This is a genomic window from Mycobacterium sp. NGS64, from assembly GCF_059812245.1.
In genome coordinates this window covers 1-41,528 of record NZ_JCALCI010000019.1, presented here as the reverse complement: position 1 = coordinate 41,528, position 41,528 = coordinate 1, and the positions used below count along the sequence as shown (strand labels likewise).

General features: G+C 68.4%; 36 protein-coding genes. 19 read left to right on the top strand and 17 right to left on the bottom strand.

The annotated features are described in order from the left end of the window. Positions 1 to 35: 35 nt before the first annotated feature. The 8 genes from AC5Y4S_RS29135 to AC5Y4S_RS29100 all read right to left on the bottom strand — a co-directional run bounded on the left by AC5Y4S_RS29135 (position 36) and on the right by AC5Y4S_RS29100 (position 8,694). Positions 36 to 1,736, bottom strand: a complete 1,701-nt coding sequence (locus tag AC5Y4S_RS29135; RefSeq protein ID WP_500035992.1) for an FAD-binding protein — start codon at positions 1,734 to 1,736, stop codon at positions 36 to 38. Beyond that, positions 1,733 to 3,106: an aromatic ring-hydroxylating oxygenase subunit alpha gene (locus tag AC5Y4S_RS29130; protein ID WP_500035991.1), complete on the bottom strand. Its 1,374-nt coding sequence runs from the start codon at positions 3,104 to 3,106 to the stop codon at positions 1,733 to 1,735. Before AC5Y4S_RS29130 ends, AC5Y4S_RS29135 begins: the two co-directional genes overlap by 4 nt. A 14-nt stretch (positions 3,107 to 3,120) precedes the next feature. After that, entirely contained in the window at positions 3,121 to 4,656 is a 1,536-nt protein-coding gene (locus AC5Y4S_RS29125; protein WP_500035990.1) for an acyl-CoA synthetase, read from the bottom strand. Positions 4,657 to 4,675: 19 nt separating this feature from the next. Next, complete coding sequence (locus tag AC5Y4S_RS29120; protein ID WP_500035989.1) at positions 4,676 to 5,554, bottom strand: enoyl-CoA hydratase-related protein; 879 nt, start codon at positions 5,552 to 5,554, stop codon at positions 4,676 to 4,678. Positions 5,555 to 5,571: 17 nt separating this feature from the next. Beyond that, entirely contained in the window at positions 5,572 to 5,808 is a 237-nt protein-coding gene (locus AC5Y4S_RS29115) for a lipoyl domain-containing protein (protein ID WP_067158941.1), read from the bottom strand. Next, on the bottom strand, positions 5,801 to 6,799 hold the full coding sequence (locus AC5Y4S_RS29110; RefSeq protein ID WP_500035988.1) for an alpha-ketoacid dehydrogenase subunit beta: 999 nt from the start codon (positions 6,797 to 6,799) through the stop codon (positions 5,801 to 5,803). Before AC5Y4S_RS29110 ends, AC5Y4S_RS29115 begins: the two co-directional genes overlap by 8 nt. Before the next feature lie 4 nt (positions 6,800 to 6,803). Next, the gene (locus AC5Y4S_RS29105; protein ID WP_500035995.1) at positions 6,804 to 7,742 is read right to left on the bottom strand and encodes a thiamine pyrophosphate-dependent dehydrogenase E1 component subunit alpha; all 939 of its coding nucleotides are present in this window, start codon (positions 7,740 to 7,742) and stop codon (positions 6,804 to 6,806) included. A gap of 85 nt (positions 7,743 to 7,827) precedes the next feature. Continuing rightward, complete coding sequence (locus AC5Y4S_RS29100) at positions 7,828 to 8,694, bottom strand: mycofactocin-coupled SDR family oxidoreductase (RefSeq protein WP_500035987.1); 867 nt, start codon at positions 8,692 to 8,694, stop codon at positions 7,828 to 7,830. Positions 8,695 to 8,915: 221 nt separating this feature from the next. On the opposite strand from AC5Y4S_RS29100, the gene AC5Y4S_RS29095 reads away from it, so the two are divergent. From AC5Y4S_RS29095 to AC5Y4S_RS29070, 6 genes are all read left to right on the top strand, one after another. Then, a complete protein-coding gene (locus AC5Y4S_RS29095) occupies positions 8,916 to 10,136 on the top strand; it encodes a CaiB/BaiF CoA transferase family protein (RefSeq protein ID WP_500035986.1) in 1,221 nt (406 codons plus the stop codon). 227 nt (positions 10,137 to 10,363) lie between these two features. Next, positions 10,364 to 10,633, top strand: a complete 270-nt coding sequence (locus AC5Y4S_RS29090) for a metal-sensitive transcriptional regulator (RefSeq protein ID WP_500035985.1) — start codon at positions 10,364 to 10,366, stop codon at positions 10,631 to 10,633. Positions 10,634 to 10,664: 31 nt separating this feature from the next. Then, positions 10,665 to 11,084, top strand: a complete 420-nt coding sequence (locus AC5Y4S_RS29085) for a DUF302 domain-containing protein (protein WP_500035984.1) — start codon at positions 10,665 to 10,667, stop codon at positions 11,082 to 11,084. Positions 11,085 to 11,090: 6 nt separating this feature from the next. Next, positions 11,091 to 11,453, top strand: a complete 363-nt coding sequence (locus AC5Y4S_RS29080; RefSeq protein ID WP_500035983.1) for a carboxymuconolactone decarboxylase family protein — start codon at positions 11,091 to 11,093, stop codon at positions 11,451 to 11,453. Between the two features lie 118 nt (positions 11,454 to 11,571). Next, positions 11,572 to 12,936 (top strand): wax ester/triacylglycerol synthase domain-containing protein, encoded by a 1,365-nt coding sequence (locus AC5Y4S_RS29075; protein ID WP_500035982.1) that lies wholly within the window; start codon positions 11,572 to 11,574, stop codon positions 12,934 to 12,936. Between the two features lie 192 nt (positions 12,937 to 13,128). Further along, the gene (locus tag AC5Y4S_RS29070; protein ID WP_500035981.1) at positions 13,129 to 13,392 is read left to right on the top strand and encodes an ANTAR domain-containing protein; all 264 of its coding nucleotides are present in this window, start codon (positions 13,129 to 13,131) and stop codon (positions 13,390 to 13,392) included. Between the two features lie 75 nt (positions 13,393 to 13,467). Here AC5Y4S_RS29070 and AC5Y4S_RS29065 read toward each other — a convergent pair whose 3' ends face one another. Next, positions 13,468 to 14,247 (bottom strand): IclR family transcriptional regulator, encoded by a 780-nt coding sequence (locus AC5Y4S_RS29065; RefSeq protein ID WP_500035980.1) that lies wholly within the window; start codon positions 14,245 to 14,247, stop codon positions 13,468 to 13,470. A 42-nt stretch (positions 14,248 to 14,289) separates the two neighbouring features. Here AC5Y4S_RS29065 and AC5Y4S_RS29060 point away from each other — a divergent pair, with 42 nt between their 5' ends. Together AC5Y4S_RS29060 and AC5Y4S_RS29055 are read left to right on the top strand one after the other, a co-directional pair. Next, positions 14,290 to 15,630 (top strand): FAD-binding oxidoreductase, encoded by a 1,341-nt coding sequence (locus tag AC5Y4S_RS29060; protein ID WP_500035979.1) that lies wholly within the window; start codon positions 14,290 to 14,292, stop codon positions 15,628 to 15,630. Further along, the gene (locus AC5Y4S_RS29055; protein WP_500035978.1) at positions 15,630 to 16,424 is read left to right on the top strand and encodes a DAPG hydrolase family protein; all 795 of its coding nucleotides are present in this window, start codon (positions 15,630 to 15,632) and stop codon (positions 16,422 to 16,424) included. The genes AC5Y4S_RS29060 and AC5Y4S_RS29055 overlap by 1 nt, the downstream gene beginning before the upstream one ends. A gap of 79 nt (positions 16,425 to 16,503) precedes the next feature. On the opposite strand, the gene AC5Y4S_RS29050 is transcribed toward AC5Y4S_RS29055, so the two are convergent. From AC5Y4S_RS29050 to AC5Y4S_RS29040, 3 genes are all read right to left on the bottom strand, one after another. Beyond that, positions 16,504 to 16,956, bottom strand: a complete 453-nt coding sequence (locus AC5Y4S_RS29050) for a DUF6941 family protein (protein WP_500035977.1) — start codon at positions 16,954 to 16,956, stop codon at positions 16,504 to 16,506. A gap of 173 nt (positions 16,957 to 17,129) precedes the next feature. After that, positions 17,130 to 17,474, bottom strand: coding sequence for a DUF732 domain-containing protein (locus tag AC5Y4S_RS29045; RefSeq protein ID WP_068112063.1), 345 nt, complete (start codon positions 17,472 to 17,474; stop codon positions 17,130 to 17,132). 120 nt (positions 17,475 to 17,594) lie between these two features. Then, positions 17,595 to 19,418, bottom strand: a complete 1,824-nt coding sequence (locus AC5Y4S_RS29040) for a DUF4407 domain-containing protein (protein ID WP_500035976.1) — start codon at positions 19,416 to 19,418, stop codon at positions 17,595 to 17,597. Between the two features lie 235 nt (positions 19,419 to 19,653). Between AC5Y4S_RS29040 and AC5Y4S_RS29035 the strand changes: the two genes are divergently transcribed. Together AC5Y4S_RS29035 and AC5Y4S_RS29030 are read left to right on the top strand one after the other, a co-directional pair. Further along, positions 19,654 to 20,211 carry a hypothetical protein gene (locus AC5Y4S_RS29035; RefSeq protein ID WP_068112056.1) on the top strand — a complete coding sequence of 186 codons (558 nt, stop codon included), beginning with the start codon at positions 19,654 to 19,656 and terminating at the stop codon, positions 20,209 to 20,211. 83 nt (positions 20,212 to 20,294) lie between these two features. Then, positions 20,295 to 20,723: a type II toxin-antitoxin system Rv0910 family toxin gene (locus AC5Y4S_RS29030; protein WP_500035975.1), complete on the top strand. Its 429-nt coding sequence runs from the start codon at positions 20,295 to 20,297 to the stop codon at positions 20,721 to 20,723. Between the two features lie 46 nt (positions 20,724 to 20,769). Here AC5Y4S_RS29030 and AC5Y4S_RS29025 read toward each other — a convergent pair whose 3' ends face one another. From AC5Y4S_RS29025 to malQ, 4 genes are all read right to left on the bottom strand, one after another. Further along, positions 20,770 to 22,515, bottom strand: coding sequence for a molybdopterin-dependent oxidoreductase (locus AC5Y4S_RS29025; RefSeq protein ID WP_500035994.1), 1,746 nt, complete (start codon positions 22,513 to 22,515; stop codon positions 20,770 to 20,772). Positions 22,516 to 22,795: 280 nt separating this feature from the next. Continuing rightward, positions 22,796 to 23,266: a nuclear transport factor 2 family protein gene (locus tag AC5Y4S_RS29020; protein ID WP_500035974.1), complete on the bottom strand. Its 471-nt coding sequence runs from the start codon at positions 23,264 to 23,266 to the stop codon at positions 22,796 to 22,798. Next, a complete protein-coding gene (locus tag AC5Y4S_RS29015) occupies positions 23,263 to 24,156 on the bottom strand; it encodes an LLM class F420-dependent oxidoreductase (RefSeq protein WP_500035973.1) in 894 nt (297 codons plus the stop codon). Before AC5Y4S_RS29015 ends, AC5Y4S_RS29020 begins: the two co-directional genes overlap by 4 nt. 25 nt (positions 24,157 to 24,181) lie before the next feature. Beyond that, positions 24,182 to 26,347: a 4-alpha-glucanotransferase gene (gene malQ, locus AC5Y4S_RS29010; RefSeq protein ID WP_500035972.1), complete on the bottom strand. Its 2,166-nt coding sequence runs from the start codon at positions 26,345 to 26,347 to the stop codon at positions 24,182 to 24,184. A 373-nt stretch (positions 26,348 to 26,720) separates the two neighbouring features. On the opposite strand from malQ, the gene eccB reads away from it, so the two are divergent. Further along, the gene (gene eccB / locus AC5Y4S_RS29005) at positions 26,721 to 28,241 is read left to right on the top strand and encodes a type VII secretion protein EccB (RefSeq protein WP_068187773.1); all 1,521 of its coding nucleotides are present in this window, start codon (positions 26,721 to 26,723) and stop codon (positions 28,239 to 28,241) included. After that, positions 28,238 to 32,407: a type VII secretion protein EccCa gene (gene eccCa / locus AC5Y4S_RS29000; RefSeq protein WP_500035971.1), complete on the top strand. Its 4,170-nt coding sequence runs from the start codon at positions 28,238 to 28,240 to the stop codon at positions 32,405 to 32,407. Before eccB ends, eccCa begins: the two co-directional genes overlap by 4 nt. A 41-nt stretch (positions 32,408 to 32,448) precedes the next feature. On the opposite strand, the gene AC5Y4S_RS28995 is transcribed toward eccCa, so the two are convergent. Then, on the bottom strand, positions 32,449 to 33,624 hold the full coding sequence (locus tag AC5Y4S_RS28995; protein ID WP_500035970.1) for a cytochrome P450: 1,176 nt from the start codon (positions 33,622 to 33,624) through the stop codon (positions 32,449 to 32,451). Between the two features lie 256 nt (positions 33,625 to 33,880). Here AC5Y4S_RS28995 and fdxE point away from each other — a divergent pair, with 256 nt between their 5' ends. From fdxE to AC5Y4S_RS28960, 7 genes are all read left to right on the top strand, one after another. Further along, a complete protein-coding gene (gene fdxE, locus AC5Y4S_RS28990; protein ID WP_068103733.1) occupies positions 33,881 to 34,075 on the top strand; it encodes a ferredoxin FdxE in 195 nt (64 codons plus the stop codon). Positions 34,076 to 34,498: 423 nt separating this feature from the next. Then, entirely contained in the window at positions 34,499 to 35,770 is a 1,272-nt protein-coding gene (locus tag AC5Y4S_RS28985; RefSeq protein WP_500035969.1) for a PPE family protein, read from the top strand. A 215-nt stretch (positions 35,771 to 35,985) separates the two neighbouring features. Continuing rightward, on the top strand, positions 35,986 to 36,285 hold the full coding sequence (locus tag AC5Y4S_RS28980; protein ID WP_066912455.1) for a PE family protein: 300 nt from the start codon (positions 35,986 to 35,988) through the stop codon (positions 36,283 to 36,285). A 12-nt stretch (positions 36,286 to 36,297) separates the two neighbouring features. Then, a complete protein-coding gene (locus AC5Y4S_RS28975; protein WP_500035968.1) occupies positions 36,298 to 37,509 on the top strand; it encodes a PPE family protein in 1,212 nt (403 codons plus the stop codon). Positions 37,510 to 38,115: 606 nt separating this feature from the next. Further along, positions 38,116 to 39,354, top strand: a complete 1,239-nt coding sequence (locus AC5Y4S_RS28970) for a PPE family protein, SVP subgroup (protein ID WP_500035967.1) — start codon at positions 38,116 to 38,118, stop codon at positions 39,352 to 39,354. Positions 39,355 to 39,411: 57 nt separating this feature from the next. Further along, on the top strand, positions 39,412 to 40,635 hold the full coding sequence (locus tag AC5Y4S_RS28965; RefSeq protein WP_500035993.1) for a PPE family protein: 1,224 nt from the start codon (positions 39,412 to 39,414) through the stop codon (positions 40,633 to 40,635). Between the two features lie 353 nt (positions 40,636 to 40,988). Then, positions 40,989 to 41,288 carry a PE family protein gene (locus AC5Y4S_RS28960; RefSeq protein WP_066912455.1) on the top strand — a complete coding sequence of 100 codons (300 nt, stop codon included), beginning with the start codon at positions 40,989 to 40,991 and terminating at the stop codon, positions 41,286 to 41,288. Positions 41,289 to 41,528: the final 240 nt, after the last annotated feature.

Genomic DNA, 41,528 nt, shown 5'->3' with positions numbered 1-41,528 from the left:
GCGGGTTTTGGGAGCGTTTGCGTCTGCTCGCGCCGTTAGCGGCTGCGCTCGCCGGCGATCCTGCGCCCGGCGGCGTGCCGCGCGGCCACGTAACCGAACACCATCGAGCTGGCGATGCTGGCGCCCGCGCCCGGATAGGTGCGGCCCATCACCGTCGCGGTGGTGTTGCCCGTGGCATAAAGGCCCTCGATCACCAGGTCCTGCTCGTCGAGGACCTGCGCGTGCTCGTTGGTGACGACGCCCCCGCACGTCCCGACGTCCGCCGGGAAGACCCGGGTGGCGTAGTAGGGCGCGCGGTCGAGCGGGCCGACGGCGGCGTTGGGCCGGTAGCCGGGATCGCCGAGGCAGTCGTTGTAGGCCGACTGCCCTCGTCCGAAGTCGGGGTCCAGGCCCTTGGCGGCGAACCGGTTGAACCGCTGGATCGTTTGCGCCAATTCGTCGGCGGGAAGGTCGATCTGGCGGGCCAGTTCGGCGATGGTGTCGCCGCGTTTGACCGCGCCGCTCTCGATGAGCTCGGGCGGCAGGTTCTGGTTGCGCTTGAGCGGGTTGGTGCTGGTGACGTACCTGCGCACGTATCCGTCATCAAAGATCATCCAGCAGGGCACCGCCTTGTTGGCGTACATCGCCTTGCCGACCTCGACGTAGGAATTCGACTCGTTGCAGAATCGCCGGCCGGTCGCGTCGACGTAGATGGCACCGGGACGCTGCCGGCCCGAGCCGAGGGAGGCGGCCGCGGCCCCGCCGTCCTTGATGAAAACCGAAGGCAGCCACCAGGCTTCGTCGAGCAGGTCGGTCTTGGCCCCTAGGCGCATGGCGGCCTGCAGCACCTCACCGGTGTCCCCGGCGTTGGCGATCGACCACTGCGCCTCGTTGGGTTGATCGCCGCTGTACTGGCGGCGCATCTCTTTGTTGTGCCCGAATCCGCCGGCCGCCAGCAGGACTCCCTTGCGTGCCTCCACGTTCAGCGGCTCGCCGCCGCAGGTGACGCGGGCTCCGACGACGCGGCCGTCCTCGACGATGAGGTCTTCCATCGCGGCGTTGGTCCACAGCGGGGGCTGCCCGTCACCGAATTCGATGAGCGCCTTGAGCATCTGGGCGATCAGCGAGGCGCCGTTGGTGAGGATTTGCCGGCGGCGGGCCCGCGCGGCCGCGGTGCGCAGGAACACCCGGGTGGCCACGGCGAACGCGCGCGGCGATCGGTTGTAGTACTGGACCGAACGCAACTCGTTGGTCAGGACCACGAACCCGTAGTTCTTGGCCAGCGGCGGCTGCACCTTGTCGCTCCAGCTGCCAAGCTCCGCTGCGTCGAAGGGGATCCCTTCGATGGCGCGGCCGGACTCGTTGCCGCCCTTGTGATTCGGGTAGTAGTCGCTCCATCCGGCGCAGCGGATCAGCCGAACGCCTTTGCGGGTAAGGAAATTGATCATTTCGTAGCCCGCGGTGAGGAACATCTCGCGGCGCGCGGGCGAGGAGGGGGCGCCGATGTCGCCCACCACGTCGGCCAGGTAGGCCAGGCCGTCCTCGTGCGAGTCCGCGATGCCCTCGGCCCGCATCAGCGGGTTGTTGGGCAGCCAGACGATGCCGCCCGATAGCCCCGTCGAGCCCCCGACCAGCGCCTGCTTCTCGAGGATCAGGGGTTCGAGCCCGCAGTCGATTGCGGCCAGCCCGGCCACCATGCCGCCGCCGCCGCTGCCCGCGATGAGCAGGTCGACGGAGCGGTCCCAGCGCGTGGTCATCGCGCCTCCGAGCTGAGTCCCAGGTCGGCGATCGGCACGTCGATGGTGGTGTTGGTCTTTTGGATCGCGGGTAGCAGCGCGTCATAGGGCAGGCCGGCCAGGAAGCCGTCGATGACGCGTTCGAAGTTCGAGATCAGCCCTTCGATCCGGTCCGACAGTCGCATGTAGTCAAACCCCTTAGAGTGCAGGCCTTTCTGCTGACGCGGGAGGTTGGAGAAGTCCTGGGCGGGGATGGGCGGCCAGCGCGGGTCGTCGGGGGCCATGGGTTCCGGTGGCGTGGGCTTGGCGGTGGCCTGGTCCGGCGGGATGCGGGTCAGCGACCAGATCTCGAACAGCGTCTCCTCCGGACCGAGCGGACGGATTCGGTACGACGAAGCGCTGCTGTACTGGGGCAGCAGAAAATAGTGCGGGAAGCAGAAGTTGATCGCTTCGGTGATGCCGCGCCGCTCCAGCTCGTTGAGGTCGGGCATGTCGCAGCCGCGGGCCCGATGCCACTTGACGATGGCGTCGTTGAGCGCGGCCCGCCAGGTGGCCATCGCCGCGGCCGGGTCGGCCGGCAACTCCATGGTCTGCAGGCCCTCGGCGATGCGGACGTCGTTCTCGTGGGTCATTCCGGCCATGCCCTCGCCGAGGGTGCGCATGAAGTACAGGTTGGTCTGGGCCAGCCCCGGCGGTTTCGACGTGCTGGGCATCGAGGACGGCAGCAGCTGCGGGTGGGTCTGCGGGACGTGGTAGCCCTCCATGAAGGCGGCCGTCGCCAGCTTCCAGTTCACCGGCAGCCGGCACGCCTGCCACCACTCGACGCGCAACGATTCCACTTTCCACGCGTCGTAGATCGACGCGAACGGTTCGAAGCAGTCCCGCATGGGCGGCGCGTCGTCGTCGAGGTTGATCCACGCGCAACCGCCCCAGAGCTCACACCTGACCGGGACGAGTTGCAGGTCGTCGGGGCTCAGGTTTTCCTCGGCGAACTCCTCGGGCCGCAGCACGAAGGTGTTGCGGCCGTCGATGGCCCAACACCAGCCGTGGAACGGGCAGACGAAGGTGCGGCGGTTTCCGTTGCCCTCCACCAGCTTTACTCCGCGGTGGCGGCACGCGTTGTGGTAGGCCCGCACGTTCTCGGCGTCCAGCCGGACGACGATGACGGAGTCGTCCAGGATCTCGTACTCGACGTAGTCGCCGGGCTTCGGGATCTCCTCGAGGCGGCAGGCCATCTGCCAGACGCGGGGCCAGAGCAACTCGGCCTCGAGGGCGTAGAACTCCGGGTCGTAGTACCGCTGCTTCGGGATCCGATCGGGCCGCTGAACCGCCCACGGCACCGGCAGCGGCGCCCAGTTCACGTCGGGGTGGGTGCGTTCGGTAGTCACCATGTCCGTTCCCTCGTTCATACGATCCGTGACGCCCGCCCTTGCCAGTAGCGTTCGCGAATGCGCCTCTTGTACAGCTTTCCGTTGGGGTCGCGGGGCAGCTCGGGATCGAATTCGACTGTGCGCGGGCACTTATAACCCGCCAGGTGCTCCCGGCAGTACGCGATGAGCTCCGCCTCGAGATCGGGCCCGGGCGTGACGCCGTCGGCCGGCTGCACGACGGCCTTGACCTCCTCGCCGAACTCCTCATTGGGCACGCCGAACACCGCCGCGTCGACGAGCTTGGGATGCATGACCAGCAGGTTCTCCGCCTCCTGTGGGTAGATGTTCACCCCGCCCGAGACAATCATGAACGTTGACCGGTCGGTGAGGTAGAGGTATCCGTCGTCGTCGACATACCCCATGTCGCCGAGCGATCGCCAGCCCCGCTCGTTGGAGACCGACGCGGTCTTGGCCGGGTCCTTGAAGTACTCGAAGTCGGGCCCGCCCTCGAAGAACAACTCGCCGGACTGGCCCACCGGAAGCTCGACCCCGTCCTCGCCGACCACGTGAACGGGGCTGAACGGCTTGCCGACCGACCCCGGATGAGCGAGCCACTCGTCGGGGTCTATCGTCGTGCCGGCGAATCCCTCTGTGCCCCCGTAATATTCGTAAATGATAGGACCGAACCATTCCATCATCCGGTGCTTGACGTCCACCGGGCACGGGGCCGCGGCGTGGATCACGCATTCGAGGCTCGAGACGTCATACTTGCGCCGCACCGCCTCGGGCAGCTTGAGCATGCGCACGAACATCGTCGGCACGAACTGGGCGTGGGTGACGCGGTGGGTCTCGATCAGCCGCAGCACCGCCTCGGCGTCGAACTTGCGCATCAGGATCGACGCGGCGCCGACGCGGTGCACCGCCATGGTGTAGTTCACCCCTGCCGCGTGATACAGCGGTGCGGGGGAGAGGTACACACTGGACCGGTCCATCCCGTACTTGTGGATCAGCGCCAGCTCCAGCACCGACTGGGCCCACGACCCGTTGCCGTCGGCCGGCAGCGACCGCCGAACCGCCTTGGGCCGTCCCGTGGTGCCCGACGAATACAGCATTTCCGACCCGTCCGACAGCGGCGGGGCGTCGCCCGCCGCCGCCAACGCGTCGTCGTACGATTGCCAGCCCGGCAGGGCGCCCCCGACGGACACGTGGATCCCGACGCGAGGGTTGGCCGCGCGCACGTGCGCGGCGAGGTCACCCATCGAGGCGTCGACGAACACCGCCTTGGCGTCGGAGTCGTCGATGACGTAGGCGACCTCGTCGGGGGTGAAGTGGGTGTTGACGGCGGTGTAGTACAGCCCGGAAAGCTGGCAGCCCCAGGTGATTTCAAAGAACTCGGGCCGGTTCGGCAGCACCAGGGCGACGCCGTCGCGGCGCCGCAGCCCGGCCTGGTGAAGGGTGGCCGCGACGCGTTGGCTCTTGACGTACAGGTCGCCGTACGTGATCGTGCCGCCGTCCGCGACGAGGAGGGCCGGCGACTCGGCGGCGGTGCTCGCGTGGTCGGCGATGTTCACCGGTGGACCTCGCGAGGGCTCAACTCGCCGGCGCCGCGCCGTCGGTGGCCGAGGCTGCCGCCGCCGCCTGGCGCCGGGCCTGCTCGGACGGCAGCACCTTGTCCTTGAAGACGGTCTGGATCAGCTCCTGCACGTCCTTGCTGATCGACGCCAGCGCGACGAGGTCGTTGGAACTCTGCCAGTGCACCCGCATGCCCATCAGCTCCCAGGCCCGCTTCAGGTTGGCCTTGGTGGCCAGCAGCGTCGTCATCGGCGCCTGGGCGATGTGGCGGGCGATGGCGTCGGCCCGCGATTCCAGTTGGTCGCGCGGAACGACCTCGTTGACCAGACCGACCTCCAGGGCCTTTTTCGCGTCGATGACCTCGGCGAGGTAGAGGTAGTACGCCGCCCGCCGCCAGTTCATGAAAACCCATGGCTCGATTGAGCATTCACCGGACGGCATGCCGAAGCCCTGCAGCGGCGGATAGGAGAAGTACGCGTCCTCCGCGGCGATGACGATGTCGGTGGTCAGCCCGTAATGGGTGCCGCCGCCGACGCAGTAGCCGTGCACGGCCGCGATGGTCGGCTTGGAGAACTCCCACAGGTTCAACACGGGCTTCACGAACAGGTCGGTCTGCGGCTTCCACGGTGTGCCCATGACCTTGGCGCCCTCCACGAACGCCGGGTAGTCGACGGCGTTGTTGCCGATGGCGTGTCCGGAGCAGAAGCCCTTGCCGTTGGCCTTGAGGATCAACACCTTGATGTCGTAGTCGCGGTCCGCGTCCAGCAGGGCGGCGTCGACTTCTTCGGCCAGCTTCTGGTCCTGGGCGTTCGCCTTCTCGGGCCAGTTGAGCGTGACGCGCGCGATCGGACCTTCCTTTTCGTAGACGATTCTCTCGCGGGTCTCGTTGAGATCCATGTGTTTGCGTCCCTTTCTTATGACGTTATGACGCCGATTTCGGCGCCGATGTCGTAGGTGGTCCCGACCTGTCCGGTCCACTGCACGATGCCCGAGGCACCGGCCTCGATTTCCTGCTCCACTTTCTCGGTGGCAATCACGTAGATCGGCGTGCCCTCCTCCACGCGCTCGCCGGCGTCGACGAGTAGGCCGGTGAGCTCGGCCTCCGACACGGCCACCGACACCCGCGGGATACGAATGACGAAGTCAGCCATGGACTTTGGCCCGGTCTAAGGTTCGCTGGGCCGCGGCGACGATCCGCGCCGGTGACGGGTACACCTGCGCCTCGAGCGCCGCGGCCGCCGGGTTGGGGACGAACCGCGCGGCGACGCGCTCGATGGGCGCGGCCAGCTCCCCGAACAACTCCGACTGCAAGGTGGCGGCAATCTCGGCCCCCGGGCCGGCGAATTGGACGGCGTCGTGCACGACCACGACTCTCCTTGTGCGGCGCGCGGATTCGACGATGGTTTCGACGTCGAGCGGCACCAGCGTGCGAAGGTCGACGACCTCGGCGCTGACGCCCTGTTCTGCCAGCGTGTCCGCCGCCGCGAGCGCGTCGTGCACGGGGCGCCCGTAGGCGATCAGCGTTACGTCGGTGCCGGGTCGCTTGATGTCGGCCTGGCCCAGCGGGATCGAGAACCCGGGTTCGACGGGCACGGGACCCTTCTTGCCCTGCAGTCGGATCGTCTCGACGAACAGGCAGGGGTCCTCGTCGAAGATCGCCGATGTGAGAAGGCCTTTCCCGTCGCGAGGAGTGGACGGCACGATCACCTTCATGCCGGGGATGTGCATGAACCACGCCTCCAGGCTCTGCGAGTGCGTGGCGCCGGTGGCCAGCCCGGCGTAGACCTGGGTGCGGATAGTGATCGGCGCCGTCGTTCGTCCGGCCGTCATGAAGCGCAATTTCGCGGCGTTGTTGATCAGTTGGTCGGCGGCGATGCCGATGAAGTCCATGATCATGATCTCGGCCACCGGCAGCATCCCGTCGATCGCCGCACCGATCGCGGCGCCGACGATCGCGGCCTCGGAGATGGGCGTGTCCAGCACGCGTTCGTGGCCGTACTTCGTCGACAGGCCCGCCGTCGGTCCCGAGGCGCCGGGATCGGCGATGTCCTCACCGAGCAGGAAGACGCGGTCGTCGGCCGCGAGCGCCTCGTCGAGCGCGAGGTTCAGCGCCTCGCGCATCGTCATCTCTTTGTCGTCCATGCGTTTACACCGGGTACCTGATCGGGGTCGCGTACACGTCGTGGTCGAGTTCGTCGATCGAGGGCGCCTCGGCGGCCATGACGGTCGCCAGCGCGTTCTCCACCGCCGTCGACGCCTCCTCGTCGATGCGGTCGAGCTCGTCAGCGCCGCAGACGCCGGCTTCGGCGAGGTGGTTGCGGAAGCGGGGCACCGGGTCGGCCGCCATGGCGGCGGCCAGTTGCTCCTTGGGGATGTAGGGCATCCGGTCGCCGAAGTAGTGGCCGCGGAAGCGGAAGGTCACACACTCGATGAACGTGGGTCCCGCGCCGGCGCGCGCCCGCCGCAGCGCCTCGTCCAGCGCCGATTTCACCGCCAGCGGATCGTTGCCGTCGACGCGCACCCCCGGCATGCCGTAGCCGGCCGCCCGTTCGGCGACGTGCTCGAGCTTCATCGTGTCCGAGGTCGGCGTCATCTCGGCGAACAGGTTGTTCTGGCACACGAACACCAGCGGCAGGTCCCACAGGGCGGCCATGTTGGCGGCCTCGTGGAACGAGCCGGTGTTCGTGGCGCCGTCGCCGAAGCTGACCACCGTCACGCGGTCGAGGCCCTTGCGCTTGCCGGCCATCGCCAGCCCGACGGCCACCGGCGGCCCGGCGCCGACGATCCCGGTCGAGAGCATGACGCCCTTGGCGGGGTTGGCGATGTGCATGGTGCCGCCCTTGCCGCGGCTCGCGCCGACGGTGCGCCCCATCATCTCCCCGTAGATCTCCTCCAGCGGGACGCCCTTGCCGATCAGGTCGTGCAGCCCGCGGTAGGTCGTCACCAACTGGTCGTCGGCCCGCAGCGACACCCCCATCGCGGCGGCGATGGCCTCCTGGCCGCGCGACGGCCAGTACACGCACATGAACTCGCCGGTGCCGATGCCCTTGGAAAGCCGGTCGTCGGCCGCCTTCATCAGAACCATGAGTTCGTAGAGGCGACGCTGCACGTCGGTTGCGGATCGACCGTCGCTCACTCAGGTCCCTCCACTTCCGTTGCGCGGCACAGTCTTACGTGCCCGACCACGGCTTGACCTTCAGGAAGCCGCCCCCGTCCACGCGGAGCTGTTGGCCGGTGACGTACCGCGCCGCGTCCGAGGCGAGGAACAACACCGCCTCGCTGATGTCCTCGGGCTCGACGTAGGGGATGGGCATCGCCTGGACCACCGGGAAGACCGGTTCGGCGTCCTCGCGCTTGGGTTCCGACAGGTCCGGCCGGAACGCGCGGTACATCGGTGCGCTGTGCAGCATGTCGGTGTTGACATTCGTCGGGTGCACCGCGTTCATCCGGATGCTGAAGGGCGCGAGCGCCAAGGCGAAGTCGTGGACATAATGCGCGGCAGCCAGTTTCGCGAAGGCGTAGCCGGCTCCTCCGGGGCCCCCGGTCACGCCGCCGCCGGTGTTCAGCGACGACATGAACGCCGCGTTGGACCCGATCACGATGATCGACGCCCCCGCTTGCAGATGTTTGAGGCTCGCGTGCACCAGGTTGAGCACCCCGAGCAGGTCGACGTCGACGGCATCGGCGAACGCCTGGGGCGGAAGGCCCGCGGTGAGCGGGCAGATGCCGGCGTTGGCCACGACGATGTCGAGACGGCCGAACTCGGCCACGCCCTGATCGATCGCGGCGGCCAGGGCCACCCGGTCGCGCACGTCCGCGATCGCCGTGTGCGCGCGCTGCCCTTCCTTTTCGACCAGCCGCGCGGTCTCGTCGAGATCCTCCGGCCGGGCCAGCGGGTACTCGTTGGTTTCGATGTCGGCGCAGATGTCCACCGCGATGATGTCGGCGCCCTCCGCGGCCAGCAGCCGCGCATGCGAACGGCCCTGCCCGCGCGCGGCCCCGCTGATCAAGGCCACCTTGCCCGTCACCCTGCCCATATCCCGTTCCTTCGCCCTAAATCAGCGACCCACGTTGGGGGCCAAAGCTATTCGCTGCCAAAGAATCGGGAAGGCGCGCGCCAACCGCAGCGCGGAGCGGGGTCGGACCCATGGTCTGCCCCATCGCATCTCTTCCACGAAAACCGCGCGTGGCCGCAGCCGGGCTGTCGATATCCCTTAGAGTAGCTAGAATACTTAAAATAGCAAGAAAGGCGGCTGCCGTGCCTGGGGTGCTGAGCGGTGTCCGTGTGGTCGAGTTGGCGTCGTGGACGTACGTGCCGTCGGCGGGGGCGGCGCTATCGGACTGGGGCGCCGACGTGATCAAGGTGGAGGGCGTCACCGCGGGGGATCCGGGACGCGCGCTGGTGGTCGGTGGTTTCACCCGCGAAGCGGCCCGCCCGGACGCCGACTTCATCCTCGAGTTGGGCAATCGCGGCAAACGCAGCATCGCCATCGACATCAAGTCCGAGGTCGGCCGCGACCTGTTCGGCCGCTTGTTGGCCAGCGCGGACGTGTTCCTGACCAACTGGCTGCCCGGCGCGCTCGAACGGGCCCGGCTCACCGTCGAGGACGTCCGCGGGTTCAACCCGAAGATCATCATCGCGCGCGGCACCGGGCTCGGGGTCCGCGGTCCGGACCGGGATCGCGGAGGGTTCGACGCCGCCACCTACTTGGCCCGCGGCGGGGTGGCCTACACACTCACGCCGTTCGGCACCGACACGCCGGCGGTCCAGGGCCCGGGGTTCGGCGATCTGCAGGGTGGTGCGACGCTGGCCGGCGGCGTGTGTGCGGCGTTGTTCCACCGGGAGCGGACCGGCGAACCGACAATTGTCGATTCTTCGCTGCTGGCGCAGGCGATGTGGGCGATCGCGCCGTCGATCTCGGCGGCCGATTTCTTCGACATCGACGGCATCCCGGGCGCCCCGCCCGGACTGGCCATCAATCCCCTGGTGAATCGGTACAAGACGAAGGACGGCAGGTGGATTCAGCTGGTCTTCCTGCAGCCCGACAAGTTCTGGGCGGGCTTCTGTGAGCGGATGGGCCTGGGGGAGTTGGCCACCGACGAGCGGTTTGTGCCGTCGAGCAACCTGATCGCGAATGCGGCCGCGGCGACCGAGATCTTCGCGAACGCGTTCGCGCGCAATGACCTTGCGCACTGGCGCAAGGTGCTCGCGGACGAACCCGGGGTGTGGGGCGCCCTCGCGACGCCGCGGGAGACCCTCAACGACCCGCAGGTGGAACCGAACGGCTACGTGGTGACCAACGTCGACGACCACGGCGAGAAATACCGGATCGTCGCGGCGCCCGTTCAATTCGACGAGACGCCGCCGGCTCCCGCGCGCGCCCCGGAGCACGGGCAGCACACCGAAGAGATCCTGCTCGAGCTCGACGTCGACTGGGACGACATCGCCAGGGCAAAGGACCTCGGGGCCATCCTCTAAGGCCAACGCCTCACCGGGCCGCGGCCCAAAAATCAACCAGCACAAGCGGGTTGTCGGGGATCGGTGATCCGAATGTGTCGTGGGTGAGGTCGGTCGTCGGCATCGTCGACCCCTTTCGGCTCGGTGCGCAGGGATGACAGCTGATACCCGGTGGGGTATATTGGAGGAAGGTCGGCCAATACCCCCTCGGGTACCGGTGGTGGCAAGGGGGAGACGGAGGGATTCACATGGTGGGTGATCAAGACAGCATCGCCGCGGTGCTCAACCGGCTGCGCCGCGCCCAAGGGCAACTGGCCGGGGTGATCTCGATGATCGAGCAGGGACGCGACTGCAAGGACGTCGTCACCCAGCTCGCGGCGGTTTCGCGCGCGCTGGATCGCGCCGGGTTCAAGATCGTCGCGACCGGGTTGAGGGAATGCGTCACGGGTACCACCGCCGACGGCTCGGCGCCGCTGAGCGAGGCCGAGCTGGAGAAGCTGTTCCTTGCGCTCGCCTGAGCGCAATCTGGGACGAATGGAAGGAATCATGATGGACATCGCAATCGCTACGCCGCTGCACACCTCATTCGAGGACGCGGTCGCGCGCACCCGCGAGGCACTCGCGGCGCAGGGCTTCGGCGTACTCACCGAAATCGACGTGAAGGCCACGATGAAGGCCAAGCTCGGCCACGACATGGAGGACTACCTGATCCTCGGCGCCTGCAACCCGCCGCTGGCGCATCGCGCCGTGCAGGCCAATCGCCAGATCGGCCTGCTGCTGCCGTGCAACGTCGTCGTGCGCGCCGACCCGCAGGACGCCGCCAGGGTGCTCGTCGAGGCGATGAATCCTGGGCTGCTGGTGGAGGTCACCGGTGAGCCGGAACTGCGTCCGGTCGCCGAAGAGGTCGGGGACCGGCTGCGAGCGGCGATCGAGTCACTCAAGAGCGCTTCGCCGGTGACCGCGGAGTAGGCCGCCATGTCAGACCAACATCATCATCACGAGGTCCTGCAGGAGTTGCTGCCCCAGCACCGGGAGCTGCGTAAGCAAATCCCCGAGGTCTACAAGGGGTTCGCGGCCCTGAGCGGTGCGGCCCTGGCCGATGGGGCGCTGAGCCACAAGGTCAAAGAGCTGATGGCGCTGGCGATCGGGATCGTCCAGGGCTGCGACGGGTGCATCGCCTCGCACGCCCAGGCGGCCGCGCGTGCGGGCGCCACCCGGGAGGAGGCCGCGGAAGCCATCGGCGTCACCATCCTCATGCACGGCGGGCCGGCCACCATTTACGGCGCTCGCGCCTACACGGCCTTCTGCGAATTCGCCGACGCCGCGCCGGGGGCATGACCCCGCGACATTAGACGCCCGGACGAATGGCCCGATGTCGTGGGACCAAAGTCATTGGCTGCCAATGATGTGCTGACCTTTGCCGCCCCGAGTCGTAGGTTTAGGCCCGGAGCACACCATGACTGCATTTCTGCGCAACAGCGACGCCTTCACGTGGGCGATGGAAACCGATCCGCGGCTGCGATCGACCGTGGTCAGTGTCGTGCTGCTGGATCGGTCCCCGGACTGGAACGCGGTGCGCGAACGTTTCGACCTGATCAGCCGCAAACTCCCGATGTTTCGGCAACGGGTGGTGCCCTCGCCGCCCCCGGCCCCGCCCCGCTGGGAGTACGCCCCCGACTTCGACCTCGACTACCACGTCCGGCGCGGTGTGGCGCCGGGCGCCGGCACGCTCGACGACGTGCTCGAGATGGCTCGGTTGGCCGAGATGCAGGACTTCGACAGGGCCCGCGCGCTGTGGGAGACGACCTTCATCGACGGCCTGGAAAACGGTGGCGCGGCGATGATTTGCAAGTTCCACCATGCCCTCACCGACGGGATCGGCGGCGTGCAGATCGCGATGAGCCTGTTCAACCTTTCCGAAGACCTGTATGAACACGAGCCGCTGCCGCCCGAGCCGGAGGCGTCCAGGCCGTCATGGGTCACCGGCTACCGCGACACCTGGCGCTACGACGCCGGCCTACTCGCGAACGCCGTTGCCGGCGCGGCTAAAGCGGCACCGCGGCTCGTCTACGACGGTGCGCGCCGGCCCGTCGCGACGGTCAGATCGGCGGCGGCCGTGGCGGGGTCGGTCTATCGGCTGATGCGGCCGATAAGTCGCCCCGGCTCTCCGCTGGTGACCGACCGTGGCCTGATCCGGCATCTCATGGTGCACGAGGTGCCCATGCCGCAACTGCGCGAGGCGGCCCACCGCTGCGGTGGCGCGCTCAACGACGCGTTCGTCTCGGGCGTGGCCGGCGGGCTGCGCCGCTATCACGAGAAGCACGGCGTCGAAATCGGCGACCTGCATCTGTCGATGCCGATCAGCCTGCGGGCCAAGGCCGACGACATGGGCGGAAACCGGATCACGCTGATGCGCTTCGACGTGCCCGCGGGTGAAGCCGACCCGGCGGCGCGCATCGAGGAAATCCATCAGCGCGCCGCCGCCGTGCGCAACGAGAAATCCGTCCCCTACACGCAGCGGATCGCCGGGGTGCTCAACCTGATGCCCCGCTGGTACATCGGATCGGTGCTGCGCCATGTCGACTTCGTCGCCAGCGACGTGCCCGGGGTGCCGGTGCCGGTGTTCCTGGGCGGCGCACCGGTGCGCGCGCAGTACGCCTTCGGACCGACCATCGGCTCGGCGGTCAACGTCACGCTGCTCACCTATGTCGACAAGTGCGCGTTGGGCATCGACGTCGACACCACTGCCATACCGGATTTCGACGTCTTCTACGACGCCCTGGTGGCCGGCTTCGACGAAGTGCTGGCTCTCGCAGGCTGATTCGCGCGGTCCCGGATCGGTCACAAGCCCATCTCGATTCCAGCGCTGCTCTGGCACAACGCCTTCGATCCACAAATCATGGGCATAGGGCGCCTTTTAGGGGACAAGGCGCGACGATGCGTACCGCACGGGTTCTGTGGCCGCCATCCGGGTGGCGGATTCCGTTCGGGCGCAACAGGAGGTATCGAAAGCATGATGGCGTACGGCCCGAACTCCGGCCGCATTCTCGACACCGCGCGGGGGATCTTGATCGGACTTCGCCGATGCCCTTCGCAGGTGGCTTTGGACGAATTGCACAGTGCCGCATCGCGTCACAAGGTTCCGGTATTCGCCATGGCGTGGGCGCTCGTCCACCTGGCGGGCGACGGCGAGAAGACGCCGAGCTTCACCGACGCGCAGTCCGCCGCTCGGCACGAGTGGGGTTCTCTGTTCACCAAATCGGCGGTGAGCTGCTGAGCGGCGGCTAGGGACTTGGCGCCGGCCGGGGTCCTGGGGGGTACCGCGGCCGTCGCCAGCCGGCCGTTCACGTGGTCACCGCGTCCATGCGGGCGAGGCGGCCGCCGCGCGCAACGCGGTGAGGATGCGCTGCTCCTTTTCGCGAAAGCGTGCGGTGGGGGCGGGAACCGAGATCGCGACCACGTTGTCGCCGGCGGTGCGCCGCGCGATCGCGGCGGCCGAGATTCCCCGGGTGTGCTCGTCGCGGTCGAAAGCGACACCGGTGCGCCTGATCTCGGCCACCTCGTCACGCAGCTCCTCGGTCGCACCGGCGCCCAAGCGCGCGAGGACGGCCTCGGCCTCCGCGGCGTCGAGGGCCGCCAGGGCCGCTTTTCCGTTGGCCGTCGATGCCAGCGGGAATCGGACGCCGACGGCCGAGACCGCGCGCAGCCGGTGCGGCGATTCGATCTGGTCGACGAACCACATTCGCTGGCCCCGCAGTATCGACAGATCGACCGTTTCGCCGTCGGTGGCGCGCGCCACCCGTTCGATCGTCGGGCGGAAGATCGTCGCGATCTGTTCCCCGTCGGCCCCGCCGAAACCCAGCAGGCGGTCGCCGAGCGAAAAGTGCCCCTGGGCATCGACGCTCGCCAATCCCACTTCCACCAGGCCGACCAGCAAGCGGCGAGCGGTCGACTTGGCCAGCCCGAGTCGCTCGCCGAGGTCGACCAGGCGGAGCCGCCCCGGCTCGGCGGCGATCTCGTCCAGCGCGGCGGCGGCCCGGCGCAGGACCTGGATTCCTTCGTCGCGACCGGTCGGCAAAATCTCCCCCTCAGACGCTCTTATTTGGCACGCGTCCACTATAGTGATCCGCATTGCGGACTAAAAGAGCCGAAATGCGGATCAAAGGAGTTCCCCATGGGCGCGCTACCAGCCGGGCGGCACTTTTTCCGGGGCGATGACGGGTACGAGGCCGCCCGGCGCGGCACGGTGTGGCATGAGCGAGTGCCCGAACGCTACCCCGAGGTGATCGTCCAGGCCGTCGACGCCGCCGAGATCATCGCCGGCATCCGCTATGCCAAGGCCAACGGACACAAGGTCAGCATCGTGTCGGGCGGGCACAGCTTCGCCGCCAGCCATCTGCGCGACGGCGCCGTCCTGCTCGACGTCAGCCGCCTGGATCACGCCACGGTCGACGCCGAAAAGGGCCTCGCCGTCGTCGGTCCCGGCAAGGGCGGCAGCCTGCTCATGGCCGACCTGGAGGAGCAGGGCCTGTTCTTTCCCGGCGGCCACTGCAAGGGCGTCTGTCTGGGCGGCTATCTGCTACAGGGCGGCTACGGCTGGAACAGCCGCATCTTCGGCCCGGCGTGCGAGAGCGTCGTCGGCCTGGACGTCATTACCGCCGACGGCGAGCAGATCCATTGCGACGCAGACAATCACGCAGATCTTTACTGGGCCGCCCGCGGGGCCGGCCCGGGTTTCTTCGGCGTCGTCACGTCGTTCTACCTGAAGCTGTATCCGCGCCCGGCCATCTGCGGCACCAGCGTCTACGTCTATCCGTGGGACCTCGCCGACGAGGTCTACACCTGGGCCCGCAGCATCAGCGCCGAGGTGGACCGCCGCGTGGAGATGCAGGCCATCGCGACGCGCAGCCTCCCGGAGATGGGCATCGACAGCCCTGCGATCGCCTTCGCGTCCCCGGCGTTCGCCGACACGGAGGACGAAGCGCAACAGGCCCTCGCCATCTTCGGCACCTGCCCCGTCGTGGACAAAGCGCTCCTCGCCGTCCCGTACATGCCGAGCGACCTGCCCACCTGGTACACCGCCGTGATGACCCACTACCTGAACGACCACCGCTATACGGCCGACAACATGTGGACCTCCGCGTCCGCCGAGCAGCTGCTGCCGGGCATCCGGACGATCCTGCAAACCATGCCGCCCGCCCCGTCGCACTTCCTCTGGCTGAACTGGGGGCCGTCGCCGCCGCGCCAGGACATGGCCTACAGCGTGGAAGACGAGATCTACCTGGCGCTCTACGGCTCGTGGAAGGACGCGGCCGACGACGAGAAGTACGGCGATTGGGCCGGATCCAACATGGCGGCGATGTCGCACCTGGCCACCGGAATCCAGCTCGCCGACGAAAACCTGGGCAACCGGCCGGCGAAGTTCGCCACCGACGAGGCGATGGCGCGCCTGGACCAGGCGCGCGCCACCTATGACCCCGACGGCTTGTTCAACAGTTGGATGGGAAGGCTCTGATGTCCGGCGATCTATACCTGGGCTACCGCGGCGACGACGTGAACACGCCGTTCGGCAAGTTCTTCAAGCCCGAAATGGACCCGCTGCCAAAGCACGTCGTCGAGGCGCTTCAGCATGGCCCGCAGGGTGGGATGGCGCTGCTGGCGTTCGATGACGCCGCAACCGTCGCCGAGGAGGGGTACCACCAGACCGAGAACGGCTACGGCATCCTCGAGGACGGCGGCTTTCAGGTTTCGGTGCGCACCGATATGCCCGGCGTCAGCCCCGCGATGTGGGCGTGGTGGTTCGGCTGGCACGGTTGCGACACCCGCCGCTACAAGTTGTGGCACCCGCGGGCGCACCTGTCCGCCGCCTGGAAGGACGGCCAGGCTGACCAGCGGTACATCGGCCGCTGGTCGATGATCAGTGAGTACATCGGCTCGACATTGCTCAACGGCGCAATTCAATTCGTCGAGCCGACAACCCTGGGCTGCCCGCCCGACAGCGCGGAAGCGGTGTCGATCTGCGCTCGGCTGGGCTCGGCCGACGCCCCGGTGGATACGGGATGGTTCATCCATCACATCCGTTCGACGCATGACGGCGCAGAGATGCGATCACGGTTCTGGATGGGCGGAGCGCACATCGCCGTGCGCAACGCTCCGGACGTGGCGTCGCGGGCGGTTCGCCCGTTCGCCTCGCGGGTGCTGGGCACCCCGGAGGCGACCGCCCGCAACCTGCTGGTGCACTGTGCGCAGGAGATGAACCACCTGGCGGGCTTTCTGCCCGAGCTCTACGGCGCCTTCGCCGACGAATAGGGCGCACCGTGGCGAGAGTGCCACTGGCAACACGTTTCTCGAGTGGCGCGTCGCCGGTTGCACTCGCGCGGCTTGGGCATCAAATTGACGGCGCCGCCGGCTGGTGTGGCGCACCGACCACCACGAATGCCTCGACCATCGTGGCCTGCTCGAAGCCCTCCACCTCCACCCGCCACTCGTAAAGGCCGGGCTCGAGGGGTATTCCCGCGGGGATGTTGAGCGTGAGCGGCATGCGGACCGACGTGCCGTGGATCGCCCCCGGGGGACGCCCGGCCTCCGCCGAGGCTTCGAAAGAGATCCGCTGTGGCCCTTGCGTTCCCATCACCACCACTGGCTCACCGTCGGTGGTCAACAATTGACACGTCAGCTTGTGCGGTTTGTTGGTCTCGTCCCAGTCGATGTCCAGGAAAAGCACCAAAGCGAAAGCGGGCGTTGGTGTTTGACACTGCCGCCACCCGAGCCCGAGGGCATTGACCTTCCCGGATTGGACGTCGGCCTGCGCCGCGTCCGCAAGGAACAGGCTGATCTTCACGCCGGAGCCGCGATCGCCTTAGCGGTTGTCACCGCGAGACCCTGCCCTGCCATCTCCGCCGCCTCGAGATCCACGAGATCCTTCCCCCGTCGTTATCCGGAGGATCATACCTTCGCGCGGACAAGGCATCGCGGCCGTGCACCCGCGCGGGTGCCGGGCGAAACGGTCGTTCGCTATGCGCCGGCGGGCTTCGGCGATTCGCCTTCCTCGGTCTGGGTCAGCTTTTCCGGGCAGTACGCGGAGGCCGCGATCGCCGCGAACTTGGCGGCCCCGGGCCCTTGGAATCCCGGGTTTTTCTCCTGCAGGTTCTTGACGATTTCCTCGCCCGTCATCCCGTCGTCCGCCGACTTGCAGACCTGCTTGCCGGCGGTGATCGCACGGTCGGCGTTCAGGTAGGTCAGCCCGGCCTGGGTGAGCGCGTTGAGGAAGCTTTGATCCTTGGCGTCAGGGTCGGCGTACGCCGGGGCGGCGGTACCGATCACCAGGGCGGCACTTGCCATCAACAGTACGAGTCTCATAGTTCGGTGATTCTCGCAAAGGGGCGCTGAGGGCGCCATCCGTTGCGGCCAACGGGACTTTAACGGCAGCTGGCCGCCCGATGAAAAATCCGAGGGGAGTCGGGCGCCGCGCAGCCGGCGTCATTCCCCGGGCGGTAGCTGCCGCGGGCCCTCGGGCGCACGCAGCTCGCCCGGCCCCTCCCGCTGCGTCAGCTCGGCCTTGCGGTCGCGCCCCGCCACCGCCAGGTCCTCGACGTCCTTCGCGGCGATCGGGCGCCCCGAGCGCCGCTGGTGGCCGCCGACCCGGTGCGGTGTGCCCGCGCCGCGGTCGCCGCGCGAAGACGAGATCCGTGCGGTCGCAGGCGGGGCTTCGTCGGTCGCGGACCGCGGCGGCGCCTGCTCACCGGGATCGGTGCTTTCCGAGTCCAGCGTCACCTTGCGGGTTCGCTTGAGCGCGAAGGTGATCTCCTCAACCTCTTCGAACACGTGGCGCGCGGTGCGCAGCGGCTGGGTGGTGTTGTCGATGACCCGGGCGACGAACGGCGGGACCAGCGGGCGAATCCAGCGCGCGGCGGCCTTGGTGGCGTCCGGAAGCGACGGGATCAGCGGCGTCGCCCGCTCCTCGTGCGGCGCGACGTCGCCGCCCGCCTCGACCGGGGCGGGCAGGTTCGCGGGGGTCTCGGGTGGCACCTCGACCTCGGGCTCCTGCTGGTCGGCGGGCAACGGCGCGATCGCCCGGCTGGCGGCCTCCGCCTCCGCCGCGATCGGCAGGTAGATGTCGTCTTGCACCGGCTCGAACGTACGCCGCGACGACGCGCGCACCGGCGCCTCGAGGGCGTCCATCACCCGCCGGCGCTGCTGCTCGCGGTCGATCTCGGTCTGCGCCTCGATGGCGAGCCGGGCCTGGGTGAGTTGGTGCTCGGCCCACATGATCTCGGCCTCGCGGCGGACCTGCGCCCGTTTGATCGCGATGGCGGTTTCGGCCTCCATCTCGGCCCGTTCGCGCTCGGCCCGCGCGGTCGCGTGCCGGTCGTGCGTCGTCTCGCCACGCCAAAGCCGCAGGATCAGCGGCAGCAGGCACAACAGCGCGAAGAACGCGATCGCCGCCAGCCGCAGCGCCAACGGCCCGGCGCCGGCCAGGGTGACCTCGTTCATGGCGACCCAGCGCGCGCCCAGCCCCCGGCCGGCGTCCGCGGCCACGTCCTGACGCGCCCGGGTCAAGGCCTGCTCCTCGCGGGAGACCTGGGCGTCCAGTTCGGGCGCCTGGCGGTCACGGGTCGCCAACGCGTTGTCCAGTTCGTGCTGCGCGTCGGCGAGAAGCTCGTTCGCGGTTCGGGTTTCGGGCCCGGCCCCGGGCACGCCGGTGATCCGGGTCTGGGGGCATGGCGGCGTGGGGTTGTACTCGCAGCGTGCCACGACCAAAGCCTGGTCCTGGCGTTCGCGGGCCTGCGCGACGGCGCGCTCGAGCCCGGCCCGCGCGTCCCTGGTTTGTTGCAGCGAGGCCGAAGCCCGCACGACGGCCGGCGCCGAGTCGGCGTCGCGCAGCGCCCGTTCGTCGAGCCGGTGGTCGATCGAGCTGGCAAAGATGACGAGGGAGGCGAGCTCGCCGACAACGACCCCGACGGCGATCGCGACGGCCCCGCGAGCCACGACGCCGGGCCAGCGCCGCCGGGGTCCGCCGGCCGTGCCGCGGGTCACCGCGCCGACCAGCAGGCCGAAGACGAGCGTCAGCGCCACGACGGCGAGCGTTGGCCAGCGGGTGGACTCCCGCAACGCCAGCCCCGCGACCAGCCAGGCCAGCGCGGCCGCGAGCAACACGACCGCGCCGGCCAGGCCTTCCTCGGCCTGAGCCTGCCGCTCGTGGCTTTCACCGGGCTCGCGCCGGTGGCCGCCGCCGAGCCAAGTGAGCGGTCCCTGGATCCGGGACTTGAACGAGCGCGACGCAGTAGCTTCCTGGGCGCACATCAGCTCTCAACACCTCCAAGTCAGTCCAGCCTCCCAGGCCGGCGGCCGGCGCACCGAATCCAGGCGCCACGCGTGTGGTGATGTTCACAGCGCAACGGGGTGGGTGCGGGGTCACATCCTCGTGATACCCATCGGGTCCGCCCAGCCTGGGCCGGGGCCACGCCTGGCTCGAATTTGCTGCGACGCGAGCAGATCAGCGGCGGTTCCGGCAGGGGACGTGAGACGGTATAAGCCTATGCCAAACCACGATTATGTCACCTACGAAGAGTTCGGCCGCAGGTTCTTCGAGGTCGCCGTCACCCCCGAGCGTGTCGCCGCCGCGTTCGCCGACATCGCGGGCAACGAGTTCGCCATGGAGCCCATCGCCCAGGGCCCCGGCGGGATCGCCAAGGTCAGCGCCAACGTCAAGATCCACGATCCCAAGGTGACCCGGCGTCTGGGGGATGAGATCACATTCGTCATTCACATCCCGTTGGCCCTCGACCTGTTGCTGGATCTGCGGCTCGACAAGCAGCGCTTCGTGGTTTCCGGAGACATCGCGCTGCGCGCCACGGCACGGGCCGCCGAGCCCCTGCTGCTGATCGTGGATGTCGCCAAACCGCGCCCCTCCGACATCACCGTTAACGTGTCGTCGAAATCCTTCCGCGGCGAGGTGCTGCGCATCCTGGCGGGCGTCGACGGCGAGATCCGTCGCTTCATCGCCGCGTACGTCGCCGAGGAGATCGACTCGCCGCAGTCGCAGGCAGCGCAAGTGATCGATGTGGCCCACCAGTTGGCGGAGGCCTGGCCCTGAGCCGGCGCGCCGGGTTTATCCCTTCGGGACAGGCGGGTATGCGGTTGCAACGTCCGTGACCGCCTGACGAGGAGCGAGAACCGTTGGCACGAGTAGATGTTTCGATGGCGTCCGATGTGCCGCCCGAAACCGCCTGGAAGCTGGCGTCCGACCTGCGCCGGTTCGATGAGTGGTTGACGATTTTCGGTGGCTGGCGCGGCCCGGTTCCGTCGACGATCGAGAAGGGCACGTGCGTTTCGTCGTGCATCAAGGTCAAGGGCTTCCGCAACATCATCCACTGGGAAGTCACCTGTTACGACGCACCGAAAGCGGTTGAGCTGCAAGGCCGGGGCCGCGGCGGGATCCGGATCGGGGTGGGCGTGACGATCTCCGACGACGATCCCGGATCGAAGTTTCACCTCACGGCGGATCTCAAGGGCGGGGTGCTCAGCGGGCCGGTCGGGGGACTGGTCGCCAGGGTGCTGCGCTCGGACATTCGCAATTCGGTCAACAACTTGGCGAACCTGCAGTAGCGACTATCCGCTGCGAAATGCCCTCTGCGGAAACGGCTTAGCCCGCTTACAGCGTCTGGTGCCGCCCGAAATACTTGTGGTCCTCGCTGTAGCCCCCGTAACCGCTGCCGATGTCGCGGTAGTCGGCGACGAACTCGATCCCTTTGATCCACTTCACCAGCTTGAAGCCGTGCTGCAGCTCGTTGCGCAGCCGCAGCGGCTTGCCGTGCATGTAGGGGAGCGGCTGGTCGTTCATGTTGTAGGCCAGCATCGTCATGTGGTGGTCCATCTGGCCGATGTGGTGGGCGTTGTAGTAGATACCGCCGGTGGCGCCGAGGCCCATCGAATAGAACACCGCCCATTTCGCCCCGGGCAGCGGTTTGACGATGTCCATGATCGCCTTCATCTGCACGCCGCCCCACTTGGCGACGCCGGACCAGGCCTGGATGCAGAAGTGCTGGCTGATCTGCTCGTGATAGGGCAGCGCCTTCAGGTCGTCGAGGGAGAATTCCATGGGGTGCTCGACCAGGCCGTACACCTTCAACCGCCAATCGCGAAAGTCGTTGGCCTCCAATTCCTTGTACTCGACGGTCTCGGGCAGGCGGCCGTTGCGCCAGTGGTGGGGCGAGATGTCCTTCTCGGTGAAGGCGCCGGGCTTGGGGTCGAGCTGCTCGAGCGCGCGCTGGAATGGGCCGACGAGCGCGTACCCGACCCGCTGGATCACCCGGGGATGACGAATGGTGAAGGGGGTGGCCCACACCCACGCGATCGCGGTCACGATCATCGCCGCGGCGAAGATCAAGAAGCCCACCCAGCTGTCGTCGTCGCGGGAGGCGAACATGTGGTTGAGGTTTCGCAGCGCGCCGGTCGTCAAGACCATGGTCACGTGCACCAGGATGAAGAACAGGAAGTACACCAGCACCAGGAAATGCAGGGAGCGCGCGTGCTGAATGCTCAGCCGCTTGCTGAGCCAGTGGACGCGCTGCGACAAGGCCGGGGACATCCCGAGGCCGGTGATCAACGCGGCCGGCGCGGCGACGAACACCGTGGTGAAGTACGCCAGCAACTGCAGGCCGTTGTAGGCGACCCACCCGTTGTCCTTAGGCCAGTCCAGGGACAGATACTGAATCGCCACCGAGGCGGCGTTGGGAAACACGTCCCAGCTGGTCGGCACGATGTGTCGCCACTGCCCGGTGGCGAACAGCAGCACATAGAAGACCGCCCCGTTGACCAGCCACAGGACGTCGACGCCGAGATGCCACCACCGCGCCAGCCCGATGGAGTGGCGAAACCCCGGCAACCCGAATTGCGGTGGCAGCGCGACGGTGTCGGCGTTGGCGGTCCACAGTTCGTCGTCCGGCACCGGGGGTCCGACCCGCAGCCACTCGTCCTTGCCCGGGGTGGCGTTGCGGCTGAAGTAAAGCCGGGGATGGTCACAAAGGATCTGGATCCCCGTCCGGATGATGAACATCATCATGAACAGGTTGAAGAAGTGCGTCCACCCGATCCAGGCGGGCAGGCCCGGGCTGCCAGCGGAACTGGCGTCGGTCCCCGGGTAGCGCTGGATGAACGACTGCACCGCCGGCATGTTGTGCAGGCCCTTGCCGATCGCCACGCCGACGACCAACAGCGCAAAGCCGATCGGGATGAGCCAGAGCAGGTTGAACCATTTGTCGCGTCCGACACGCAGCTTGGGCGCCGTCGCACGCCGGGTCAGGTCGAAACCGCCGCCGTACGCCTCGACGTCGATGGTGTCCTCGGCGGTGTGGATTTCGTTGCGGTAATCGGGGATTGACGTCAGCGGCGTGCCCACCGCGAGTGCCGCCACGGCGCTGTCCCGATGTTCGGTGTTCGTCACGCGCCCGAAATTACCCGAATGGACTTGGATAAATTGGACTCGTTCGGGAAGGAAGGCGCCGCTCTGCGCTCGACAACGTCGGCAATAGTTGCTAACGGGCAAAATCCGCCTGGGTCACAATGGGGGTTTCCGCAACTGCCTGCGGAATGACGATTTTCTACCGCAGGCTCGGTTCCTTGGCGGTCGCTGTGAGTTTGGGCATAACCCTCTGGAAGCCGTCGGGAAAGATGCCGCGTCAGGCGGGGCCGTGCGGCCGCAATCGGCGGACCGGCCGGGTCTCGATCGCGTTGATGGTCAGGGTCCGGCGGCTGATCCGCCAGCCCGCGTCGGTCAGCCGGTACTCGTCGTCGTAGCGCAGATGCCAGACCACGTCGAGCACCTCGTCCCCGCGGTGGCTCCAGTGGTGCGCGATGCACGCGACCCGCCCGACGGCGCTTCCGCCCGTTTCGGTCTCGTCGTACACCTCACCGACGATGGCGTGTTCGGTGCGGGCGACCGCGGCGACGGCGGCCACCGCGACGCCGATCGCCTCGCGGCCGCGGTGGGAATGGACCGGCTCCAGCGCGTCCGGCGGGTCGGGCACCGCCAGCTCGGCGGACTCGGTGAAAAGTGTTGCGACCGAGTCGAATTGACGGTCATCCACGTGGGCCGCGTATCGGTGCACCAGATCGCTGAGGGCCGCGCGGTCGGCCGCTGAGAGGGTCACGAGGCCAATGACAGCCGCTGGGCGCACGCCGACAGGGCGTCCTTGGCCTCCTCGATGTCGGCGGTCGGCGGCATCGACAGCACGATCCGGTCGGCCCCCTGTTCGGCGAGGGCGCCGGCGCGCTCGGCGTCGATCTTGGTGACGGCGTGGCCCAGCGATAGCTCCAGCGCCGCCGGGTCTCGGCCGGCCGCCGACGCCTCGTCGCGCATCAGGGCGATCAGTGACGCGAGCTCGGGGCCGGCCACGCCGAGCGGCTGCAGGCCGTCGCCGAACCGCCCGGCCCGGCGGGCCGCCGCCTTGCTATGCCCGCCGATGTAGATCGGAAGTCGTTCCCTGGCAACGGGTTTGGGATAACACACGACGTCGTCGAAGTGGAAGAACTCGCCGTGGTGCGACACCCCCTGCGGCGTGTCGGCCCACAGCGCCCGCAACACGACCAGCTGCTCGTCGGCCCGCCTGCCGCGGCTGTCGAATTCCGTGCCGCACGCCTCGATTTCTTCCTTGAGCCAGCCCACCCCGACGCACAGCCGCAGCCGTCCGCCCGAGAGCGCGTCGACGGTGGCCGCCCGCTTGGCGAGCACCACCGGGTGGTGGTTGGGCAGCACCAGCACCCCGGTGGCCAACCGCAGCCGGCTGGTGTGCCCGGCCAAGAAGGCGAGCATGTCGAGCGGGTCGGGTATCGGGCAGTCGGCGGCCAGCCCGACCCGCCCCGAGCTGTCGTACGGGTAGACGCTGTCGTAGCGGGTGGCCAGCACGGTGTGCTCGACGACCACGATCGATTCGAACCCGCACCGGTCCAGGTGGCCCGCGAAGCTCGCCATCCATTCCGGATCCGCGGTGACGCCTTCGGCGACGGGGGCCAGGACCGCGATTTTCGGGGAAGCCGTCATGGCAACCGAAGCTAACAGGTGGGGTTTATCGGGGCGCCGCGATCGCCTCTCGGACGGCCTCGGCCAGCGCGGCCGCCCGCCGATCGGTGAAAACGTCCTCGAGCAGCACCGGCTTGCCGTCGGGGCCGGTCAGCGGGACCCGCCAGTTCGGGTACTCGTCGGTGGTGCCTGGCTGGTTCTGGGTGCGCCGGTCGCCGACCGCGTCGGTCAGCGCCACCCCCAGCAGCCGCGACGGCGTCCGGCCCAGGTATCGGTAGAGGGCGAGAATCACGCGCTCCGGGTCGTCGTGAGCGTCAACGCCGTCGCCGAGCAGGCCGACCCGGCGCAGCTCGGCCATCCAGGCCGCCAGCTCGGCCCGGTCGGATTCGAGCTCGACCTCCACCGGCCGGGTCAGCAGCCCCAGGGACTCCCGCAGCCGGACATGGTCGCCGGCCAGGTAACCGGCCGTCGGCGGCAGATCGTGGGTGGTGACCGACGACAGGCAATACTCGCGCCAGCGCTCGGCCGGCAGCGGGCCGCCGTTCCCGTCCCGATCCAGCTCGAACCACAGGATCGAGGTGCCCAGCACGCCCCGTAATAAGAGGTAGTCGCGGACCCACGGTTCGACGGTGCCGAGGTCTTCGCCGACGACGAGCGCCCCGGCGCGGTGGGCTTCCAGGGCGACGATGCCGATCATCGCTTCGTGGTCGTAGCGCACGTAGGTGCCCTCGGTCGGCGGGGCGCCGCCCGGGATCCACCACAGCCGGAACAAGCCGATGATGTGGTCGATGCGGACGCCGCCGGCGTGCCGCAGCACGGCGCGGATCAGCGCCCGAAAGGGGCGGTATTCGCACTCGTCCAGCCGGTCCGGGCGCCACGGCGGCTGCGACCAGTCCTGGCCGAGTTGGTTGAACTCGTCCGGCGGCGCGCCGGCCGTCACGCCCAGCGCCATCACGTCCTGCAGGGCCCAGGTGTCGGCGCCGTTGGGATGCACGCCGACGGCCAGGTCGTGCATGACGCCCAACGCCATCCCCGCGCGTATCGCCTGGGATTGGGCCGAGGCGAGCTGCTCGTCGAGTTGCCACTGCAGCCAGCGGTGAAAATCGATGGCGTCCGAATTCCGTTCGACGAAGCCCTCGACGCCGGTGGCGCCGGGGTGCCGCAGCGACTCCGGCCAGCGGTGCCAGTCGTCGCCGTATTCCTCGGCCAGCGCGCACCAGGTGGCGAAGTCGTCGAGCGCCTGGCCTTCCCGGTCGCGGAACGCGGTGTAGGCCAGCTCGCGGCCCGCCGAGCGGGGCACTCGATGCAGCAGACGCAGCGCCGCGCGCTTGGCCGCCCAGGCGCCGTCGCGGTCGATAGCGTCGAGTTTTCCCGCCCGGTGTTGGACGTCCGAACGCAGCCGGCGCACCCGACCCCGCTTGGTCAGGTCGGCGTATTCGGGGATCGCCTCGACGCGAAGGTAGAGCGGGTTGAAGAAGCGACGCGACGTGGGCAGGTACGGCGACGGCTCCATCCGGCTACCGACGCCGGCCGGCCCGGAAAATCCGGCGGCGTGCAGGGGGTTCACCAGCACGTAGTCCGCGCCATGGCGGGACGCCGACCACACCGCGAGGTCGCCCAGGTCGGTGAGGTCGCCGACGCCCCACGATTGCCGCGACCGCACGCTGTAGAGCTGCGCGGCCAGCCCCCACGCGCGGCGCGCGCCGAGCTGCTCCGGCAGCCCGAGCCAGTCCGGCGTGACGATCAGCGCGGTGCTCGTCTCGGAGTCGCCGGAACGCAGGTGGACGCGGTGGTATCCGACCGGCAGGTGCGCCGGCAGGACGAAGCTGGCCTCACCGATCCAGCGCCCGTCCAGATCGAAGGGCTGCGTGAAGTTGTCGACCTGTACCACCCCGCCGCGCACGGTGCCGTCCTCGAGCTGCAGCCACACTTCGGCGGGAGCGCCGTGCGTCACGTGCACCCAGAATCGGATCTGCTCACCGGTTCGCCCGACGATGGTCGCCGGCATCCGGCGCTCCCAATACGACCGCCGCTGCGCGGTCAGGGCGACGTTGCGCTCTTGTTCGGTGCCGGCGGCGACGCCGAGCGCGGCAAGCACCGCCACCAGCGTGTCCTCACCGACGAGCACGCGCCGACCGGTCCAGTCGTCGTACTCGGTGGCGATGCCGAAGCGGCGGGCGAGTTCGACCAGCGAGGGCGCGAGCTCCGTCATGTCGCCCATCTTGCTTGAGAAGCCGTTCGGTCGCCTCATCGCCGAGCCGGACGGCGAAGCTGGGCATTCGACAGGACTAAGTGGCCATACCCGGTTAACATGCCCAATGAAGACGTGAGGAATCCAGCCGGGGGATGAGTGGGGAACAGCAAGACTGCCAGCGGCGCTGCTGGCACGGTTCGCCACACTCACCACCCGAACGAGGCGGGATTCGCCTGCGCGGCCAGATTGAATCGAAGTGAACGCGCACGGGAACGCGTGGCGAGGTGCGAGGGCGTCCCTTACGGTTGTCACGGTTGTCGAAGCAATTCGCGCCCGGATATTTTTCAAGGACAATATCCAGGCGTTCTAGCAGACCGGATGGTGAATTAACGTGGCGGAAGAGAGTCGCGGGCAGCGAGGGTCGGGGTACGGCCTTGGGTTGTCGACCAAGACCCAGGTAACCGGCTACCAGTTCCTGGCCCGGCGGACCTCGATGGCACTGACCCGTTGGCGGGTCCGCATGGAGATCGAGCCCGGCCGCCGCCAGACGCTGGCCCTGGTGGCATCGGTTTCCGCTGGGTTGGTGATCTGCCTGGGCGCCCTGCTGTGGTCGTTCATCAGCCCGTCGGGCCAGATCAACGAGTCGCCGATCATCGCCGACCGCGATTCCGGCGCCCTTTACGTCCGCGTGGGTGACAAGTTGTACCCGGCGCTGAACCTGGCTTCGGCGCGGCTGATCACGGGGCGGCCGGACAACCCGCACCTGGTCCGGTCGAGCCAGATCGCGAGCCTCCCGCGCGGGCCCCTGGTGGGCATCCCGGGCGCGCCGTCGAACTTCGCCCCCAAGACCCCGTCCGCGTCGTCGTGGCTGGTGTGCGACACCGTCGCCGGATCGACCGGCGTAGGGGCGCCATCCGGGGTGACCGTGACGGTCATCGACGGAACCCCGGACCTCAGCGGCCACCGACAGGTCCTGAACGGCTCGGACGCCGTGGTGCTGCGGTACGGCGACGACGCCTGGGTGGTCCGGCAGGGGCGCCGGTCGAAGATCGACGCGATGAACCGCTCGGTGTTGTTGCCGCTGGGTCTGACGCCCGAACAGGTCAGCATGGCGAAGCCGATGAGCCGCGCGCTCTACGACGCGCTGCCGGTGGGGCCGGAGCTGACGGTGCCCGAGATTCCCGGCGCAGGTGCCCCGGCCACGTTCGCGGGGGCGCCCGGCCCGGTGGGGACGGTGATCGTCACCCCGCAAATCAGTGGGCCGCAACAGTATTCGTTGGTGTTGGCCGACGGCGTGCAGACATTGCCCCCGCTGGTGGCGCAGATCCTGCAGAACGCCGGCGGCCCCGGCAACAACAAGCCGGTGACGGTCGAACCGTCGTCCCTGGCGAAGATGCCCGTGGTCAACAAGCTGGACCTGTCGTCGTATCCCGACAACCCGCTGAACGTGATGGACATCCGGGAGAACCCGGCGACCTGCTGGTGGTGGCAGAAGACCTCCGGTGAGAACCGGGCCCGCATCCAGGTCATCTCCGGGTCGACCATTCCCGTCGCGTCCAAGGAGATGAGCAAGGTCGTGTCGCTGGTCAAGGCCGACACCACCGGCCGCGAAGCCGACCAGGTGTACTTCGGCCCCGATCACGCCAACTTCGTGGCCGTCACCGGCAACGACCCGGGCGCCAAGACCACCGAATCGCTGTGGTGGCTGACCGACGCCGGCGCGCGGTTCGGGGTCGACGACACCCGCGAGGCCCGCGAGGCCCTCGGCCTCAAGACCGCTCCTAGCCTGGCGCCGTGGGTGGCGCTGCGGCTGCTGCCACAAGGCCCGACCCTCTCCCGGGCGGACGCCTTGGTGGAGCACGACACCCTGCCCATGGACATGACCCCTGCAGAGTTGGTGGTACCCCGATGAAACGTGGATTCGCGCGCCCGACACCGGAGAAGCCCCCGGTCATCAAGCCGGAGAACATCGTCCTCCCGACCCCGCTGAGCATCCCCCCACCGGAGGGCAAGCCGTGGTGGATCGTCGTGGTCGGCGTCGTCGTGATCGGCCTGCTGGGCGGCATGGTCGCGATGACCTTCGCGAGCGGCTCGCACGTCTTCGGCGGCGTCGGCGCGATCTTCCCGATCTTCATGATCGGCGGCATGGCGATGATGATGTTCGGCGGCCGGTTCGGCGGCCAGCAGCAGATGAGCCGGCCGAAGCTGGACGCGATGCGCGCCCAGTTCATGCTGATGCTCGACATGCTGCGCGAGACGGCGCACGAGTCGGCCGACAGCATGGACGCCAACTACCGCTGGTTCCACCCGGCGCCCGACACCCTGCCCGCCGCGGTGGGCTCGTCGCGGATGTGGGAGCGCAAGCCGGACGGCAAGGACCTCAACTTCGGTGTGGTCCGCGTCGGCGTGGGCATGACCCGTCCCGAGGTGACCTGGGGTGAGCCCCAGAACATGCCGACCGACATCGAGCTCGAGCCGGTGACCGGTAAGGCACTGCAGGAATTCGGCCGCTACCAGAGCGTCGTCTACAACCTGCCGAAGATGATTTCCCTGCTGGTCGAACCGTGGTACTCGCTGATCGGGGACCGCGAGCAGGTGCTGGGCCTGATGCGCGCGATCGTCTGCCAGCTGGCGTTTTCGCACGGCCCCGACCACGTGCAGATGGTCGTGGTCAGCTCCGACCTGGAGCAGTGGGATTGGGTGAAGTGGCTGCCGCACTTCGGTGACTCGCGGCGCCAGGACGCGGCCGGCAACGCCCGCATGGTCTACAGCTCGGTGCGCGAGTTCGCCGCGGAGCAGGCCGAATTGTTCGCCGGCCGTGGCTCTTTCACGCCCCGGCACGCCAGCTCGTCGGCGCAGACGCCGACGCCGCACACCGTGATCATCGCCGACGTCACGGACCCGCAATGGGAGTTCGTGATCAGCGCCGAGGGCATCGACGGCGTGACGTTCTTCGACCTGACCGGCTCGTCGATGTGGGCGTCCGTCCCCGAGCGGACGCTGCGGTTCGACGAACGCGGCGTGATCGAAGCCCTGCCGCGCGATCGCGACACGTGGATGGTCATCGACGAGAAGCCGTGGTTCTTCGCGCTCACCGACCACCTCAGCATCGGAGAGTCGGAGGAGTTCGCCCAGAAGCTGGCCCGCTGGCGGCTGGCCGAGGCGTACGAAGAGATCGGTCAGCGGGTGGCCCACATCGGCGCCCGGGACATCCTGGCCTACTACGGGATCGACGATCCGGCCGACATCGACTTCGACTCGCTGTGGGGCAGCCGCACCGACGCGATGGGCCGGTCGCGGCTGCGCGCTCCGTTCGGCAATCGTTCCGACAACGGCGAGTTGCTGTTCTTGGACATGAAGTCGCTGGACGAAGGCGGCGACGGCCCGCACGGGGTCATGTCCGGTACGACCGGTTCGGGTAAGTCGACGCTGGTGCGAACCGTGATCGAGTCGCTGATGCTCGGCCACCCGCCGGAGGAGCTGCAGTTCGTGCTGGCCGACCTCAAGGGTGGTTCGGCCGTCAAGCCGTTCGCCGGTGTGCCGCACGTGTCGCGCATCATCACCGACCTGGAAGAAGACCAGGCCCTGATGGAGCGCTTCCTGGACGCGCTGTGGGGCGAGATCGCGCGCCGCAAGGCGATCTGCGACAGCGCCGGGGTGGACGATGCCAAGGAATACAACAGCGTGCGCTCCCGGATGCGGGCCCGCGGGCAGGACATGCCGCCGCTGCCGATGCTGGTGGTCGTCATCGACGAGTTCTACGAGTGGTTCCGCATCATGCCGACGGCCGTCGACGTGCTGGACTCGATCGGCCGTCAGGGCCGCGCCTACTGGATCCACCTGATGATGGCGTCCCAGACCATTGAGAGCCGGGCCGAAAAGCTCATGGAGAACATGGGTTACCGGTTGGTGCTGAAGGCCCGCACCGCCGGGGCGGCGCAGGCGGCCGGTGTGCCGAACGCGGTGAACCTGCCGGCCCAGGCGGGTCTGGGTTACTTCCGGCGGAGCCTCGAGGACATCGTGCGGTTCCAGGCCGAGTTCCTGTGGCGGGACTACATCTCGCGCGGCGTCACCATCGACGGCGACGAGGCCCCGGCGTTGGTGCACAGCATCGATTACGTTCGGCCGCAACTGTTTACCAACTCGTTCACCCCCCTCGAGGTGAGCGTCGGGGGACCGACCATCGAGGCGGTTCACTCGAACGGCTCGAACGGTGAGCCGCTCGAGGTGTTGGAAGCCGAGGGCGAGGACGACGAGGGCATCAGGACGCCCAAGGTCGGCACGGTGATCATCGATCAGCTGCGCCGGATCGACTTCGAGCCCTACCGGTTGTGGCAGCCGCCGCTGAACGAACCCATCGCGATCGACGATCTGGTCAACCGGTTCATCGGCCGCTCGTGGCAGCAGGACTACGGGACCGAGCAGAACCTGGTGTTCCCGATCGGGATCATCGACCGGCCGTTCAAGCACGATCAGCCGCCGTGGACCGTCGACACCTCCGGGCCCGGTGCCAACGTGCTGATCCTGGGCGCCGGCGGTTCCGGTAAGACCACGGCGCTGCAGACGCTGATCTGCTCGGCGGCGCTGACCCACACGCCGGAGCAGGTCCAGTTCTACTGCCTGGCCTACAGCGGCACCGCGCTGACCACGGTGGCCCGCCTGCCCCACGTGGGTGAGGTGGCCGGTCCGACCGACCCGTACGGTGTGCGCCGCACGGTGGCCGAGCTGCTGGCGCTGGTTCGCGAGCGCAAGCGCAGCTTCCTCGAATACGGAATCGCCTCGATGGAGGTGTTCCGGCGCCGCAAGTTCGGCGGCGAGGCCGGGCCGGTGCCCAACGACGGGTTCGGCGACGTGTACCTGGTGATCGACAACTACCGGGCGCTGGCCGAGGAAAACGAGGTGCTGATCGAGCAGGTGAACCTGATCATCAACCAGGGACCCTCGTTCGGCGTACACGTCATCGTCACCGCGGACCGCGAATCGGAGCTGCGGCCGCCGGTGCGGAGCGGTTTCGGCTCGCGCGTCGAATTGCGTTTGGCCGCAGTCGAAGACGCCAAGCTGGTGCGTTCCCGGTTCGCCAAGGAAGTCCCGGTCAAGCCGGGACGCGGCATGGTGGCGGTCAACTACGTCCGCCTCGACGCCGACCCGCAGGCCGGTCTGCACACGCTGGTGGCGCGGCCCGCGCTGGCCAGCACGCCCGACAACGTGTTCGCGTCGGACAGCATCGTCGAGGCGGTCAGCCGCCTGGCGAGCGGCCAGGCCCCGCCGATCCGCCGCCTGCCGGCGCGCTTCGGTGTCGAGCAGGTGCGCGAGCTGGCGGCCCGCGACACCCGTCAGGGGGTTGGTGCCGGTGGAATCGTCTGGGCCATATCGGAATTGGATCTGGCGCCGGTCTATTTGAATTTCGCCGAGAACGCGCACCTGATGGTGACGGGCCGGCGCGAGTGTGGCCGCACCACGACGCTGGCGACGATCATGTCGGAAATCGGGCGGCTGTACGCGCCCGGCGCCAGCAGCGCGCCGCCGCCCCCGGCCGGGCGACCCTCCGCCCAGGTGTGGCTGGTCGACCCGCGCCGTCAGCTGCTGACGGTGCTGGGCTCGGAGTACGTGGAGAAGTTCGCGTACAACCTGGACGGCGTGCAGGCGATGATGAACGACATGTCCGCCCTGCTGGCCAGCCGCGAACCACCGCCCGGTCTGTCGGCGGAGGAGCTCTTGGCGCACTCGTGGTGGAGCGGCCCGGAGATCTTCCTCATCGTCGACGACATCCAGCAGCTGCCGGCCGGTTTCGATTCGCCGCTGCACAAGGCAGCCGCCTGGGTGACCAGGGCCGCCGACGTGGGCCTGCACGTGATCGTCACCCGCACGTTCGGTGGCTGGTCGTCGGCGGGCAGCGACCCGATGCTGCGGGCACTGCACCAGGCGAACGCGCCACTGCTGGTGATGGACGCCGACCCCGACGAGGGCTTCATCCGCGGCAAGATGAAGGGCGGCCCGCTGCCCCGCGGCCGAGGCCTGCTGATGGCCGAGGACACCGGCGTGTTCGTCCAGGTGGCCGCGACCGAGTTCCGCAAGTAGCGACCGCTACTGGGATTGGCCGCTGCGCTGGGTCTGAAAAATTACGCCCAGCGCAGCGGCAATGTCTTGAGCGCGAAGGTCTTCGACGGGAACTTGATCTCCGGTGTGTAATCCTCGGGCAGTTCGAAGTCCGGGATCTGCTTGAGCCATTCCGCCACGATGATGGTCAGCTCGATGCGCGCCAGGTGGGAACCCAGGCAGCGGTGCGGCCCGCCGCCGAATCCCCAGTGCCGGTGCACCTTGCCGTCCAGGAACAGCTCATCGGTGGACATCGGGTCGCTGCCGTCCCGGTTCACCGCGGCCATGCACAGCCGCACCGGTGTGCCCGCGGGCAGCGTCATGCCGCCCACCTCGACGATCTCCGTCGTCACCCGGGGCGCCACCGGCGCCGACGGCTCGAGCCGCACCATCTCCTCGATGAAAACCCTGATCTGCCGGGGATTGTCGCGTAGCGCCGCACGCAGGTCCGGCCGGCGCGCCAGGTGGTAGAGCGAGAACCCGATGGAGGCGGTCACCGTGTCCAGGCCGGCGAGGATCAGCAGGTGGCTCATGCCCAGCAGCTCGAGGTCGGTGAAGTTGCCCTCGCCGGTCATCACCCGGGACAACATGTCGGTGCCCGGATTTTCCCGCCGCTTCTGGATGGCGTCGGTGAGATACGCGAGCAGCTTGCGGGCTTTTTCGTGGTCCTCCTGCGTCATGTAGGGCCGCTCCCCGATGACGGCGTCCTTCCAATCGATGAGGAGGTCACGATCCTCGACCGGCAGGCCGTAGAGATCGAGGAATACCTGGTAGGGGTACAGCCGCGCGAAATCCGCCATCGCGTCGCACTTGCCTTGTTCGGCGAGCGCGGCGATCATCTCGGCGGCGTGCCGTTGCAGCACCGGCCGCGACTCGCTCAGCCCCTGCGGGCTGAAGTACGGCTGCAGGATCTTGCGGTAGCGGGTGTGTTCCGGCGGGTCGAAGGCCAGCGGCACGACCGGCAACGGGCTGCCCGGGGGTTGCAGCGCCAGCCGCGACGAGAACACCTTGGTGTTGCGCAGCGCGGCGAGCACGTCCTCACGCCGCGTCAGGTAGTAGTGGCCGTTCATGAACACCACCGGTCCGGCGTCCCGAAGCGTCTTCCATCCGACGCCGCGGTCGGCGGACATCGGCAGCTTGGTGTATTCCAGCCGGGGTAGGTGGAAGGTGGCCGGCTGGCCTTCGCCGAGAGTGCTCATGCGCTCTGATCTCCGCTTGTCCGTTCGGTTTTCGTGTTGTCGCCGTCGTCGTCGACGCCGCCGGACCCGCCCGGATCCTCTCGTCACCGGCTTGTCGACGGCACATCAATATCCCACGGGGGACGAGGGGGATACCAATCGTGTAGGCCCCGATCGGCACCCGTCTCCTAGACTTTATCGACCGGCTAATCTACCTATCGATCGTCCGTTCCGGGTTTTCGCGAATGCCGCCGAAGGAAACGAAGAAGGAAACCTTGTGAAGGTTCGTCTCGAAACGTCCAAATGCGTGGGCCACGCCCAGTGCTATGCCGTCGATCCAAACCTGTTCCCCATCGACGAGTCGGGCTATTCGATCCTCGAGGAGCACGAGGTGCGGCCCGAGGATGAACAGTTGACGCGCGACGGCGTGGCCTCGTGCCCGGAAATGGCGCTGATCCTCGAAGAGGACTAGCGGCGCAGCAAGGCGAACCGATCGGGAAACGCACGATGAACATTCGGTTGTCTCTGGTAAACCGCCGCTGGCCGGGAGTGAACATTGGTTGGCTGGGAATGAACAGTTGGCGTCGTCGGTCGGAGCGCCTGGCACGAGCAGCTAATGTCTTTCGCGAGCGGCAGTTCAGGCACCAAAGAGCTGTCGCTCGGTTGCTGACAGCGGGGTAGTCGAGGCGGATTGTGCATGTCGTTCCTGACCGGAAGTCCAGGCAATCCTGGTGGTAGAGCACGCATTTCGGCCGGAGGGAACCGGTGCGCCACGGTGCGCGGACTATCGCGACGGCTGGGTTTGCTGGTCAACAACGTTGTGACCGCGCCCACCATGGCTTGTACCTGACCGCGATGATCGCCGCCGCGATCATGGCCAACTGAGGAGGACACGGTGTTCGACTTCGGAGCGCTACCGCCCGAAATCAATTCCGGTCGGATGTATGCGGGTCCGGGGGCGGAGTCCATCATGGTCGCCGCGACCGCGTGGGACGAGCTGGCGTCGGAGCTGAGCACGGCTGCTTCTGGTTACGACTCGGTGATCAACGATTTGATCAGCGCTCCCTGGGTCGGGCCGTCGTCGACGGCGATGGTCAACGCGGTGGTGCCCTACGTGAGCTGGCTCAGCTCGGCCGCCGGTCTGGCGGAGGACAGCGCCAGCCAGGCCCGCGCGGCCGCGGGCGCCTTTGAGGAGGCTTTCGCCCTGACGGTGCCGCCGCCGGTGATCGTGGCCAACCGGGTGCTGTTGGCGACGCTGGTCGCGACCAACTTCTTCGGGCAGAACACGCCCGCGATCATGGCCACCGAGGCGCAGTACATGGAGATGTGGGCCCAGGACGCCGCGGCGATGTACGGCTACGCCGCTTCCTCGGCGGCCGCGACGGTGCTGACCCCGTATCCGGAGCCGCCCAACACCAGCACCCCGACCGCGGCGGCCAACCAGAGCGCCGCCGTCGCCCAGGCCACCGCCCAGCCGGCCGCGCAGACGGTGCTGGATCAGATCGCCGCGATCCCGCAGGCACTGCAACAACTCGCGCTGCAGCAGGTGTCCAGCTACACCTTCACCAACTGGCCGTTCTCGATGCTGCAGCAGCAACTGCAATCCTTCCTCAAGTACGGGCTTCCGACCGCGACCAACGACTGGTTCGGGATCCGGAACAACGGGTTGACCTTCCCCGCCACCGGCGTCAGCCCATTGGGCAACGAGATACGGCAGTTCGCGCAGGCCTACTTCGGGGTGGGTATCGGAAACTTCGGGTGGTCGATCGGCCAGCAGCTCACCTTCGGCCCCGGCGGTGCGACGGCCGGTGCCGGTGGTGCCTGGTTCCCGACACCGCAGTTCGCCGGCCTGCACCTGGGCGGCATCGGCGGCCTGGGCGGCGTGCACCCCGCCGGCGCCGTTTCGGCGAGCGCCGGCGAGGCCGGCAGGATCGGGGCGCTGTCGGTGCCGGCGAACTGGACCAACCCGGCTGCGCAGGCAACCCTGGTCAGCGCCGTGTCCGAAGAGACGCCGCCCGTCAACGCGGGTGCCGGCGCCGTACCGGGGAACGCCCTGCTGCGCGGCATCCCGACCGGGGCGGTCGGACGGCGCAGCGCCGGCTACGGCTACACCACCAAGTACGGCTTCCGCTACAGCGTCCTGACTCGACCACCGTCGGCCGGATGATCGAGAGGCGGCGAGCAATGACCTTCCATCCGGCAAGCCTGTCCAGGGCGGCCCCGAATGAACAGCAGTTGTCCAGCAATGAACAGTTGGCGCTAAGGAGGCGCGACCCGACGGGATCCAATTAGTCTCACTAGCAAGCCCTGTCTGAAGTGAACTTCAGCAGCGAAGAGCATTCCTTGAAGGTCATCGAGCCTGAAAGTTGAGGAGGAAAACAGATGTCGTTTGTGACTACCCAGCCCGAAGCGTTGGCGGCGGCGGCAGGCAGTTTGCAGGGTATCGGCTCGGCGTTGAGCGCCCAGAACGCCGCGGCGGCGGCCCCGACGACCGGGGTGGTGCCCGCTGCCGCCGATGAGGTGTCGGCGCTGACCGCGGCCCAGTTCGCCGCGCACGCCCAGATGTACCAGGCCGTGAGCGCTCAGGCCGCGGCCATCCACGAGCAGTTCGTCAGCACCCTGGGCATCAGCTCCGGGTCCTACGCGGCGACCGAGGCGGCCAACGCGGCCGCGGCCGGCTAGGGGGTTTAGGACATGACAATGGATCTTGGAGCGCTGCCTCCCGAAGTCAGCTCCGCGCTGATCTACTCGGGCCCGGGTTCGTCGTCCCTGATGGCGGCCGCCTCGGCGTGGAACGGCGTTGCCGCCGAGCTGACTTCGGCCGCGATGGGCTACGACAACATCATCACCCAGCTGGCTGGCGAGGAATGGCTTGGGCCTGCCTCGGCGTCGATGGCCGCGGCGGCGCAGCCCTACGTGCAGTGGATGACGACGACCGCCGGCCAAGCCGAGGAGGCGGCCGCCCAGGCCCAGTCGGCCGCGGCGGCCTACGAGACGGTGTTGGCCTCGGTGGTCCCCCCGCCGGAGATCGCCATCAACCGCACCACGCTGACCCAGGCCCAGGCGACCAACATCCTGGGTCAGAACAACGGGATCATCGCGCAGCTGGAGGCGCAGTACGCCGAGTTCTGGGCGCAGAACGCCTCGGCGTTGTACAGCTACGCCAACCAGTCCGCGGCGGCGGCCAAGGTGACGCCGTTCCAAAACGCGCCCACCGTCGCCAACCCGGCCGCTGCGGCCGTCACCCAGTCCGCGGCACCGGCGGCGTCGATCCAGCAGACCCTGCAGAGTTATCTCACCCAGATTCAGCAGGCGCTGGGCGCGTTCGGCTCTCCGGCCACGACGAACACGTTCTTCTCGCAGTTCTCGAACTCCAACCCGTTGATTAGCGAGGTCTGGTTCCTGCTGACCGGTCAGACGATTCTGCCGTCGAACATCGGTACCGCGCTGGGTGGCTACTCGAACTACGCGAGCTTCTTCTACAACACCGAGGGTCTGCCGTACTTCAGCGTTGGTATGGGCAACTTCGGTGTTCAGATGGCCAAGACCCTGGGCGCCATCACCGGCCCGGCGGCGGCCGCGGCCGCCGTCCCGAAGGGCCTGCCTGGCCTGGGCGGCCTGCTGGGCGGCGGCGCCGGCGGCGCGGCAGCGCATCTGGGCAGCGCGACGTCGATCGGCAAGTTGTCGGTGCCGGTCTCGTGGACGGGCGCCACTGCCCCGACGGCGGCCGCGGCCCACGCCATTCCGGTCAGCAGCATCAGCGCTGCGCCGGAGGCGGCCGGCGGACCCGGCAACCTGCTGGGCGGCATGCCGCTGGCGGGTGTCGGCTCCGGTGCCGCCAGCGGTGCCGGTCCCCGGTACGGGTTCCGTCCCACCGTCATGGCCCGGCCGCCCCTGGGTGGCTAGCCGCCTTTCCGTCACAACTGGCGTCGTGGGCGCAGGCACAATTGCCTGCGCCCACGACGGCGTTTCGGGGGCCTGATCGGCCGCCGTCCGAGCGCGTCCGCGCACGGGCCGTGCTACCGCCCTCACTGCGCCGGCCGCATCCCGGGGCCGTCGCCGACCGACGACGCGTTGACGGCGGCCCGGAAACCGGGCGCCGACCCGGACTCCGCTAACGCGGCTCGCGGTGGCTGAGCCGCCCGTCTGGCAACCCCTTCGGCGGCTTTAACTGCGGCCGGATTTTTACCCGGACCCGTCACTGTCGGCCCGCCGACTTCCCAAAAACTGGGCCCGTTCGGGACGCGCGCCGGGCGCGCACAGGACTCATTTCCGCAGGTAGCGGCCGGTGCTTTCGACGAGCTGCCGCTCACCGAGCGAGGCCCCCGTCGCTCTCCGGCCACCGGGCGGGCCGGCGTCGCCGCTTGGGCCCTGCAGCTCGGCCGGCGCCGGGCGGGGATTACGGGCCTTAGCCTCCTCTCTAGCGAACAGCCTCTTAAACATCCCTTGCATCAGTCGTCATTAGCCCGAACTTGCGGAGAAAACATGTCGTTCGAGTCCGGTGGTTCATAGGTGTTGGACTTCGGGGCGCTACCGCCAGAGATCAACTCGGGCCGGATCTATGCCGGCCCGGGTTCCGGCTCGATGATGGCCGCGGCTTCGGCCTGGGATGGGCTGGCCAGCGAGCTGAGTCTGGCGGCGACGGGCTACTCGTCGGTGATTACCGAGTTGACCAGCGCACCCTGGTTGGGGCCGGCATCGCGCTCGATGCTGGCCGCCGCCACGCCCTATGTCTCGTGGCTCGGCGCCGCCGCGGCGCTCGCCGAGGACGCCGCGAACCAGGCCAGAGCCGCAGCCGCCGCCTTCGAAACCGCCTTCACTTTGACAGTGCCGCCACCACTGATCGCGGCGAACCGGGTTTTGTTGGCCACGCTGATTGCGACCAACTTCTTCGGACAGAACTTTCCGGCCATCGCCGCCACCGAGGCCCAGTACGCCGAGATGTGGGCCCAAGACGCCATGGCGATGTACGGCTACGCGGCCGCCTCGGCGATCGCGACACAGTTGACCCCGTTCACCGAGCCGGCACAGGCCACCGACCAAGGCGGGCTGGCCGCCCAGGCGGTCGCGGTCGGTCAGGCCGTCGCCACGCCGGCGGGCACCGGCGCGCCCCAAGTGGCCGCGGCCACCCCGGGGCTTGCGCTGACCCCCGACGCGGTTTCCATCACGTCCGTCTTCACGTCGATCAACCAAGCGCTGCAACAGCTTTCGGCCGGGGCGCTGGCTTCGCAGCTGAACCCGTACAACTGGTGGATCGTGCAGCAGGTCGTCGCACTCAACGTGTCGAACCGAACCGCGTTGTCACGCACCACCGTGGGTCTCGCCTATTTCTCCACCGGGCTGATGCAATTCTTCGGCTCCATCGCGCAGCAGATCACCTTCGGCCCCGGTGGGACGACGGCCGGGGCGCAAGGCGCCTGGTACGCGACCCCGCAGTTCGCCGGCCTGCATCTGGGCGCCGTCGGCAGCGGTGCCGTCGGCCACGGCGGGATCGCGGCGAATTTGTCCTCGGCCACCAAGATCGGGGGGTTGTCGGTGCCGCAGGGTTGGGCGGGCTCTCCCGGCGCGGTCGAGGAATCGGCCGCCCAGGCGGTCGCCGTCGACTACGCCACCGACCCGCAGGGTGCGGGCAACGGGCTGCTGCGCGGCATGCCGATGGGCACCGGCAGCCGACGCTCGGGCTCCGCCTTTCCGCCCCGCGAATACGGATTCAGGCGCAGCGTGCTCGCGCGCCCACCATCCGCCGGATAACCAGCTGTACGAGGCGGCCAACGTGGCCGCGACTGATGAAGGAGTCAGGACATGGCAATCGATTTCGGTGCGTTACCGCCGGAGATCAACTCGGCGCGCCTGTACACCGGTGTGGGCTCGACACCACTGGTGACCGCGGCCTCGGCCTGGAACTCCCTGGCCGCGGAGCTGAACGCGGCCGCCCTGGGCTATGAGAACGTCGTGACGCAGCTGGCCGGCGAGGAGTGGCTCGGCCCGGCCTCGGGGTCCATGGCCGCCGCGGTGCAACCGTATGTGGACTGGGTGAGTACGACCGCCGCCCAGGCCGAACAGGCCGCCGCGCAAGCCAGCGCGGCCGCGGCCGCCTATGAGGCGGCGTTCGCCGCGATCGTGCCGCCGCCGCTGATCGCGGCGAACCGCACCCAGTTGGCTCAGGCGGTGTCGACCAACGTGCTGGGACAAAACACCGGGATCATCGCGCAGCTGGAAGCCCAGTACGCCGAATTCTGGGCCCAGGACGCCGCGACGATGTACAGCTACGCCGGCAACTCGGCGGCGGCTTCCAACGTCACACCGTTCACCTCGGCACCGACGGTGGCCAATCCCGCCGCTTCGACGATCCAGGCGGCCGCCACTACGTCCGCCGCGACCACGTCGGTCGGCTCGATCCAGAACCAGATCAACAGCGCCATCAGCCAGATCAGCGCGCAACTGGCGAGCCTGGCGTCGCCGTTCTACACGCCACTCCAACAGGAATGGTGGTATTTGGCATCGGCCAACGGGCCGCTGTCGGCCGTGTGGCAGGTCCTGTTCGGGTCACCGTCGTTCCCGGGCAACAGCCTTTCCGCCTTCATGTCGGCGTGGTCGCCGTATGCCGGCGTCCTCTACAACACCGAGGGTCTGCCATATTTCAGCATCGGCATGGCCAACTCGATGACGCAGACCGCGAAAACCGTCGGGGCGATCGGCGGCGCGGTGCCGGCGGCCGCGGCCGCCGTCCCCAAGGGCCTGCCCGGCCTGGGCGGGCTGCTGGGCGGCGGCGCGCCGCCGGTGGCGGCGCACCTGGGCAGCGCCACCTCGATCGGCAAGCTGTCCGTGCCGGCCGCATGGTCCGGGCCGGTTTCGACGCCCAGCCACGCGACGGCCATCCCGGTGAGCAACGTGCGGGAGGCACCCGACGCGGCGCCCGGCAACCTGCTGGGCGGCATGCCGCTGGCCGGCGCGGGGACCGGCGGGAGCGGGGCCGGCCCCCGGTACGGATTCAAGCCCGTCGTGATGGCCCGCCCGCCCGCGGCCGGCTAGGCGTGGACAGGCCAATGGTGCCCAGGCGCGTCCCGAGCGGGGCCCTGCCGCCGGCCCGGCAACGGCATTTGCTCCAGCGCGATTTCGGCGCATCGATGCTACGCTCCATACGTGCTGGCCAACCGGCCTTGAACGGCAGCCTCGCGGGGACGACCTTCCAGGTTTGCTGTGACGGTCCTGTGAACGCCAGCGACAACGGCCAGGCGCTGTTACTGTGTCGTTACTAAAAGTGAATTCGCCGTGCCATCCAGTGAACAATTGCGAACAGGTGGACTCGGAGTCAGCTTGAAACGGATGCTGTCATCTACTCTCTTGCACAGAGCAGTGCGGGGGACAATCGAGGAGGGAAAAACATGTCGTTCGTGACCACACAGCCGGAGGCCCTGGCTGCGGCGGCCGGGAGCCTGCAGGGGATCGGCTCGGCGCTGAGCGCGCAGAACGCGGCCGCGGCCGCCCCGACGACCGGGGTAGTGCCCGCTGCGGCCGACGAGGTATCGGCGCTGACCGCGGCCCAGTTCGCCGCCCACGCGCAGATGTACCAGGCCGTCAGCGCCCAGGCGGCCGCGATTCACGAGCAGTTCGTGAGCACGCTGGGAATCAGCTCGGGCTCGTACGCCGCGACCGAAGCCGCCAACGCAGCGGCCGCCGGCTGATCAGGTTCAGCGGTTCTGCAATGTCGGGTCTGACGGCTTCGCCGGGATCCGAACTCACGTCGATTCAATCGCCGCGGTTGGCGCCTGGGGTCCACACGTCAGGCGCCGGCCGACGGTATGGGGGAAGTCTTTTTCGTATGTGGCTTGACGGTGCGCTAGCGCGTCACCGTTCGGCCAGCGTCACTCACAACTGAATACAAGTCACTCAGAATTAAGGAGAAAGCCAACATGGCAACACGT

Coding starts and splice junctions, on each gene's coding strand:
- AC5Y4S_RS29045 (WP_068112063.1), bottom strand. CDS start 17,474: ATGAGACTCGTACTGTTGATGGCAAGTGCCGCCCTGGTGATCGGTACC.
- AC5Y4S_RS29130 (WP_500035991.1), bottom strand. CDS start 3,106: ATGGTGACTACCGAACGCACCCACCCCGACGTGAACTGGGCGCCGCTG.
- AC5Y4S_RS29080 (WP_500035983.1), top strand. CDS start 11,091: ATGTCAGACCAACATCATCATCACGAGGTCCTGCAGGAGTTGCTGCCC.
- AC5Y4S_RS29015 (WP_500035973.1), bottom strand. CDS start 24,156: ATGACGGCTTCCCCGAAAATCGCGGTCCTGGCCCCCGTCGCCGAAGGC.
- AC5Y4S_RS29090 (WP_500035985.1), top strand. CDS start 10,364: ATGGTGGGTGATCAAGACAGCATCGCCGCGGTGCTCAACCGGCTGCGC.
- malQ (WP_500035972.1), bottom strand. CDS start 26,347: ATGACGGAGCTCGCGCCCTCGCTGGTCGAACTCGCCCGCCGCTTCGGC.
- AC5Y4S_RS28995 (WP_500035970.1), bottom strand. CDS start 33,624: ATGAGCACTCTCGGCGAAGGCCAGCCGGCCACCTTCCACCTACCCCGG.
- AC5Y4S_RS29120 (WP_500035989.1), bottom strand. CDS start 5,554: ATGGATCTCAACGAGACCCGCGAGAGAATCGTCTACGAAAAGGAAGGT.
- AC5Y4S_RS29110 (WP_500035988.1), bottom strand. CDS start 6,799: ATGGACGACAAAGAGATGACGATGCGCGAGGCGCTGAACCTCGCGCTC.
- AC5Y4S_RS29065 (WP_500035980.1), bottom strand. CDS start 14,247: ATGCGGATCACTATAGTGGACGCGTGCCAAATAAGAGCGTCTGAGGGG.
- AC5Y4S_RS29035 (WP_068112056.1), top strand. CDS start 19,654: ATGCCAAACCACGATTATGTCACCTACGAAGAGTTCGGCCGCAGGTTC.
- eccCa (WP_500035971.1), top strand. CDS start 28,238: ATGAAACGTGGATTCGCGCGCCCGACACCGGAGAAGCCCCCGGTCATC.
- AC5Y4S_RS29060 (WP_500035979.1), top strand. CDS start 14,290: ATGGGCGCGCTACCAGCCGGGCGGCACTTTTTCCGGGGCGATGACGGG.
- AC5Y4S_RS29075 (WP_500035982.1), top strand. CDS start 11,572: ATGACTGCATTTCTGCGCAACAGCGACGCCTTCACGTGGGCGATGGAA.
- AC5Y4S_RS28980 (WP_066912455.1), top strand. CDS start 35,986: ATGTCGTTTGTGACTACCCAGCCCGAAGCGTTGGCGGCGGCGGCAGGC.
- AC5Y4S_RS29105 (WP_500035995.1), bottom strand. CDS start 7,742: ATGGTTCTGATGAAGGCGGCCGACGACCGGCTTTCCAAGGGCATCGGC.
- AC5Y4S_RS29070 (WP_500035981.1), top strand. CDS start 13,129: ATGATGGCGTACGGCCCGAACTCCGGCCGCATTCTCGACACCGCGCGG.
- AC5Y4S_RS29115 (WP_067158941.1), bottom strand. CDS start 5,808: ATGGCTGACTTCGTCATTCGTATCCCGCGGGTGTCGGTGGCCGTGTCG.
- AC5Y4S_RS28975 (WP_500035968.1), top strand. CDS start 36,298: ATGACAATGGATCTTGGAGCGCTGCCTCCCGAAGTCAGCTCCGCGCTG.
- AC5Y4S_RS29055 (WP_500035978.1), top strand. CDS start 15,630: ATGTCCGGCGATCTATACCTGGGCTACCGCGGCGACGACGTGAACACG.
- AC5Y4S_RS29085 (WP_500035984.1), top strand. CDS start 10,665: ATGGACATCGCAATCGCTACGCCGCTGCACACCTCATTCGAGGACGCG.
- AC5Y4S_RS29040 (WP_500035976.1), bottom strand. CDS start 19,418: ATGTGCGCCCAGGAAGCTACTGCGTCGCGCTCGTTCAAGTCCCGGATC.
- AC5Y4S_RS29135 (WP_500035992.1), bottom strand. CDS start 1,736: ATGACCACGCGCTGGGACCGCTCCGTCGACCTGCTCATCGCGGGCAGC.
- AC5Y4S_RS28960 (WP_066912455.1), top strand. CDS start 40,989: ATGTCGTTCGTGACCACACAGCCGGAGGCCCTGGCTGCGGCGGCCGGG.
- AC5Y4S_RS29100 (WP_500035987.1), bottom strand. CDS start 8,694: ATGGGCAGGGTGACGGGCAAGGTGGCCTTGATCAGCGGGGCCGCGCGC.